The following is a 56,141-nucleotide window of genomic DNA, read 5'->3' as shown; positions in this document are numbered from 1 at the left end:
CCTGCCGCTCTGGGGGCTCACCCTCGTCCACGGTCTCGAGGGAGGCCGTCAAGCCATCGTGGTCCGCGTCCACCACGCGGTGGCCGACGGGCTGGCTGCGCTCAACACCTTCATGGCGGCCACCGCCGAACCCGGCGAGCGGGTTCACCCGGCACCGATCCCCGAGGCCCTCGGCCAGGACACGCAGACCCTCACGAAGGCGGCACGCGCGGAGTCGCGGCGCCTGGTCCGTCGACTCCCGTCCGTGGTCTCGGCGGGGCGGCGCGCGGTGCGGGCGCGACGCACGGCGGCCAACGGTGACCTGATCCCCAAGCCGCTGACGGTGCGTCGCACCAGCTTCAACGCCCGCAGCGGGGCCGACCGCGTGTGTGCGTCGGCCGACATCCCGCTCGCCGACATCCAACGAATCGCCCTGGCCGCCGGCACCACGGTGAACGGTGCACTGCACGGCGTGATCGCGGGTGCGATCCGCAACGAGCTTCTCGCCCGCGGCGAGGAGCCGGGCAACTCGGTGACCATTTTCGGGGTCTGCAAGGACCTCGCGTCGAATCGGGTGCACGGCAACGAGATCGCCACCGCCATGGCGTATCTGCGCTCCGACCTCGCCGATCCCGTCGAGCGGATCGTCGCGACGGGCGAGAGCTGCGGGGCCACTGTCGCCTGTCGTCGAGAAGTCGGTTTCGAACTGACCGAGAAGCTCTCGACCTACACCGGCCGGCTCGGCCCGCTGTTCCGCGGGCTGGCCGCCAATGTGATGCCGCTGGTGATGAACAACATCACCACCGCCAACATGCCCGGCCCGCGGACGACGCGCTGGGTCGGTGACATCGAAGTGGTCGACTGGATTTCGTTCGCCCTGGCCATTGCGCCCGCGGATGTGAACCTGACGACCTACAGTTACGCCGGACGGTTGAGCATGGGACTCATCGCGACACCGGAATCGATGCCGGATCCGGCCGGGTTCCTCCGCCGGGTCGTCGAGGCCGTCGACGAGGCGACCGATGCGCTCGGTATCGGTGCGATGGCACAGGAGGCCAGTTGATCGACTGGGAGACCGAGCGCGCCCGGCTGGGATTGTTCGCGGGCGTACTGCCCCGCGCGATCGGCAGCTCGCTGGCCGCGAGACGAGGAAATCCGGATACGGGTATCCCTCCAGCCGGCTGCGGGCCGCGACAGGTCGGGGAGACCGCGATCGACGAGATGTTCATCGCGATCAACTCGGTGATCCGGGACATCCCGCCGATGGAGTCGGTCGAGGAGATGGTGGCGAGGTGCGCCGACGTCGCCGGTGAGTTCGTACGCCTCGGACCTGCCGGGGTTCATCGGGATCCGGGTCCGCCCCGCATACTCTCGCGCGACCGCAAGGTCTTCGGTACCACGTCGTTCGAGCACATCGACTTCTCCGTCGACGCGACGCTGCCGGCGTCGGTGGCGTCCCTCGACCCGTATGCCGACGGCATCTCGTCGGTCCGGGTGATGACCAAGAACCGGGCCGGTACCCGATGGCTCATCTGGGTGCACGGTGCGGCGCAGGGGCGGCCGGACGATCTGTACGCCTTCCGGGCGGCCCACCTGCACAAGAAGCTCGGCTACGACGTCGCCTTCCCAGTGCTGCCCGCACACGGTGGTCGGCGCGTGACGAAGGTGTCCTACCCGGGTTTCGACCCCCTCGTGAACACGCTCATCACCATCCGCGCCGTCGCCGAGATCCGGTCGTTGATCAGCTGGATCGAGCAGCACGACCCCGCCGAGATCGCCATCGCCGGGACATCTCTGGGTGGGCCGATCGCCGCGCTGGTCGCCTCGATGGACCCGCGGGTCGCCACCGTTCTCGCGGTGGTGCCGATGCTGGACATGCACGCGACGCTGGCCCACCACATGTCCCGCGGCGGACCCAAGGGTGAGCACCTCGCATCGTTGATGCGCGACGAGTCGGTGCGCGAGGTCGCGAGCGTCATCAGCCCGCTGCGGGTCCAACCGATCGCGCCGCCCGATCGCCGGATGGTCGTCGCGGCTCTCAACGACCGCGTGACCTGGGTGTCGGCGGCACAGCAACTCCACCAACACTGGGGCGGCCGCATCCACTGGTACCCCGGAAGCCATGTCGGGCACGCCATCTCGACCGGCATCCGGCACGCGACGGACGGATTCCTCAGCGAACCCGCCCGCCCCGCCGGCCCGGCGGCGGAAGGCCGGCGCGCGGCGTTCTGAGTCGGTTTTCCGTGACGGGGTGCGCGCTACTCGGGCACCGACTCCGGGTTCGCGTCGGCGATCAGTTCGTCACGGTCTTCGACGAGCACGAATCCTGCGGCGATGGCCGCGTCGGCGGCGTCGCGGTAGTGCTTCTCGTATTCGTCGCGGGTGCCGTAGCGTTCGGCGAGGAGATGTTCCGGCACCGGGTGGGTCGACCCGAACAGCAGACAGAGTCGGGAGATCGGTTCGGAGACAACACCGCTCAGCACCTGGGTCGGTGCGTCGACGCAGGGGGTGCGGACGCCGCCGAGAACGTTGCCGATGTCGTCGACCTCGAACTCGGGCTCGGGAGTCGTGACGCCTCGGAGACGCAACGGGTCGGCGGCGGGTGGCGGATTCCCGCCGCCGGCCCACGCACGGAGGTGGCGGAGGCCGGCGCGCAGCACGAAGCGCTGCTGACCGCGGTTCACCGGGTCGGGGCAGCCGAGGAATTCCTCGAAGTCACCGATCTGATGCAGGTCGGCATGCGAGGTGCCGGCGATCTCCCACACCCGCAGACGACCGGTGTCCGGTTGGCGCACGAGGTGGTAGCGGAAGTTGGTCAGCACATCGGTCTCGGTCTGGACGACGAGAACCGGCGCGTCGAGATCGGTGCGGATCGTGGTGGGTTCGCCGCTGAACACGGTGCTCACGTCGATCCCGGTACCGACCTCGCCCGCGGGAAGCCCTGCAGCAGCGCGACTGTGGATGAGGAACCCGTCGAAATCCCCATCTCCGGCAACCGCATTGACGTAGGTGGTCAGTGCCATCGCAGACTGGGATTCGCCGACTGCGAGCACCGAGCCGACGGTGAGCCCGGCGAGCGGGTGGTCCGGGGTCGGGCTCTCTCCGGAGTGGTCACCGCGGACCGCGAGGCCGATCGAACGGAAGATGTCGTAGCAGTACGCATCACCGGGATGATGCAGGCCTGCATAGCGATCGGGGTCCTTGGCGGCGAGGCTCTGGGGTTCACCGGTGGCGACGCCCACTGAACCGGTGCCGCCCTCGACGCCGACGTACTGCGCCGACACTCCCACCCAGGCATAGCCGGCACGCACCAGCTCTGCGGCGAGATACGAGTACTCCGGTGCGGCATCGCTGCCGCTGCTCACGTTCAGCCACTCCACGACGGCGCAGCCGTTGAACGCGGCCGCGTCGGCGGGGCGTCGGACGACGAGCCGCGTCGTGAACTCGGCTGGTGGCGTGTCCGCGTCGCCGACGAGCCGCCGGGCCAGTCCCGACGCCGCGTACTCGGTGTCGGTGTATCCGGCGGCCACGAGGTCGGGGACCGGCGAGGCGCTCAAAAGCGACGAACCCTTGCCGTCGGTCAGGGGGCGAAACGTGATCTGCTGGTTCACTTCTGCTTCCGGTGCTTCTTGATGACCTCACCGAACATGAAGTGCATCTTGGTTCCCTGGGGCCAGCCGATGTAGTAGCAGAGGAAGAGGCTGATCTCCTCGAGCTGCTCGGGCGTGAGTTCGCCGTTGCCGAGTGCGGCACCGGCCTGGATCTCGGCGACGTCGATGTTGTTGCTCGCCGCGAGTGCACCGAGCAGTAAAAGTCGCCGATCCCGGTCGGAGAGGCCCTCGCGCGCCCACACGTTGCCGAACACCTGGTCGGCGGTGTGGGCGAAGTAGTCGCCGGGACCGTCGCTCATCTCCCAGCCGTAGACCTCGGACATCCGCTTGAGGCCGCGTTTGCGCACCTCGTCGGGCGCATCGTCGGAGATGTTGGAGCGGGTCATGCGGTTTCTCCTTCGAGGTGGGGGACACCGAGTCCGGGGGCCAGCTCGCGGAGTGCGATCTGGCCGAGGGGCAGATCGACGCCGAGGTCGTCGGCGAGTGCGAGTGCCAACGACAGGTCCTTCTCGCCCAGTGTACGAACGCCGGTGAAGATGCCGTACCACGGATCGTCGGCGTCGAGTGTCGCCGTGGTCTCGCGCAGCATGATGGCGCCGGCACCGCCGGTGATGGCGTCGGTGTGCCGAACGACCCTGCCCAGCTTGGTGATGTCGAGCCCGGCGGCCTCGGCGAGTCGCGCGGCTTCGGTGGTGGCGGTGAACGAGATGAAGTGCAGGAGGTTGCGGGCGAGCTTCATCTTGGTGCCCGCTCCGACCTCGGCTCCCGCGTGCACGAGCATGTCCGAGGTGAGCCGGAAGGGCTCCTTCAGCTTCTCGTAGGCGTCGCGCGGGCCGCCGACCATGATCGCCAGCCGTCCCGACGCCGCGCCCATCGCACCGCCGGAGATCGGGGCGTCGAGAAGGATGACATCGCGTTCTGCGCACTGCTTCGCGAGATCGATCGCGGTGTCCGGGCCGATGGTCGAGTGGACGGTGATGATGGTGCCCGGGCGGGCCGTCGACAGGAGTCCGTCGGCACCGGTGACCACCGACCGGACCTGCTCGTCGTTCAGGACGCAGATACCGATGATGTCGGCGGCGGAGGCGAGTTCGGCGAGCGAACCGGCCGCCTTCGCACCCTTGTCGACGACCTTGGCGATCGCCTCCTCCGACAGGTCGAACACCGTGAGGCCGCCCGGCCAGGCGGCCAGGCTGCCGGCCATCGGGCCACCGATGTTGCCGAGGCCGACGTACCCCAGCCGGATCGGGGTCTCCTCTGTCATGACCGGATGACCTGCCCGCCGTCCACGTTGAAGATCTGCCCGGTGATCCAGCCGGCCTCCTCGGACAGCAGGAACAGGCACATCCCGACGAGATCTTCCGGCGTGCCGAACCGCTTGAGCGGCAGACGGTTCACGATGTCGGCGACCATCTCCTTGGGCGTGGTGGTGCGGGTGGCCTCGGTGTCGATGGGGCCGGGGGCGATCGCGTTGACGCGGATGTTCTGGCCGCCGAGTTCGGTCGCGAGCTGCTGGGTCAGGCCGTTGACGCCGACCTTCGCCAGACCGTAGAAGCCGCTGTACAGCCATGCGGCGGTGGAGGACTGGTTGACGATCGCCCCGCCGCCGTTGGTCATGTGCGGGTAGACCGCGCGGGTCACGTTGAGCGCACCGTCGAGGTTCACGCTCATGAACTTCTTGTAGTAGTCCCACGGCACGGTGATGAGGAAATCGAGCTTCATCCCGCCGTAGATCGCAGCGTTGTTGACCAGGCCGTCGATCGAACCGTAGGCGTCGACAGTCGCCGCGGCGAGAGCTTTCGCCGACTCCTCGTCGGCGACATCGGTGCTGACGTACAGGCCACCGATGTCGGCGGCGACCTGCTTGCCCTTCTCGTCGGCGAGGTCGGCGACCACGACGTTGGCGCCCTCGGCGGCCAGTGCCCGTGCGTAGGCCTCACCGATACCGCCGGCGGCGCCGGTCACGATGATGGTCTTGTTCTCGAAACGCTTGGAACTCATTGTCCTGCTTCCTGTATTGGTATTGCTCCCTGAGGTGCGAGCTTGCGAGTGTTTCTCGCTCCCTGAGGTGCGAGCTTGCGAGCCACGAAGGGTCAGGCGGGCCGCGCGACGGCCTTGGTCTCCAGGTATTCCTCGAATCCGGCGACGCCCATCTCGCGACCGATGCCGGACTGTTTGTAGCCGCCGAACGGGACGTCGGCGGAATACCAGATGCCGCCGTTGACGCCCATGGTGCCGGTGCGAACACCGTTGACCACCTTGTTGATCCGATTCTCGTCGGTGCCGTAGACCATGCCCGACAGTCCGTAGGGGGAGTCGTTGGCGATGCGGATCGCGTCGTCGTCGCCGTCGTGGGCGATGATCACCAGGACCGGACCGAAGATCTCCTCCTGCGCGACGCGTGCCGAGTTGTCGAGTCCGGAGATCAGCGTCGGTTCGACGAAGAAGCCCCTGGATTTGTCGGCCGGACGGCCGCCGCCGATCTCGATCGTGCCGCCCTCCTGTTTGGCGATCTCGATGTAGGACTCGACACGCCGGCGCTGGCGCTCGGAGATCAGCGGCCCGCAGATGGTGCCCGAACTCGTCGGGTCACCGGCCGGCAGACCGGCCAATGCGTCGCGGGTGGCGGTGATCGCCTCGTCGAGCTTGGTGCGGGGAACCAGCAGTCGGGTGGTGATCGCACAACCCTGACCGGCGTGGGTGACGACGTTGAAAGCGGCCATCGCGCAGGCCGAACCGATGTCGGCATCGTCGAGCACGATGAACGCGGACTTGCCGCCCAGCTCGAGGAAGACCTTCTTCAGCGACTCCGACGCCGCGGCCATCACCTTCTTGCCGGTCGCGGTGGAGCCGGTGAAAGAGACGAGGTCGACGCGGGGATCGGTGGACAGCTGCTCGCCGAGCCGGTGGTCGGTGGAGGTGACGATGTTCAGGACGCCGGGCGGGAAGTCGGTCTCCTCGGCGACGACCTTGCCGACCAGTGCTGCGCACCACGGGGTGTCGGGTGCGGGTTTGAGGACGACGGTGCACCCGGCGGCGAGGGCCGGCCCGATCTTGGCGAAGTTGATCTGGTGCGGGAAGTTCCACGGGGTGATCGCCCCGACGACGCCGATCGCTTCCGACCGCAGCTCACGATGGTTCTTGATGCCCATCGGCTTGGCCGTGCCGAGATCGCGTGTCCACTCGTAACTCTCGGCGAGATCGGCGAAGTAGCCGAGATCGGTGACGGGACCCTCGAATTGCGGGCCGTGGGTGAGGAACGACGGGCAACCGACCTCGGCGATCGTCAGCTCCCGGAACTCGTCGGTGTGGGCGAGCAGGGCGTCGCGGAGCTGGCGAAGGCAGCGGGCACGGAAGGCGTGGTCCCGCGACCAGTCGGTGGTGTCGAAGGCGGTGCGCGCGGCGGCGATCGCGGCGTCCATGTCGGCGGCGGTGGCCTCGGCAGCCTGCCCGATGACCTCCTCGGTCGCCGGGTTGACGACGTCGAAGACACCACCGCTGCCGGGGGTGAGTTTGCCGTCGATCAACAGGTCCGACGCGGATTCGGGGCGAAGGGTCATGAGCTGGAACTCCATCTGGACAGGTGTCTGGACTCGCGTTCAAACCTAGTGTAGCGTGGCTCACATGTCCAGCCCCGTGTCCCAGGAATCCACACGTCGCCGCCTGACACAGCAGCAGGCCGAGACGGTCGCGCGACTCACCGACGCGGCGGTCGACGTGTTGAACGCCGAGGGATTCGACGGGCTCACCGTGCGTTCGGTGGCCAAGCTCGCGGGCGTCGCACCCGCCACGGCGTACACGTACTTCTCGTCGAAGAGCCACCTGGTGGCCGAGGTCTTCTGGCGTCGGCTGTCCGCGGGCGTCTCCGAACCCGACCCGGCCGCCACGCCGGCCGAGCGGGTCGCCCAGGTGCTTCGCGAGGTCGCCCTCGTCGTCGCCGGAGAGGGGCAGCTCGGCGGCGCGGTCACCGTTGCGCTGCTGGGAACCGATCCCGACGTCGAGCATCTGCGCGTTCGCATCGGCGCGTTCATCCGTCGGCGTCTGGCGGCCGCGCTCGAGGAAGACCCGGAGAATCCGGGTCCATTGCTCGACACCCTGGAGATGATCTACTCCGGCGGCCTCGTCTACGCCGGCATGGGGCACATGACCTATGAGCAGACATCCGAACGTCTTGTCGCCGCAGCACATCTACTGATGGAGAAGTGATGACCGAAACGACATCGGTGCCGGGGATGGAGCGGGCGCTCCCCTTCGACCCGTATGCCTACGACTTTCACGAGGATCCGTATCCGACCTATGCGCGGCTCCGCCGGGAGTCGCCGGTCTACTACAACGCCGAGATGAACTTCTGGGCCCTGGCCAACCACGCCGACGTCCGCGCGGGATTCCGTGATGTGCAACGGTTCTCGAACAGCTGGGGCGTGTCGATGGACCCCTCGGCGTACGGGCCCGACGCGCACAAGTCGATGTCCTTCCTCGCGATGGACGACCCCAAGCACATGCGGATCCGCAAGCTCGTGTCGAAGGGCTTCACGCCGCGCCGTGTCAACGACCTGACCGGCCGGATCACCGCGCTGACGCACCAGCACTGGAGCAAGTGCCTCGACATGGGCGAGTTCGACTACGTCCACGACTTCGCCGCGCTCCTGCCGATGGATGTGGTCTCCGAGCTGCTGGGCGTTCCCGAGGCCGACCGTACGGATCTGCGTCACCAGTCCGATCTGCTCCTGCATCGCGAGGACGGCGTCCTCGACATCCCCGAGGCCGCGATCTACGCCTACATCGAACTGCACAAGTACTACTCGGAACTCATCGCCGACCGGCGGAAGAATCCCGGCGAGGATCTGGTCTCGGCCCTGATCGAGGCCGAGATCGACGACGACGAGACCGGGGAGAAGATCAAGCTCACCGAGGACGAGATCGTCGGCTTCATGGTGCTGATGGTGGTCGCGGGCAACGAGACGACCACCAAACTGCTTGCCAACGCCCTGTATTGGGGCTGGCGCAATCCCGACGAGCTCGCCAAGGTGTTCGCCGACCCCGAACTCGCGGTCCCGCAGTGGACCGAGGAGACGCTGCGCTACGACAACTCGACGCAGATCGTCGTGCGTCGCGTGGTCGAGGACGCACCGTACGGGGACTACGTGATCCCGGCCGGCGACCGCGTACTCCTCCTCGTCGGCTCGGCGAACCGCGATGAAGAGGTCTTCGGTCCGGACGCCGACAAGTACGACATCGGTCGCGACAACGGGCAGGCGCTGATGAGCTTCGGCCTCGGCGCGCACTTCTGCCTCGGCGCCCATCTCGCTCGCCTGGAGGCCAACATCGGTCTCGGCGAGGTGATCCGGTCGATCCGCTCGGTCGACATCGACATCGACAGGGCGGTCCGTGTGCACTCGGTCAACGTGCGCGGCTTCGCCGAACTCCCCGTGAAAGTGACGGTGCGCTGATGGCTTTTCGTCCTCATCCCGAACGTCGACCGGTTCTGGTCGCAGGAGCGTCGTCGGGAATCGGAGCGGCAACCGCCGAACACCTCGCCGCCGCAGGCCATCCGGTCGCCCTCGCGGCCCGGCGCGTCGAGAAGCTGCAGGAGTTGGCCGACAAGATCATCGCCGCGGGTGGCGAAGCGGTTGCGGTGCCGCTCGACGTGACCGACGAACAGTCGGTCATCGACTGTGTCGCGAAGGCGGAGGCCGCGCTGGGTGAACTCGAGATCGTGGTCGCCGGTGCCGGTGACCTCGCGGTCGGACTCTCCTATGAGACGAGCCCGGAGCACTTCGCCGATCAGGTCAACATCCACCTCACCGGCGCCTACCGCATCTACCGTGCGGTCATCGGCGGCATGATCGACCGTGCGCGAGGTGATTTCGTATTCATCGGCTCCGATGTCGTGCTCCATCCGCGGCCCTGGTCGTCGGCCTATGTGGCCGCGAAGTCGGGTATCGACGGACTGGTCTCGACCATCCAGCTCGAACTCGAGGGCACCGGCGTGCGTGCGGGTGTGGTCCGGCCGGGACAGACCTTGACCGGCATGGGCATGAATCTCGACCCGAAGACCACCGAGGACATGCTCAACGACTGGATCAAGCACGGTCTGGCGCGGCACGGCAACTTCCTCGAACCGCGCCACATCGCGCTCGCCGTCGCGGCCATGGTCACCATGCCGCGCGGCGCCCACATGCGCGCGGTCGAGGTGGAGGCCGAAGGGGCCGTCTCCCGCGACCGGAGTTCCGGCAAGACACAGCAAGACACACAGTCGACGAAGGACAAGGGGACCGATCGATGACCGCGATCACCGAATCAGGCCTGAAGAAGCCGCCTCGCGTTTCCGGGGGCGAGGGCGAACACGGACATCTCGACGAGCTCGCCACCGACCCGATCTCGCTGTTCTGGCGCGTCCGGGAGGAATGCGGCGACGTCGGCCTGTTCCAACTCGCCGACCGCGAGGTGGTGTTGGTGTCCGGGGCCGCGGCGAACGAGGAGTTCTTCCGCGCCCCCGAGGAGGACCTCGACCAGGCGGCCGCCTACCCGTTCATGACGCCGGTGTTCGGCGAGGGGGTCGTCTTCGACGCGAGTCCCGAGGAACGCTCCAAGGCGATCCACAACTCGGCCCTCAAGGGCGCCCACATGAAGCAGCACGCGGTGACGATCCCCAACGAGGTGGAGCGCATCATCGCCGAGTGGGGCGACGAGGGTGAGATCGACCTGCTCGACTTCTTCTCCGAACTGACGCTGTACACCTCGTCGGCGTGCCTTATCGGACGCAAGTTCCGCGAGCGTCTCAGCGCCCACATCGCCCACCTCTTCCACGACCTGGAGAAGGGCACCGACCCGATCGCCTACGTCGACTACAACGCCGACATCGAGAGCTTCCGCAAGCGCGACGAGGCACGCGCCGAGCTCGTCGAGTTCATCCAGGGCGTGATGGACGAGCGCATCGCGAACCCGACTCAGGACAAAGAAGATCGCGACCTGATGGACGTGCTCGTCCAGGTCGGCTTCGACGCGAACACGGTCACCGGCATGTTCATCTCGATGATGTTCGCCGGCCATCACACCACATCGGGCACCGCGGCCTGGACGCTGATCGAGTTGCTGCGCAACCCGGATTACATGAAGCGCGTCTACGACGAACTCGACGAGATCTACGGCGACACCCCCGACGGCGAACGTCCCGAGTACACCTTTGCCCACACCCGGCAGATGCCGCAGCTCGAGAACGCGCTGAAGGAGGCGCTGCGACTGCACCCGCCGCTGATCATCCTGATGCGCGTGGTGCAGAGAAACTTCCATGTCGAGGACTACGAGATCGCCGCCGGTCAGTCGATCGCGGTGTCGCCCGCGGTCTCCAACCGTCTGCCCGAGGACTTCCCGGATGCCGACGCCTTCGACCCCGACCGGTACGAGAAGCCGCGGCAGGAGGATCTGGTCAACCGCTGGACCTGGATTCCGTTCGGCGCCGGCCGACACCGTTGTGTCGGTGCGCAGTTCGCGATCATGCAGCTGAAGGCGATCTTCTCGGTGCTGTTCCAGAACTACGAGTTCGAGATGTTGCAGCCGTCCGAGAGTTACCAGAACGACCACTCGAAGATGGTGGTTCAGCTGCAGCAGCCCTGCCGCGTTGCCTACCGCAAGCGTCAGGATCGCTGATGCGCGTCGAGGTCGATCTGGATCTGTGCCAGGGGCACGGCATGTGCGAGCTCGAGGCCCCCGAGGTCTTCGCCGCCCATATGGACCATGTGGAGATCCTCGACGCCAACCCCGACGAATCCCGGCGAGCCGAGGTCGAGGCCGCCGTGCAGTACTGCCCGACGCAAGCGTTGCGTCTCATCGAAGATGACGAGTGAAGGTGGAACACATGTCTTTTGACCGTGCGGAACTGGAAGAGATGAAGGAACGGTGGCTGGCCGCCAACATCGAGGCGGAGAAGGCGGGGGACTGGAAGCCGCTCGCCGAGTTCTACACCGAGGACGCCACCTACGGCTGGAACTACGGCCCCAAGAAGGACTTCATGGCCGTGGGCCGCGAAGAGATCCGCGAGCTCGCGCTCGGTCAGGAGATGGAGGGCCTCGAGGGCTGGGAGTATCCGTATCAGGCATGGGTCATCGACGAGAAGACCGGCGACATGATCGGCCTCTGGAAGCAGGTCTACGAGGGCACCCGTGAGGACGGCAGCCATTACGCGCTCGAGGGCATCCAGGGCAGCTGGTTCAAGTACGGCGGCAACTTCCAGTTCTCCTGGCAGCGTGACTTCTTCGACTACGGCAACGTCTCCGCCCTGTTCATCGAGATGATGAAGAACAACGCGATGAGCGACGGAATGCTCAAGCGGGTGGAGAAGGCGGCGCCGGGCAACCTGCCGGGGTGGTACGACTTCGGTAAGGCGCCGGTCGCGTTCTGGTGACCTGACATGACTTCCACAGCCCCGACCTATCAAGGTCTGAGTCAGGCGCAGCTCGCCGTCCTGGTCCCCGAACTCCTGCTGTCCGGTCAGATGATCGACCGCAGCGGTATGGCCCACCTCATCAGCGCTTTCGGTCGAGATGTGATGGGCAGGATCGCCATCGAGGAATGGATGGCCGCGAGCCCGGTGTACACGCATCGCGTTCGGACGGCACTCGGAGTCGACGGTGACGGCGTTGAGGACATGTTCAAATGTCTCCAGCTCGACATCGGTGCACCGCCGCAGTTCATGGACTTCCGGTACCGCGTCGACGACAAGTACCACGGATCATTCATCCTCGATCATTGCGGCGCCCTGCTCGACGTCGAACCGCTCGGCGACGAGTACGTCACGACGATGTGCCACGACATCGAGGACCCGACCTTCGACGCGACGGCCATCGCGACCAACCGCCGGGCGCGTATCCGACCGGTGCATCGGCCACCTCGACGCCCCGTCGACCGGACTCCGCACTGCGAGTGGACGGTCACCATCGAACCGGACCGCGACGAACTGCCGCTTCCCCCGGATGCCGAGGAGATGTTCGGGACGCGCGCCGGCCAGATCGAGCTGTCCGCGATCGACGCGGCGTCGACCGACGGCTGGGTCGACTACCGAGGGCCACTCGTCGAGGATCTGCAGTTCGCGGAGTGGTCGACGTCGGCACTGGCGCGGATCGCGGAAGAGGTTGCGCTGCAACATCAGCTGCTGTCCCTCGGCTTCCTGATCAGCCTGCGGCGGTATGCGGAGAGCGAAGATCAGGTCGTCGAGATCTTCCGTAAGCAGCTGATCGGGATCGCCGGTCTCGCGGCGGACCGGATTCGCGCGGCCCTCGAGCTGTCGACAGACGCCGAAGGCCTGGCGCAGGTGCTGGCGCTGCATCCGTGCTTCGGGCCGGCGCAGTACACCGGTCTGACCGCGACCGCCGACGGCGACACCGTCTCCGTCCGGCTGCCCAGGGAATCCGACGCCATGACCGACGGCGGATGGATGTCGCTTCTCACGCCGGATCATCTGGAACCACTGCAGGCCGCCGCGACGGCGGTGAGTCCGTACCTGCGTGTCGAGGGTGCCGTCGAGACCGAGGATGCGCTCGAGATCCGGATCGTCACCTCGGACACGGCGCAGAAGGAGAGCGGCGAGGTGGCGATCGCACGGTTCAGCGGCGGCGCGAGTTTCGAGTTCGTCGATCGAGGCCGCTCGATCCCGATCACGCCGGTCGGCAGCTCGGCGTGAATCCGGACGGCGGCTGGTCTCCCGGGGCTGCCGGACTGGGCGGCCGGGTCGCCGTGATCGCGGGCGCCACCCGCGGGATCGGCCTCGCGGTGGCGTATGCGCTGGCAGGCCAGGGAGTTTCGGTCGTCGTCAACGGACGTGACGGAGATGCGCTCGAGGAGACCGTCGCGGAGATCCGCGGCGGCGGGGGACAGGCCGTCGGCGTCCGCGGCTCGGCCGGTGACGACGCCGTCGCCCAGCAGATGGTCGACGCCGCGCTCGGCGAGTTCGGCGCACTCGACATCGCCATCAACTGCGCGGGCATCGCCGAACCCGCCGGGTCGACGGTCCTGACCATCACCCCCGACGAGTTCCGGGCCCAGGTGGACGGACACCTCATGTCTGCGTTCCACCTCCTCCAGGCCGCGGGACGGGTCTTCGTCGAGCAGGGTTCGGGGTCGATCGTGCTCACCGGCTCGGCTGCGTCGCTCGGGATGTTCGGCGGCAGCGGCTATCCCGCGGCGAAGGGCGGCGTCAACGCGCTGGCCCTCGCCGCCGCCGCGGACCTGGCCGAACACCACGTCCGGGTCAACGTCGTGATGCCCGGCGCCAAGTCGCGGCTGTCGACCGGCGACGACTATGTCGCCCACATCGAGGGCCTGCATCGTCGGGGGATTCTCGATGACCTGACCCGGGAGGCCGCCCTCGATCCGGCGCCGCCGGAATACGTGGCACCGCTGTACGTCTTCCTGGCCAGCGATGTCGCCGAGCACGTCACCGGCAGCATCTTCAGCGCCGCAGGCGGTTTCATCGGACGGTTCGAGACACAGCAGGCGAGCTTCATCGCCTACCGCGATCACAAGGACACCTCGCCGTACAGCCTCGGCGAGCTGGCGGAACTCCTCGGCTGACCTGAATTTTTCGTCAGGACCGGCGGGCGGCCCGTCGCTCCAGCCAGAACCGTGCGCCCTCGGCGATCGCCTCGGTCACCGGTCTCGGCCGCCAGCCCAGGTCGCGCTCGGCCTTGCCGTGGTCCATCTCGGACATGAAGTGCATCAGCCGCACCGACGGGACGGTCAGCTGGACGGGCTTGCGGGTGAGGGCGGCCCGCGCCGAGCCCGCCGCACCGGCCGCGTACAGCGCAGGGCGGTTGAGCACGAGCCGGGGAGGCTCCCGGCCGGCGGTGCGGGCGGCGATCTCCACGATCTCGCCGGTGTCGATGGACCGCTCGGCGACGATGTACCGCTCGCCCACCTCACCCCGCTCGGCCGCCAGGGCGAGTGCGCGTGCAGCGTCGTCGATGCCCACCGACTCGGCCCGGCAGCCGCGAATGGTGAACGGCAGCTTGCCCAAAGCCGCACCGGCGACGAAAGACCCGTGTGGCGTCGGCTGCCAGTCGCCGGGACCGTAGGTGTTGGCGACGCACATCACGACGCCCGGCACGGCCCCGTCGCGGGAGTAGTCCATCAGTAGGTTCTCGGCGGCGACGCGACTCTTCACGTACCCGGGTGCGTGCTTCGGCCAGTTGAACGCATCGTCCTCGGTGGCCAGACGCCCCTGGACCCGCCCGATGGTGGCGGCGGTACTGGTGAAGACGAACCTGCGCAGCGGCTGTGTGGCGGCGACGTCCAGCACCGCCCGCAGGCCGTCGACATTTGTTCGGTACAGCGGTGCCGGATCCCGCAGCCAGGCACGGGTGTCGACGGCGCAGTGGAACACCACGTCGCAACCGTCCATCGCCGCGCGCACCGAGTCGGCGTCGAAGAGGTCGCCGGTGACGTGCTCGAAGTCCAGGCCGGACAGCGTGCGGAGATCGCTGGTCGGACGCGTGAGGACGCGTACGTCGTCCTCGTTCCCGACGAGATGACGGACCAGTCGGGCACCGAGGAAACCGTTGCCGCCGACGACGAGCTTCATCGTCCGGCCAGACCGCCCGGCACGAGATCCTCGATCGCGGCCGCGCTGCGGGACAGCATCGCGTCGAACATGGCGGTGCCGCGTTCGGTGGGTTGCGCGGCGGCCGAACCGAAGACGATGATCAGCGGCGCCTGGATGAGGTTGGCGACGTAGTCGTCCCAGCACTCGTCGAGCGTGTAGTCGGTGACGCCCTCGGTGACCACCGCACGGTGATACGACGCGACGATGCCGCGTTCGTGCTTTCGACGATCCTCGGTGGTCAGGCTGGTGCTGAGTAGAAAGGCGATGTCGCGCAGCGGGTTACCGGTGGTGATGGTCTGCCAGTCGATGACCGTCACCTCGCCGGTCGGGCTGAACAGCACGTTGTCCACACGTAGGTCTCCGTGGATGAGTGCGGTGTTCCGCAGAGGCGCGACCAGCCAGTCGCCGGCCTCGCGGACCAGCCAGTCGATGGCCGCCGAACTCTGCAGGTCGGGCGAGAAGCGGTCGCGGTAGACGTCGGCCATCGGGGCGAGGATCGTCTCCATCATCTCGCGTTCGGCGGCACCGGGCAGCGGCATCTCCTCGAGCAGTGCGGCGTCGTTCCAGCGGGGTGCGTGCAGACCGGCCGCCGCCACGGCGACCGACTCCGCCTGTGCCGGCGTGCATCCGGTGATCTGGTCGCCCTGCACCGCGTCGCCCATGTCCTCGAGCAGGAGCACGAACTCGGTGGCCGGGTCGGAGATGGTGGCGGCGTAACACCGCGGGATCGGGACGGTGAAGCCCGCGGCCAGATCACGGTAGAACCGGACCTCGTTGCGGAACACCCCGGACCCGAACTCCCGCTGCTCGGGAGCGCCGGTGGCCAGCTTGGCGACCATGGTGGCGGGCAGATCCGTCGGACCGTAGTGTTCGAGTGTCAGCCGATACGACCCGGCCATCTGCCCGGTCCCGACAGCCTCGGCGGTGACCGCGGTGATCGACGCGTCGTGGCCGTTCTCGCCGAGGAAATCCGTGAGCCACGTCGCCGTGAGTTGCTCGACGCTCGTGGGTATCTCGAGGGTTTCCGTCACGAGGGCATCCTTCCGGGGTTGGCCGGTAGTCCGACCGCGCGGTCGGGACGAATGTCGCGGTACGCCGAGACCACCGGTGCCAGTTCGGTCGGCGTCGCGCCATGCAGTATCACCGAGTCGACGCCGAGGTCGAACTGTTCGGCGATGGTCTTCGCGCAGTCCGACGGCGAACCGGTCGCGGAGTCGGCGACCCACGCCTCGGGGATGGTCTCGGCCAGTTCGGCGAGTTCGTTGTCAGTCGCGGTGGCATCGATCGGCCCGCGGGCGCCGGTGAAAGCGGTTGTCGCCCGCACTCGTTCGAGATCGGCGGGGTCCCATTGATTGGCACCCATGAGCTGGTCGGGGTAGCCCTGCAGGTAGGTCGCGAGGCGCCCGTACAACCGGCGCATCCGGTCGGCCGGGTCCAGGTCGTCGGACACCGTCGCCACGACCGACCAGATCCGGATCGACGCCGGGTCGCGGCCGGTGCGTTCGGCTGTCTCGCGCACGTGGGCGACGGCCCGTCGGGTGGCGTCCGCGCTGAAATAGGTGTGCAGGACGACGCCGTCGGCGATCTCACCGGCCAGTTCGAGGGTCTTGCGACTCATGGTCACCAGCATGATCGGCGGTGGGGAATCCAGGGTCACGCCGAGATTTAGCAACGGGTACGAGCCGATGGGTCCGTCGTGACCGACGACCATCTCACCCGCCCACAGCCTGCGGAGCAGCCCGGTGATGTCGCGCAGGGCCGCGCCGGTGACGAGCGGGACGCCGAGGATCTGCCACTGCGGGGTTATCCCGCGTCCGAGTCCGAGAGCGAAGCGACCGCCGGACACCTCGGCCAGGGTGGCGCCCATCGTCGCGGTGATGATGGGGTGCCGGGTGTTGTGGTTTGTTGCCGCCGTGGCGATCCCGAGGTTCTCGGTCGCACCGGCGAGAGCACCGCACAGGGCGGCCGCGTCCTTGACGTTGAACCGCTCCGAGACGAAGGCCGTCCCGAGTCCGATCTCGTCGGCGAACCGCGCCTCGCCGGCGAGCTCGCGGGGGGTGACCGGGTGCCGGGAGAGTGCGTAGTAGCCGAGCTCGGTGAGCTGTTCCATGGGCTCAGGCGCTCGCGCTGACGGCCTCGCGGTATTCCTGCGACCGCGCCTCGCGCACCCAGAGGGTGCCGTCGCCGGCGGTCGCACCTTCTTGCTTCAGGGTGCGCTTGAGGATCTTGTTGGTGGCGGTGGTGGGCAGGTCGTCGGCGATCCGGACGTATCGCGGCCAGGCCTTCGGCGACAGGTCCGCCTGTGCGGCAAGCTGTTCGGCGAAGGACTCCGGGCTCAGTTCGACGCCGTCCTGCAGCACGACGGCGGCCATCACGGCGTCACCGACGTGTTCGTCGGGCACCGCGTACACCGCGACGCGGTTGATCTCGGGCACCCGCAGAAGTATTCGCTCGATCGGCCCGGCGGCGAGGTTCTCGCCGTCGACCCGCATCCAGTCGCCGGTCCGGCCGGCCAGGTAGATCCACCCGTCGGCGTCCTTGTAGGCGAGGTCGCCGGACCAGTACATCCCGTGACGCAGACGCTCGTTGGTGGCAGCGGAGTCGTTGTAGTACCCCATGAACATCCCGCCGCCCTCGACGTTCACCAGCTCACCGATCGCCTCGTCGGGATTGAGAAGTGCTCCGGTGCCGTCGAATTCGGCTGCGGGACACTCGGTGATCGTGGAGGAGTCGTAGACCGCGACGTTGGGGAAGCCGCGGCCGATCGAACCGTGCGGGGTGCCCGGTTCGCGGGTGATGATGATCGCGAGCTCGGTGGAGCCGAAACCGTCCCAGACCGTGCAGCCGAAGCGGCGCGAGAACTCGTCGATGTCACGGTCGGTGGCCTCGTTGCCGAAGGCGACGCGCAGGGGATTGTCGGCGTCGTCGGGCTTCTCCTCGGTGGCGAGGATGTAGGCGAGAGGCTTGCCGACGTAGTTCATGTACGTCGCGTTGTAGCGGCGGATGTCGTCGAGGAAGGTCGACGCGGAGAACTTGGCGGGCGCGATCGCGGCCCCGCCGCACAGTGCGACGCAGTAGCCGCCCATCAGTGCGGCGCTGTGGAAGAGCGGCATCGACAGGTAGCAGACGTCGCCGGGGCCGATGTCGTACTTGTCGGAGAGGACGGGACCGGCGAACGGGATCATCATGTGCGCGAACTGAACCGGCTTGGGGTTGCCGCTGGTGCCCGAGGTGAAGATCAGCATGAACGTGTCCATCGCGCCCGGCACGGAGTGCGGGGTGAGGTCACCCGCCCCGGCGATGAGGTCGGTCCACTGCGGGGTCGAGGTGTCCAGGACCGTCACGCCGGGGAGTTCTAGGCCCTCGAGCAGGGGGCGGTGCTCGGCGTCGGTGATGAGGATCTGGCAGTCGGCGCGCAGGATGTCGGCGGTCAGGCCGTCGCCGCGTCGGGTGTTGTTGATGCCGGCGGTGACGTAGCCGCCGAGGGCTCCGGCCGCGAGGGCGATGAGCATGTCCGGGGTGTTCCCCAGCAGGGTGCCGATGTGCATCGGTCGAGAGGCGTCGGCCACGGACAGTATTGCGGCAGCGGTCTTCTCCGCATCGCGGACGTACTCGCGCCACGTCCAGCGGCGTCCCTCGTAGGTGATCGCCAGGTTGTCGTCGTCGGCTCGTGCCTGGAGGAGCTGGGTCACTGTCTCGGCCATGCGGCCAAATCTAGAACGTGTTCACCAGGTGCGTGTACAGATCTGAAATATTGTCTACTGCGCCGCGTCGGAGACGCCTGGGTGTGGCCGTCGGAGACGCCTGGGCATGACAGTCCGAGACGCCTGGGCATGACAGGCGGAGACGTTGCACCACGGCCGGGGTTCCCGGAAACAACTCGGTCGGGGACGCCGAAGCGTCCCCGACCGAACGGGTGTTGCTGTCTGCCGCTAGCGCTTGAACGAGCCGCTACCGGGCACGACGGTGAACGTGCGGTCGTTCTTGCCGATGATCGTCGTGGTGAACTCGATCGAGCCGGCACCGGTCGCGAGGGCCACGCCGTCCGACGGGCGTGCGTCGCTGCAGGCATCGAAGACGTCGCTGCCGGACTGGCCGGTGGACTTGTTGGTCCAGCTGATGCCGACGCGTGCGTCCTTGAGGTTGGTTGCGCAGGCCTCGGTCGGCGTCGTGTTCAGTGCGACCTGGGTAACACCCGGTTCGGTCGCGGATGCGAGGATCGAGGCGAGGAAGCCTCCGCTGACGCCGTTCGAGCCGACGGTGATGCCCGTGTTCGGGACCTGTTCAACGCTCAGCGCCTGCTCACCCGGGGCGGCCTGCGCGGTCGCAGCGCCCAGCGTCATCGCACCGAATGCCGCAACGGCTCCGAGTCCAGCAATGGTCTTGCGTCCCATGTGTATCTCCCGTCACTTTGGACACTTCGAATCTACAGCGTACGGGAGTGATGTTGGACTCCTCAAGGTGAGGTCGGCGGCATTCTGCTGATACAGAAGACGTATGAGCGATCCGCATCACGCCGAGTCATCGAACCCGGGGCCACACGACCCGCTGTCCGCCTTCCATCTCGGCGACCTCGCCGTCGAGGGCAAGGGCGTGCGCGCCGCTCAGTTGCTCTGCTCGCAGTTCGCCGACCATCGCGGCCTGATCGAGCTGCCCGCGCTCGCCGTTCTGTTCGATCACTGCGGAGGCATCCCGTTCCATCGCACCCACGACGACCCGGCGGCCGCCACGCTGCAGGCGCGGTTGTCGTTGTCGACGCACGGTCGCGCGAACATCGGTGACCTGCTCGCGGCGCGTGCCGAGGTGGTGATGCACGACGACGGCTGGGGCTCGACATACGTCGAGATCCGCTCCGGGGCAGGGCAACTGTGTTGTGTGGGCACCGCCCGCAATGTTCGCGTCGGGCGCGCCCTGACGGGTCAGACTCCGTCCGCCGAGATCGGGATGGCGATGCCCAGCTGCGACGACGACCACGGCGTGACGCTCCCGGCCGCCATCCCCGCGGATCTGACCGGGCGGGCGGTGGTCGAGGAGATCGCCACCAAGCAGCGGGACCCCGGACCGCTGGTCGAGATGCTCAACGGCACGGTCGAGGTGCTCGACGGGGCCATCGAGTGCGACGCCGGTATTCGGTTCCGCAGCGCCACCGACCCCTGGATGGGCAACATGTTCGGCACCATGCACGGCGGCGTCATCGCGACGATCGTCGGCCAGGCGGGGTCCTTCGCCGGGCACCTGCACGCCGGGGCAGGGCAGGAGTACTCGATCGGTGACATGGCGATCGGCTTCTACCGATCGCCGGCGGTCGACGGCAGCGAGGTCACCGTCGCGGTGACGCCGATCAAGACCGGGCGTCGGATCTCCTCCTTCGAGGCGACCATGACCTCATACGACGATGTCCTGCTGAGCCGCGCCACGCTGGACGTTCACTACCACTGACGGCGGTTGCTCCGCTCCGATAACCAACCCTGATGACCGCCCCTGGGATCTGCCCCCGGTAGCGGAGTCGCCGACATATCGTCGGCGGACTCGCTTTTGAGGGTTGATCGCAGGGGCGGTTCACTGTGCGTCGCCAAAGAAACAATCAAGCGCGCTTGATTCTTCTACGGTCCTGTGTGACGCTATGGCGCATGACCGATCGAGCAGCGGCCGTGTACGGCGTCGTGGCAGACCTCGAAGCCGAGTCCGACCAGCTCGATGCGCTGGTCGCCGACCTCGACGACGCGGGATGGGCCACGCCGACGCCGGCCCCGGGGTGGACCATCGCCCACCAGATCGCGCACCTTGCGTGGACCGACGAGGTCGCCGCCATCGCGGCGACCGATCCCGAGCGCTTCACCGAGCTGGTGACCGAGGCTCTGCAGAACAGCCCCGAGACCTACGTCGACGATGCCGCCGAGGCCGGGGCGGGTGCCCCGGTCGAGGAGATCCTCGCGGGCTGGCGACTCGCGCGAGCAAAGCTGGCGGACGCGCTCCGGGAAGTGCCCCAGGGTGTGAAGATCCCGTGGTTCGGCCCGCCGATGTCGGCGGCGTCCATGGCGACCGCGCGGCTGATGGAGACGTGGGCGCACGGTCTCGACGTCGCCGACGCCCTCGGGGTGACGGTGCTGCCCAGCGACCGCATCCGCCACGTCGCACACATCGGTGTGCGCACACGCGATTTCGCCTACATCGTCAACAACAAGGTCCCGCCGGCCGAACCGTTCCACTACGCCCTGACCTCGCCGTCGGGTGAGCTGTGGACCTGGGGTCCCGAGGACGCGTCGAACATCGTGCGCGGCTCGGCACTGGACTTCTGCCAGCTCGTCACGCAGCGACGTGCCGTCGCCGACCTCGACCTGGAGTTCGTCGGCGAGGATGCGCTCGAATGGTCCGGTATCGCACAGTGTTTCGCCGGGCCTCCGGGCGCCGGCCGCGAGCCGCGCGGCGCCTGAACGCCGCGTCGAACCCTCCACTCGTTCCACACCACGGTCACATCACCTAAGGAGCCTCGGGTGCCCATCACCAGCCCCAACGTCTGGGACACGCCGGAACGTCTCGAACTGCGTTCGATGGTCCGCAAGTTCGTCGAGAAGCACATCGTGCCCTTCCAGGACGACTGGGAGCGCGACGGCGAGATCCCGCGTTCGCTTCACCTCGAGGCCGCCAGGCTCGGCCTGTTCGGCCTCGGGGTGCCCGAGGAGGTCGGCGGCTCCGGCGGCGACGTCATCGACACGACGATCCTCGCCGAGGAACTGCACTACGCCGGTGCGGCCGGCGGTATCTTCGCGGGCCTGTTCACCCACGGCATCGCCCTGCCGCACCTGATCGCCGCCGGCGATCCGGAGCAGATCGACCGCTGGGTCCGCTCGACTCTCGCCGGTGAGAAGATCGGCTCGCTCGCGATCACCGAACCCGGCGGTGGCAGCGATGTCGGCCACCTGACCACCAAGGCCGAGCGCGACGGCGACTTCTTTGTCGTCAACGGCTCGAAGACCTACATCACCTCGGCCGTCCGGGCCGACTTCGTCGTGGCGGCCGTCCGCACCGGCGGACCGGGCGCCGGCGGCGTGTCCCTCCTCGTCATCGACAAGGACACCCCCGGATTCACCGTCACCCGCAAACTCGACAAGATGGGCTGGCGCTGCTCGGACACCGCGGAGCTGTCCTTCGTCGACGCACGCGTCCCGGTGAAGAACCTCGTCGGACCGGAGAACTCCGGATTCGCCCAGATCGCCATGGCTTTCGTCACCGAGCGGTCGGGTCTGGCCGTCCAGGCCTACGCCAGCGCCCAGCGGTGTCTCGACCTCACCGTGCAGTGGGCCCGTGATCGCGAGACCTTCGGCAAGCCGATCATCGCGCGTCAGTCGGTCCAGGACACCCTGACCGAGATGGCGCGTCGTATCGACATCGCCCGCGTCTACACCCGCGCCGTGGTGGAGCGGAAGGTGACCTCGCACGACGACCTCATCGCCGAGGTGTGCTTCGCCAAGAACACCGCGGTCGAGGCCGGAGAATGGGTGGCCAACAAGGCCGTTCAGCTGCACGGTGGACTCGGTTACATGACCGGCACCGAGGTCGAACGCCAGTACCGCGACATGCGCATCATCGGCATCGGCGGCGGCACCACCGAGATTCTCAACGGTCTGGCAGCCAAGCGACTCGGCTTCCACGCCTGAGTCGACGCCCCCATCCGAACCCGAACCCACACAGAGGAAAAGACGCGATGACAGCCTTGGAGAACCCCTTCGTCGAGACCCCGGAGCGCGCCGCGCTGCGTTCCGCGGTCGCCGGTCTGGCCGCGAAGTACGGCCAGGAGTACTTCCGGGATTGCGCCCGCGAGGGACGCAAGACCGATGAGCTCTGGCAGGAGGCGGGCAAGCTCGGCTTCATCGGCGTCAACCTCCCGGAGGAGTACGGCGGCGGCGGTGCGGGCATGTACGAGCTCGCGATCGTCATGGAGGAGATCGCCGCCTCCGGCACCGGTCTGCTGATGCTGGTGGTCTCGCCGGCCATCTGCGGCAACGTGATCGCACGTTTCGGCACCGACGAGCAGAAGCAGCGGTGGCTGCCAGGCCTCGCGGACGGCTCGATCACGATGGCGTTCGGCATCACCGAACCCGACGCCGGGTCGAACTCGCACAACATCACCACCACGGCCCGCCGTGACGGTTCGGACTGGCTGCTGTCCGGTCAGAAGGTCTACATCTCCGGTGTCGACCAGGCTCAGGCAGTTCTGATCGTGGCGCGCACCGAAGACGCGAAGACCGGCAAGCTGAAGCCGGCGCTGTTCATCGTGCCGACCGACGCGGAGAACTTCTCGTACACCATGATCGACATGGAACTGCAGAACCCGGAGAAGCAGTTCCAGCTGTTCCTCGACGACGTCCGGCTGCCGGCCGACGCACTCGTCGGCGACGAGGACGCGGCACTCAGTCAGCTGTTCGCCGGGTTGAACCCGGAACGGATCATGGCCGCGGCGTCGGCGGTCGGCATGGGGCGGTTCGCGCTCGACAAGGCCGTGTCGTATGTCAAGGAGCGCACGGTGTGGAAGACGCCGATCGGCGCACACCAGGCCATCGCCCATCCGTTGGCGCAGGGCAAGATCGAGCTCGAGATGGCCAAACTCATGATGCAGAAGGCCGCGACGATGTACGACGCGGGCGACGACTGGGGTGCCGCCGAGCCGGCGAACATGGCGAAGTACGCCGCCGCCGAGGCCGCGGTGAAGCTCGTCGATCAGGCCGTGCACTCGATGGGCGGCAACGGGCTGACGACCGAATACGGCATCGCGCCGATGCTGAGCCTCGTCCGCATCGCCCGCGTCGCACCGGTCAGCCGGGAGATGATCCTCAACTTCGTCGCGCAGGCCAGCCTCGGCCTCCCGAAGTCGTACTGAGGCACTACCGATGGTGTCCACGCGTGTGTCGTCGAATCGTCGTGAACCGCAGCAGGAACGCTCACGCCTGACGCGTGAGCGCCTGCTGCGGGCGACGATCGACGCACTCGCGGCGGATGGTTGGGCGGCGGCCACCGTCGCCGCGGTCGCCGAACGCGCCGGCGTTTCGCGAGGCGCTGCGCAGCACCACTTCCCGACGCGGGAGTCGCTCATCACCGCTGCACTCGAGCAGGTCTTCGACGACCTGACGACGGCGGCGGACAGCAGGTTCGGGACGTCGGCCGCGCCGGGCGAGCCGATCACCCCTGCACGAGTGCTGGCAGCCGTTCAACGCGTGGTCGACGTCTACACCGGAACGGAATTCAAGGCGGCCCTGCAGGTGTGGGCGGCCGCGGCCTCCGATCCCGCTCTGCGCACCTTGATCCTGCCGCTGGAGGCGAAGTTCGCCCGCGCAGCCCATCAGCGCACGATGGCGGCGATGGGGGTCTCGCCGGCCGACGAGAAGGGGCATCGTCTCGTGCAGGCGACGCTCGACTTCGCGCGGGGGCTCGGCCTGGCCGACACCCTGACCGACGACTCGGCGCGACGAGCGCAGGTCGTCGACACCTGGTGCGAGCAGCTCGCGGTGTCGTTCGGGGTCGACGAGACCGACTGACGAGCAGACGGGTTCAGGCCGACGCCCGCCGCGCGTGCACCCCGCCGTCGGTGGCACGAACATGCGTCGCCGCCATCCTGCGGTCCGACGCGACGATGAGAAGATTCCTCCCATGGCACCGCCCTTCGCACTGACCGCACTGCTGACGACGCACGACCCTGGTGCGGCGAGGTTGCGCAAAGCCGCGCGCGGCGCGTCGGCGATGGCCATCGGTGCCCTGGTGGTTCTCGCGATCCGATCGGTGGTGAGCATCCCGGTCGCGGCCGAGCTCTCGGCCGGCTTCCTCTCGCTGTGGGCGACGGTCGGTGCGGTCAAGGACACGACCGCGCGGGCTCGGATCCTCACGACCGTAGCGCTACTCGTCCCCGGCTTCGCGGCGGCACTCCTCGCCTGCCTCCTACATCCGTGGCCGGTCGCGCGGGCGGTCGCCTTCGTGGCGATCGCCGGTCTCGCCGCCTGGACGACGCGGTACGGGCCGCGGGGGAGTGCGCTCGGGTTCTTCGGGTTCTTCGCGTTCTTCTTCGCGGTGGTGATGGGGGCCGACCTGCACACGTTGCCGGTGCTGTGCGGCCTCGTCGTCATCGCCGTGGCGAGCGCACTCTTCGTGCGACTGGTGCTGGTCCCGGACCGGCCGGGTGGGGAACTGGTGCGCCTCCTGCGGAGCGTGGAGGTCTGCGCCGACGATCTGCTCCGGGTCGCGAGCGAACCGGCGGCGGGGCCGCAGCGGGTGGCGGCGGCGGTGACCCGGCTGTCGGCGGCGACGAGTGCGGTTGCCGGATGGCAGGAGAACTACGATGCGGCACACTACTCGGATGTGGATGACACGACCCTGTCACGACGGGTCTCCATGCTCCATCTGTCCTGTGAACAGGCAGCCTTCCGGGTGGTCGAGCACCGAGCGGATCCCGCCGTCGCCCAGTCGGTGTCGCAGGTCCGTGGTGCGCTGAGGTCGTCGGGCGACGCCGCCCCGGCGCTCGTCGGAACGGGTCAGATCATCGAGACGTTGCGCATCGTCGTGGGGGCGACAGCCGATCTGCGCGCGATCGCCGTCGGGCGCCAGAAGCCGACCACGCCGGCGACATCCACGGAGGCGACATCCACCGGCAAGACGTCGACGCCGGCAAAGACGACACCGAGGCCCGACACCACCCGATTCGCGCTCCAGGTCGTGGTCGCCTGCTCGGTGGCCCTCGCCGTCGGCGAGCTCATCTCGGCGAGCCGCTGGTACTGGGCGGTGCTCAGCGCCTTCATGGTCTTCAACGGGATGGCCACGCGCGGAGCCATTCTCACCAAGGCCGTCAAACGGGTGCAGGGCACGGTGGTCGGGCTGGTGATCGGTGTCGCCGCCGTGCTGATCATCGGCGAACACCCCGCGGTGCAGTACGTGATCGTGGTCTGCGCGGTCTTTTTCGCCTTCTACCTCGGCGCGATCTCCTACACCTGGACGATCCTGTTCATCACGATCGTCCTCACCAACAGCTACGACCTGCTCGGTGTCCTGGACCGCCACGTCCTCGAGTGGCGCATCGAGGAGACCCTGTGCGGTGCCCTCGTCGGCGCGGCCGCGGCCTTTCTCATTCTGAGTACGCCGACCTCACCCGTCCTCGACACCAAGCTGCGGGCGTATTTCGACGCCCTGGTCAACATGGCCTCGGTTGCCCTTCGCAGAGGCGAGAACAGGCCGGGGGAGCCCGACTCCGACGCGGCCCTTGCCGCCGTCCGAGTGCTCGACGGGGCCGAAGCCGCGATGCTCGACGCCGCGACCTCGGCAGTGTTCTCGCTCAGCCGATTCCATCGATCGACGTTGCGCCGTCTGCGGCCGCATCTTTACGAGACGACACGTGAGGCAAGAGGACTCGCGTGGTCGGCGACCGGCCTGACGCGGTCGGAGGACACCGGGAACGGCGACCGGGTCGATCCGGGGATCGAGCAGGACCTCGTCGAGGAGCTCCGGGGAGCCGCCGACGCGACGGTGTCGGCGATCGAACACGGCGGTGTGCCGTCGAGGATCGCGAAGTCGACCAGGGACGTGGAGGTCGAGTACACCTTTCAGGCAACCGAGCCCGCCGACGACTCGCCGGCCCGGCAGGCCCGACGACTCATCGCATCGGTGCAGCGCATGCGCGCGGCGATCGCCGGGCCCGTCCGAACTCCTCGTGCAGACGAACAGCTCGCCGGCGAATGACCTGCCGGCGAGCTGTTCGAGTGTTCCGGTTGTCGGCTCATTCGCCGTGGATGATGACCCCGCGCAGGTTCTTTCCGTCACGGAGGTCCTGGTAACCCTCGTTGACCTGGTCGAGGGTGTAGGTCGTGGTGACCAGCTCGTCGAGCTTGAGCTGACCCTGATCGTAGAGACGCAACAGTTTGACGATGTCGTACTGCGGGTTGGCCGAGCCGAACAGGCTGCCCTTGATCGTCTTCTGGTTCAGCGTCAGGTCGGTGCCCGACACGTGCACGGTGAGCTTGGCCGGATCGGCCAGCCCGGTGATGACCACGGTGCCGCCCTTGCCGACGACGGCCGTCGCGTTGGACACGACCTCCTCGTCGACCGTGCCCACCAGGATGAGGGCCTGATCGGCCCCCTGCCCCCACGTCAGCTCGTTGACCTTGGCAGCGGCCTCCTGCGGATCGGAGTAGGCATGCGTCGCACCGAATTTCAGTGCGGCGTCACGCTTCATGTCGACCGGGTCGACGACGACGATGAACTTGGCGCCGGCCGACACCGCGCCCTGGACGGCGTTGATGCCGAGACCGCCGATGCCGTAGATCACCACGGTGTCACCGGCCCGCACACCACCGGCGTACACCGACGTGCCCCAACCGGACGGCACACCGCAGCCGACGAGCACAGCCTTGTCCAACGGCAGCCAGTCGTCGACCTTCACCACCGAGTGCTGGGAGATGGTGGCCCGTTCGGAGAAGGTGCCCAGCATGCACATCGCACCGAAATCGTCCTTGCCCGAATGGAATCGGAAAGTGCCGTCGGGCATCGAGCCCTCGAGGATGGTCGCGCCCATGTCGCACAGGTTCTGTCGTCCCGTCGAGCAGTAACGACAGGTGCCGCAGTTGGGGATGAAGCTGCACACGACGTGGTCGCCCGGCTTCACCTTGGTCACGCCGGGGCCGACGGCCTCGATGATCCCGGAACCCTCGTGACCACCCACGATCGGGTAGCGGGGCGGCAGATCGCCGTCGGTGAGGTGGAGGTCGGAATGACACAGTCCGGCGGCGGTGTACTTGATCAGGACCTCACCCTCGCGGGGCTCGTCGAGATCGAGTTCCACGATCTCGAAAGGCTTTCCGGGGGCGGTGAGAACGGCGGCCTTGGTGGTGAGTGTCATGACGTGCTCCTTTGCACTTGGGGAAACTCTGAAGGAAAGCGGGACGCCGGTCACAGCGCGATGTTCACGGCCTTCGTCTGGGTGTAGAGGTCGATGGCCGAGGACCCGAGTTCGCGGCCCCAGCCCGACTGCTTGTAGCCGCCGAAAGGCATCGCGGTGTCGAAGCCGTTGTACTGGTTGACCCAGACCGAACCGGCCTTGATCTGACGGGCCGTCCGATGGGCCTTCGACAGGTCGGTGGTCCAGATCCCGGCGGCGAGACCGTAGATGGAGTCGTTCGCGGCGGCCGCGACCCCGGTGTCGGCGTCGAACGGCAGCGCGGCGACCACCGGCCCGAAGATCTCCTCCCGCACGATGGAGAAGTCCGGTTCGACGTCGACGAACACCGTCGGCTCGATGAAGAATCCCTCGTCGCCCCAACGCTTTCCGCCGGTCAGCGCACGAGCTCCGTCCGCGATACCGGCCGCGAGATAACCGGACACGCGGTCGAACTGTTCCTGACTCACCAGCGGACCGAGTTCGGTGGCGGGATCGAGACCCGGGCCGATCTTCGCCTGGGACGCCGCCTCGGCGACCGCCGCGGTGAAGTCGTCGAAGATCGGCCGCTCGACGAAGAGCCGGGTGCCGGCGACGCAGCACTGGCCGTGATTGAACATCCATGCGGCCACCGAACCGGCGACCGCCTTCTCGAAATCGGCATCGGCGAAGACGATGTTGGGGCTCTTGCCGCCCAATTCGAGCGAGACCTTCTTGAGGTTGCCCTTGGCCGCCTCGACGATCTTCTTGCCGACCTCGGTGGAACCGGTGAAGGCGATCTTGTCGACGTCGTCGTGCGCTGCGAGCGCGGCACCCGCCTCGCCGAATCCGGTGACGATGTTGACCACACCCGGCGGGAACCCGGCCTCGTCGAAGATCTCGCCGAGCAGGAGCGCGGTGAGCGGTGTCTGCTCGGCGGGCTTGAGGATGACGGTGTTGCCCGCGGCCAGCGCCGGTGCCAGCTTGAAGGCGGCCATCAGCAACGGGAAGTTCCACGGGACGATCAGTCCGCACACCCCGACCGGCTCGCGGAGCGTGTAGGCGTGGAACTCGCCTCCCGGCACGAACGGCATCGACACGTCGACCGTCGAACCGGTGATCTTGGTGGCCAGGCCCGCGTTGTAGCGGAAGATGTCGGCGGCCCAGGCGGTGTCGACGGCGGCGGCGATGGTCGCGGCCTTGCCGTTGTCGAGTGCTTCGAGCTGACCGAACTCGGCCGCCCGTTCGGTGAGGAGATCGCCGACGCGCCACAGCAGCCGTTCGCGTTCGTTCGGCTTCATCCGCGTCCACGGGCCGGAGTCGAAGGCCTCGCGGGCGGCGCGGACCGCGCGGTCGATGTCGGTGGCGTCGCCGTGGGCGACCGAGGTGAGCGGACGGGCGGTGGCGGGGTCGATGGTCTCGAAGGTGCGGCCCGACGCCGACCACACCCAGTCACCGCCGATCAGCATCGGGCGGTCGGAGCCGATGAAATCACGGACCTTCGGGAGCAGCTCGGTGGCGACTGCGGTCATGGGTACCTCCTGGTGAAGCGCTCGACGCGGGGGAGAGGCGAGCGGGCAGAGATGAGACGGTCAGGGGTGATCTGGGTCATAGCTGTGACCTGACTCATTTCTGCCACCTATCGGGGTGGTCGCCGTGTCCAGAAACTGAACAGTCCGCTTTGTCGTGAACGAATGACGTGAACAGGAGGTCGCGAAAGGCGAGTTGCGCGGCGTCGCTAGCGTGTCCGGGGGCAGCGATCGCTGCCTGTTCACGCAGAGAGGGAACCGATGGCAGCGCGCATGGCCGATCGTTTCAGCGGTGCGCTGCAGTCGTGGGGGCCGTCGGGGGCGTCCGTGCCGACGCGCGAGTCGGTGCGTGCCGGGGTCGGCTCGGCCCTGGGTCTCGGGCTCGTCGGACTCGTCCTCGCCACGTCCGGCGTCGACCTGAACGCGGGCCTGTTCCTGATCGCGCCGTTCGGGGCGTCGGCGGTCCTGCTGTTTGCCGCACCCAACAGTCCGCTCGCCCAGCCGTGGTCGGCGGTCGTCGGCAACACCGTGTCGGCGTTCGCCGCCGTGGCGGTGACACTGCTGGTCTCGCCGAGTCAGCTGCGCGTCCCGCTCGCGGTCGGTGCGGCGGTCGTGGCCATGGTGATCTGCCGGGCGGTGCATCCGCCGGGTGGTGCGGTCGCGATGACCGCCGGGCTCAGTCCGGACCTGGTCCACGCTCTCGGATTCCGGTTCGCCCTGGCTCCCGTCGCGGTCGGGACGATCGCGCTGGTCGCGCTCGCGGCGGTGTACGCACGCCTGACCGGACGCCGGTATCCGTACCGCCGGTTCGACGACGAGTCGTCGGCCACCGCACGGATCGGGCTGGACGAGGACGAGTTGACCGACATCCTCAACCGCTACAGCCAGTCCCTCAACCTCGGGGTCGCCGACCTCGCGCGACTCATCGGGGCCGCCGAACTCCAGGTCGCCGGCCATCGCGCCGACCCTCTCGTCACCGGTGACGTCATGTCCCGGGACCTCGTGACGGTGGGACCGGACTCGACCCTCACCGAACTGGCGCAGATGTTCGACACCCACCGGTTCACCTCGCTGCCCGTGGTGACGCGCGGAGGCCGGTTCCTGGGTGTCGTCTTCCAGATCCATCTCGTCTCCCGGCTACGCGGAGGTGCGACACGACGTGGGTCGGACCGCATGTTCGGCCGACTGCTGCGCCGCGACGGCAGCGTGCTTACCGCTGCCGACGTGATGGACACGACCTTGCCGATCGCGTCCCCCGACGCTCCGGTGACCGCGGTGCTCCCGATGCTCGCCGGCAGTGGCTGTGGCGCCGTGCCCGTGCTCGACGGGGATCTTCTGGTCGGCATCATCACGCAAACGGATCTCATCGCCGCCCTCGCGCGGCACACGCTGGCCGATCCGCTCGTCGACTGACGTCCGGCGCGGCAACATCGCGGTGTCTCCTAGATCCCGAGGGCTCGCATCCGCGCGTACAGCGTGGTGCGGCTGATCCCGAGGTCCCGCGCGGCGTGGACCTTGTTGCCGCCGGCACGGTCGAGTGCGTCGACGATCGCCGCGCGCTCGGCCTGCTCCCGTCCGGAGAGATGGGCCGCCCGGCTCGTCGTCCGATAGCCAGACGGCAGGTCGGTCGCCTCGATCACGCGTGCCATCCGATCCCGGCACGCTGCCGCGGCCTCCCGCAGGACCGCGATCAGCTCGGCGAAGTTGCCCGGCCAGTCCTGGCTGAGCAGGGCATCGGTCGCCGGGCCGGAGAGAGTGAGTTCCGGATCGATCTGACCGAGGACGCCGCTCGCGATGGCCGCCAGCTCGGAGCTGCGGTGACGTAGAGGCGCGGGATCGACGCGCCGCGCACACCGCCCGAGCAGGGCGGCGACCGCGGGAGACGCCTGCGCACGAGGACCGCTGACGAGGAGCAACGGAGAGGCCGCCGGCGTCGACGCCGTGGCGTGCGTGAGCAGCGCGATCGACCGGTCGTCGAGCAGATCCACGCCGTCGATCACGAGCGGGACGCCGGACGATCGAGCTCGGGTGAGGTCGGCGGCGACGTCCACCCGCCGGCCGTTGATCAGCGCGTCCGCGACGTCGACGACCACGGCCGCGGCCTCGGTGTCGAGCGCGTCGGTCCCCAGCGCTTCGGCGGCCAGTTCGAGGGCCAGCGTCGTGCGCCCGGTGCCCGGCTCACCGGATACGGCGACGGTCGTCGACGACGGCCGGACCGGGGTCGAGCGGGTCGGTGTCGGCGTGAGGAAGGGGCGGAAGCGGAACAGCGCGGCTCCGCGGGTACCGGCCACCGGTTCGACGGCGATCTCGACCTCGGCGCCCGAGACGAGTGTCAACGGCAGCGTCGTCGAACGCAGCGCCGGGTCGGTGGCGATCGCCCGCAGCGCGCCGATGTCGGTGGGGGAGAGCAGTTCGGCGGCCAGGGCATTGGTGAGCTGCAGGTCGTCGCCGATCGCGGCCACCGCGACGTCCCGGCGCGGGGCGGCGCGCTGGAAGGCGTCGAGCACGCGGCGCTGGTGCGCACGGGACCGGTCGAGCAACCGGTCGGCGATGTCGGCCACGATGCCGTTGACGACCGGGACCGCGAGCGGGTTGATGCGATCGGCGATCTCGGACATGCAGATGATCCCGGCCAGGCGCCGCGTCGCGGGATGGATGATCGGCTGCCCGAAGCAGCTGATCGTCCGGAACTGTTCGAGGTAGTGCTCGGTGCTGTTCACGATCACCCCGCCGCGCGTCTCCGCGGGTGTGCCGAGCGCGGTGGTCCCGACCATGTCCTCCCCGAACGGGACGCCGGGCGCCGCGCCGATCGCGTCGAGCCGACGTTCGACGGTCGTTCCGAACGCCACCCGCGTCACCATGCGGCACTCGTGATCGACGAGCAGCAGGGACACGTCGGTGTCGGCGAGACGAGCCGCCGCGTCGTCGAGGACGGGGCGCGCTGCGTCGAGCAGGGGGTCGGCGGAACCGATGTCGTGCGTACGTGCGGGAGTGTTGTCCTCCGGCCGCACTCCCGACATCGCCGACCGACGCCACGAGTGCTCGATGACGGGGCGCTGCGGCGTTCGATCGGGACGGGAAGGGAGAGTGTCGATGAGACCAACGTGACACACATCACCGACGAAGGAAAGCCCGGACGCCGCCTCGGATCGGCGTCGGTGTGTCGTACTACCGTGGGCCCATGCGCGTCGCGACCTGGAACGTGAACTCGGTGAAACAGCGGATTCCGCGCCTCCTCCCATGGCTCGACGAACGTCGCCCCGACGTCGTCTGCCTGCAGGAGACCAAGCTCTCCGACGACGCCTTCCACGAGGTCCTCGGCGCCGATCTCGCCGAACGTGGCTACGAGATCGCGCACGCGGGGCAGGGCCAGTGGAACGGTGTCGCGCTGCTCTCGCGGGTCGGGCTCGAGGACGTGCGCGTCGGCTTCGCCGGCATGCCGGGTTATCCGACGCCGGAGACGCTCGAGGCCCGCGCGATTTCTGCGGTGTGCGGCGGTCTGCGCATCCACTCCCTTTACGTGCCGAACGGCCGCAGCCCCGACTCGGATCACTACACGTACAAACTCGAATGGCTCGCCGCTCTCGCGAAGGCGGTCGCCGACCCGTCGACGACGCTCCTCTGCGGCGACATGAACATCGCGCCCGCCGACGCGGATCTGTTCGATCCCGACGCCTTCGCCGGGCACACGCACGTCACCCCTCCGGAACGTGCCGCGCTCGCCGAGTTCGCGGCGCTGGGTCTGCGCGACGTGGTCCGTGACCGCTGGCCGGATGACCGGGTCTTCAGCTACTGGGACTACCGTGCCGGAATGTTCCACAAGGACCTGGGCATGCGGATCGATCTCATCCTGGCGGGTGAGTCGGCCGCCGGCCGGGTCGAGGCGGCCTGGATCGACCGCAAGGCGCGCAAGGGCAGCAAGCCCAGTGATCACGCGCCGGTCATCGTCGACCTCGACGAGGCGCCCGACGGCGACATCGGTCCGGTGGTCCCGCCGCCGTCGAATCCGGCGAAACCCGGTGGCGCGAAGGTGAAACTGCCCCAGACCCCGGAGTGATCCCGCTCACGATTCTCAATCTTTCTGCGCGGCAATGTGATTCGTCGACCCGTTGGGCAGGATTGGCCTGTTGAGACGATTGCGGGGAGGTGTCTCTTCTCCGATATGATCATCGCGGCCCGAGCACGGGCCGAAAGATCCTCGTGAGAGAGAGAATCCACACATGAAGCACCTCAGGGCAGGGATCATGGCGCTGGCCATGATGGGTGCAGTACTCATCGCCGTTCCCGTTGCGACGGCACATGCGGTACCGGCGACGGTGGCGCTCCCGACGGCGTCCGCGGCGATCGCCGGGGACCACAAGAGCGTGATCGTCGACGTGCGCGGGGGCAGCGTCGTGGTCAGCCCGGCGGGGGCGCTGCAGATCCTCGATTCCCGCGGTCGCACCGTGTCGTCGATGCCGCTGTCGGGGCAGATGGACGGGTTCACCGTTCCGCTGCGCGCCGCGGTCAGCGTGGACCGGTCGCGGGTCACTCTGACCCCCACGGTCAGCCCGGACCTCCGTGCGCTGCTCGACTCGGCAGCCACCGACGCAGCCAAGCAGAAGCGTCTGACCAAGGCTCAGCGCTACGACATCATGTGGGCGGAACTGAACAAGGGCTGGCGGGGGAACACGCCCCTCTACACGCTGATCGGTGGCCTCATCGGGTTCATCGTCTTCGGTTGGATCGGTGCCGGCGTGGGTGCGTTCATCGGTGCGTACATCGGGTACGGCGAGTCGAACCCGAAGGCATGGCCGTCGGTCGTCGCCTGGTTCAACACTCCGTAGGCGCACGGCTTTCCACGACCCGCCCCCTGCCCGGATCCCCGGACAGGGGGCGGCGTCGTACCCGGGTCATATCGTGGGCGCATGCGCGCCGACCCCGTTGATCGACCGGCCGACCTCGACGCTGTCCGTGAGTCCTACGACCGTGTGGCCGACGACTACGTCCGACTGGTGGTGGACACCGGAATCGGCGACCCTCGCTGCCGTCCGTGGCTGAAGGCCGCACTCGATGCGTTCATCGATTCGGTGGCGGGCATCGGTCCCGTGCTCGACGTCGGCTGCGGACCCGGGACCGTGACCGCCTATCTCGCCGACCGCGGACTCGACGTGACCGGCGTGGACCTCTCGCCGCGCATGATCGAGAACGCGCGTCGCCTGCACCCGTCCTGCCGATTCGAGGTCGGCTCGGCGACCGAGCTGGATCTCGCCGATTCATCGCTGGGTGGTGTCCTGGGGTGGTGGTCGTTGTTCAATCTCCCGCGGGACGTTCTCCCGCAGGTGCTGGCCTCATTTGCCCGCGCATTGATGCCGGGCGGCTGCTTCATCACCGGTACCCACTCGGGCGACGAGGACGTGCGACGCACCGAGGCCTACGGCGGTCCTGTCGAGTGGACGACCCATCAGTGGTCGCCGGAGAAGTACGTCGGATTGATCGAGCAGGCCGGTCTGCGCCCCGTCGCCGAGCTCCGGCTGCCCGCCGACGAGCACGTCGGCCCCGGCCTGGTCGTCATGGCCGTGCGGGACTGAGACACTGATGCGCCGACGACTCCTCATCCACGTGGCTCGCGGTTACGGCCGGTTCCTCGGTGTCGTGCTGTCGCTCGCTCATCGAGTCGGAGGTGTACGTCTACCGGCGGGACCGGCGTCGACCGACGGAGTCCTCGTCGCCGCGCACGTCGCGATCGCCACGGTCTGGTTCGGGCCTCTGGGTCTCGTGATCGCCGGGATGGCCGGCGCCGCCGCAGGGATCGTCGCCCGCCTCAGTTTTCGGCACCGCCCCCTGTGCGATGAGGAACGGCGAACCGCCGAGCTCGTCTTCGGGCCCGCCGGATGGCTCGACGACGTCATCCTCACCGATCTCGCCGGACGAAGGGGACGCGCGTTCACCGTGCCCGGGGTCGATGGGCGCATCCTCTGCAATCTCGGCGCGATGTTCGACGCGCCCCTCGGGGCCGGTCCCGGGGCCTATCCAGTGCCCGGCCAACTGCTGGTCCATGAACTCGTGCACGCCCGGCAGATCGTTGGCGCCCGGTCCGCGGCGTCGTTCCTGGCCGATGCGCTCGCGGTTCAGGCGCGGCACGAACTCGGCGAGAACGTCTACGGCATCCGGGGGACGGGTGATGCTCACCACGCGTGGGCCGACCACAACCTCGAACGCCAGGCGACGATCGTCGACCGGTGGTTCGGCGGCCAGAGTTCGCCGATTGGGCGGCCGATGGATCCGGACAGTCCGTTCGCGGCATCGATCGCGAAGGTCCGGGCCCAGGTCGGAGCGCCGGCGGGTACCGGTCGGGCGGCGGTTCGCCGAAGGCTCGACGCGTCGGGTTCGGGGGTGTAAGAGTGGACAAGGTAATGCCATGTCTCAGCGTCGCCGGACCCCAGCGCACACGACCTGTTCACCTGCAGGTCGCGCGGAGGATCCGTTTTTTGACCTGTGCAAACCCGATCGGTAGAGTGGATCGTCGGTGCCCGGCCCATGCTGGGCCAGTCCGCATGCCCGGCCAACGGCTCTCGAGCCGGCCCTGAGATCGACCGACTCGGGGCACGGGCGGTCCGTGGGCTGACAAGCGAATCCGCTGTCGAGTGTATGACACGCCCGACCTCGGGGTAGCGAAAATGTACTGACCAGTGTGAATGCACTGGTGGGGCGAGTTGTGGAAGCACGCCGGAGGCGGCGTAGAGCCGAGATCCGTGAGCTTGCCCGGAGCACCAACCACAACTGACAACAAAGAGGAATGAACACCTAGTGCCAACAATCAACCAGCTGGTCCGCAAGGGCCGTCATGACAAGGCTGCAAAGACCAAGACCGCGGCCCTCAAGGGAAGCCCGCAGCGTCGTGGCGTGTGCACCCGCGTCTACACCACCACCCCCAAGAAGCCGAACTCGGCTCTTCGTAAGGTCGCCCGTGTGCGTCTGACCAGCTCTGTCGAGGTCACCGCGTACATCCCCGGTGAAGGCCACAACCTGCAGGAGCACTCGATGGTGCTCGTCCGCGGCGGTCGTGTGAAGGACCTCCCGGGTGTGCGCTACAAGATCATCCGCGGCTCGCTCGACACCCAGGGTGTCAAGGACCGCAAGCAGGCCCGTAGCCGCTACGGCGCGAAGAAGGGGAACTGATAAGTCATGCCACGTAAAGGACCCGCACCCAAGCGCCCCCTGATCAACGACCCGGTCTACGGTTCGCCGCTGGTCACCCAGCTGGTCAACAAGATCCTGCTGGACGGCAAGAAGTCGACCGCCGAGCGCATCGTCTACGGCGCCCTCGAGCAGGCCCGCGAGAAGACGGGCACCGACCCCGTCGTCACCCTCAAGCGCGCGCTCGACAACGTCAAGCCCACCCTCGAGGTGAAGAGCCGCCGCGTCGGTGGCGCCACCTACCAGGTGCCGATCGAGGTCAAGCCGAACCGCGCCAACACCCTGGCGCTCCGCTGGCTGGTGACCTTCAGCCGTCAGCGTCGCGAGAAGACGATGGTCGAGCGCCTGGCCAACGAGCTGCTCGACGCCTCCAACGGCCTCGGTGCTTCGGTGAAGCGCCGCGAGGACACCCACAAGATGGCCGAGGCCAACCGGGCGTTCGCGCACTACCGCTGGTGATCACTGCCGGCCGCGGCGGCCTTCGGGTCGCCGCGGCCGGACCCACCTCAGACCCAACAGCTCTAGCGAAATTGCGAGGCGAATAAGTGGCACAGGAAGTGCTCAGCGACCTGAACAAGGTTCGCAACATCGGCATCATGGCCCACATCGATGCCGGCAAGACCACCACGACCGAGCGAATCCTCTTCTACACCGGTGTGAACTACAAGATCGGTGAAACCCACGACGGTGCCTCGACCACCGACTGGATGGAGCAGGAGAAGGAGCGTGGTATCACCATCACCTCCGCGGCCGTGACCTGTTTCTGGAACAAGAACCAGATCAACATCATCGACACCCCCGGACACGTCGACTTCACCGTCGAGGTGGAGCGCAGCCTCCGCGTCCTCGACGGCGCGGTTGCGGTCTTCGACGGCAAGGAAGGCGTCGAGCCGCAGTCCGAGCAGGTGTGGCGTCAGGCCGAGAAGTACGAAGTCCCCCGTATCTGCTTCGTCAACAAGATGGACAAGCTGGGCGCGGACTTCTACTTCACCGTCCAGACCATCAAGGACCGTCTCGGCGCCAAGCCGCTGGTCCTGCAGCTCCCGATCGGTGCCGAGGACAACTTCGACGGCGTCGTCGACCTCATCGAGCAGAAGGCCATCACCTGGCGCGGCGTCGTGCCGACCGGTGCCGAGCCGACGATCGAGGAGATCCCGGCCGACCTGGTCGAGAAGGCTGCCGAGTACCGCGAGGCGCTGCTCGAGACGGTTGCCGAGTCCGACGAAGCCCTCATGGAGAAGTACTTCGGCGGCGAAGAGCTCACCGTCGAGGAGATCAAGGGAGCTATCCGCAAGCTGACCGTGAGCCGTGAGCTCTACCCGGTCATCTGTGGTTCGGCGTTCAAGAACAAGGGCGTCCAGCCCATGCTCGACGCGGTCATCGACTACCTGCCGTCCCCGCTGGACGTGCCGTCGGTCGAGGGTCACGCCGTGGGCGACGAGGAAGAGATCCTCTCGCGCAAGCCGTCCGCCGACGAGCCGTTCTCGGCTCTCGCGTTCAAGATCGCGGCTCACCCGTTCTTCGGCAAGCTGACCTTCGTGCGTGTCTACTCGGGCCACATCACCGCGGGCACCCAGGTGCTCAACGCGACCAAGGGCAAGAAAGAGCGCATCGGCAAGCTCTTCCAGATGCACGCCAACAAGGAGATGCCGGTCGAGGACGCCACCGCGGGTCACATCTACGCGATGATCGGTCTCAAGGACACCACCACCGGTGACACCCTCTGCGACTCGGCGAACCCGATCGTGCTCGAGTCCATGAGCTTCCCGGACCCGGTCATCAACGTCTCGATCGAGCCGAAGACCAAGTCCGACCAGGAGAAGCTGGGCACCGCGATCCAGAAGCTGGCCGAAGAGGACCCGACCTTCTCGGTCAAGCTCGACGAGGAGACCGGCCAGACCGTCATCGGCGGTATGGGCGAGCTCCACCTCGACATCCTGGTCGACCGCATGAAGCGCGAGTTCAAGGTCGAGGCCAACGTCGGCAAGCCGCAGGTGGCGTACCGCGAGACCATCCGCAAGACGGTCGAGAAGCACGAGTACACCCACAAGAAGCAGACCGGTGGTTCGGGTCAGTTCGCGAAGGTCATCATCAAGCTCGAGCCCCTCGTGGACGCCGAGGACGGTGCGACCTACGAATTCGACAACGCCGTCACCGGTGGTCGAGTCCCGCGCGAGTACATCCCGTCGGTGGATGCCGGCGCCCAGGACGCCATGCAGTACGGTGTCCTCGCCGGCTACCCGCTGGTCAATCTGAAGGTCACCCTGCTCGACGGTCAGTACCACGACGTCGACTCCTCGGAAATGGCCTTCAAGATCGCCGGCTCGCAAGCCCTCAAGGAAGCTGCGAAGATGGCCGGCCCGGTCATCCTGGAGCCGATCATGGCCGTCGAGGTCACGACTCCCGAGGATTACATGGGTGACGTCATCGGCGATCTGAACTCCCGCCGTGGCCAGATCCAGGCCATGGAGGAGCGCAGCGGTGCTCGTGTCGTCAAGGCACAGGTTCCGCTGTCGGAGATGTTCGGCTACATCGGAGACCTCCGGTCGAAGACCCAGGGCCGGGCAAACTACTCCATGGTGTTCGACTCGTACGCGGAAGTTCCCGCGAACGTGTCGAAGGAGATCATCGCGAAGGCAACCGGCGAGTAATCGCCTCGAGCTCGAGCAATCCGCGCTGGCCGACAAAGCGGGCGCACATCGTAAATCAGTAAATCTCCTGCTGGGATCCGCCCAGCAGCAACAGTCCAGGAGGACACAAAGTGGCGAAGGCGAAGTTCGAGCGGACCAAGCCGCACGTGAACATCGGCACCATCGGTCACGTCGACCACGGCAAGACCACCCTGACCGCGGCCATCACCAAGGTGCTTCACGACAAGTACCCGGATCTCAACAAGAGCTTTGCGTTCGATCAGATCGACAAGGCTCCTGAGGAGAAGGCCCGCGGCATCACGATCAACATCTCGCACGTCGAGTACGAGACCGAGAAGCGTCACTACGCCCACGTCGACGCCCCCGGTCACGCCGACTACATCAAGAACATGATCACCGGTGCTGCCCAGATGGACGGCGCGATCCTCGTGGTCGCCGCCACCGACGGCCCGATGCCGCAGACCCGCGAGCACGTGCTGCTGGCCCGCCAGGTCGGTGTGCCCTACATCCTGGTCGCCCTGAACAAGGCCGACATGGTCGACGACGACGAGATCATCGAGCTCGTCGAGATGGAGGTCCGCGAACTGCTGGCCGCCCAGGACTTCGACGAGGAAGCTCCCGTCGTCAAGGTCTCGGCTCTCAAGGCTCTCGAGGGTGACCCCGAGTGGGCCAGTTCGGTCGAGGAGCTCATGGCTGCCGTCGACGAGTCGATCCCGGATCCGGTTCGCGAGACCGAGAAGCCGTTCCTCATGCCCGTCGAGGACGTATTCACCATCACCGGCCGCGGCACCGTGGTCACCGGTCGTGTGGAGCGTGGCGAGGTCAACGTGAACGAGGAAGTCGAGATCGTCGGCATCCGCGAGAAGAGCACCAAGACCACCGTCACCGGTATCGAGATGTTCCACAAGCTCCTCGATTCCGCACAGGCAGGCGACAACGCCGGTCTGCTGCTCCGCGGCCTCAAGCGCGAGGACGTCGAGCGCGGTCAGGTCATCGTGAAGCCGGGCACCACGACCCCGCACACCGAGTTCGAGGGCCAGGCATACATCCTGTCCAAGGACGAGGGCGGCCGTCACACCCCGTTCTTCAACAACTACCGTCCGCAGTTCTACTTCCGTACCACGGACGTGACCGGCGTCGTGACCCTCCCCGAGGGCACCGAGATGGTCATGCCGGGCGACAACACCGAGATGAGCGTCAAGCTCATCCAGCCGGTGGCCATGGACGAGGGCCTGCGTTTCGCCATCCGCGAGGGTGGCCGCACCGTTGGTGCGGGTCGAGTCACCAAGATCACCAAGTGATCTTGTCCTGACGCACTGACTCACTGAGTCAAGGAGGCGCCCGGTCACGAAAGTGGCCGGGCGCCTTTGTCATCCCGGCACCGCCGAACCTCGATTCGACGACGCGACCTCGATCGACGTCGCATCGTCGAACTGGGGTCTGCCGGTCGTGATACGTGGGTACTGCACGAATCCCGAGTGTGACGAGGCGCGCAGGGCCGCCTTTCGTAGGCTCGAGGGCATGCGTGTGCTCAGTCGACGTGCCGAACCCGACCTGGCGGTCCGGGTGGCCGGTGAACCCGACCGTGGCGTGCCGGTGGTCCTCGTCCACGGGATGGCGTCGGATCATTCGACCTGGCGGCCGCTTGCCGCGTCGTTGCGACGGCAGGGTCGTGGTGTGGTCAGCGTCGATCTGCGCGGGCACGGCCGCAGCGGACGCCCCGACGGCCCGTACCGTCTCGACGATTTTCGTGACGACCTGGTGTACGTGCTCGACAATCTGGGGATTCACGTGGCCGACGTGGTCGGGCATTCGCTCGGAGCCCACACCGCGTTGCGGCTGGCGATGTACGAACCGTCCCGTGTGCGTCGGATGGTCCTCGAGGAGGTCCCGCCGATGCCGCGGGACGAGGCCGATCTCTCCGAGGGAATCACCATGAAAGCGACGCTCGGCGAGCAGATCCGTGGGCTCGTCGCGCTGGCGCGCAACCCCTTCCCGGTCTTCCGGTTCGACGGACGGATGGGCGACGAGATCGTCGCCGAGTTCGATGTCTGCGCACCGCAGTGGTGGTCGGAACTGCCTCGCGTCAGCGCCTCCACGATGGTCATCTCGGGCGGGGAGCGCAGCTTCCTGCCGCCCCGCCACCTGCGGACGGTCAGCGAGGCGCTGCCGGACTCACGGTTCGTCATCCTCGACGCCGGGCACAGCGTGCACCGCGACCGCCGTGCGGAGTTCATCCGGCACGTCGAGGGATTCCTGGGGCGTTAGGCCGCGGGCTTGTTGTGCAACGGGCGGGGGTCGATGCCGACCTTTTCCCACGCCTCGTACGCCCACGGGACGTAGAGGTACTTGAGTGGGAGCCTGTTGACCAGCGGGTTGATCGCACGCATGAAAGCGGCGAAGCGCTGGAAATTCTTCTCCTTCTTGTCGTTCCACTCCAGGTCGCAGACATCGCGCATCTGCTGGGGGAGTGTCCCCACGATGACCGTGCGGATGAACGCATTGAGCGGAGCCGACAGGACGTTCCACACCGGGGCCGGGATCTTCTTGGGTCGGGGCAGTCCCTGGCGGATGTAACCGGTCGCGTAGACGATCGTCTTGTGGGGGACGAAACGGTTGAGCATGTCCTCCCAGTAGGCGACGAACTCCTCGTACGTCTGGGGCTGGCCGCGGTCGCTGACACCGTAGAGCTGGTACCAGACCTTGCTTTCTTCGAAGATCTGGACCTTCTCGGCATAGGTGAGGCGACGGATGAACGTGTCGGTGATGTAGAGAACCTGGTCGACGAAGGTTGCGTGGGCCCAGTAGAACAGCTCCGGGTTCAGCGCGTGGTAGCGCGAACCGTCGCTGATGGTGCCCTTGATGTCGCGATGGAAGTCGCGCACCGTGCGGCCCCATTTCTCGGGTTCGGTGCTGTACACGGTCTTCATCACCGGCGGTCCGGTGCGCTTGGCGCGGCCGAGGAAGTCGCTGAAGATCACCGAGTGGTCGAGGACGGCCTGCCCGAGCTGCTCGATGCAGTTCTCGGTGCCGGCCAGGCGCTGAAAGCCGAGGATGCCCCGCGAGTCGCCGTAGAACTTCCACACGAGTGAGTCGGCTCCGAGCCGAGGCCGCACGATCTCGCCGGCGGTGTCCGGGGTGTCGTCGACGATCATCGGTTCCGCCTCGCGGATACCGGCATCGAATCCCTGGTTGACTGACATGAGAGCGAGGGTAGCGGACTTGGAACAAAGTGAAAAGGTTGTTCCATCGAATTCACACAACCCTCGTTCAAGGTTGACGCCAGCGACTCAGGAGGAAGCGATGCCCGGCGGCATGAGGGGCGAGTGGGAGCTCCCGGACGTGGAGGACCTGCTCGCGACGGCCGTGGTGGTCCGCCTCCCCATGCGGACCAGGTTCCGTGGGCTGACCTTCCGCGAGACGATGGTCTTCGCCGGGCCGGCGGGGTGGGGCGAGTTCGGCCCCTTCGTCGAGTACGAGGACGCCGAGGCCTCCGCGTGGCTGCGCGCCGGTATCGAGGCCGCCTATCTCGGTCCGCCACCCGCGGTCCGGGACACCGTGCCGGTCAACGCGACCGTGCCCGCCATCCCGGCCGACGAGGTGCCCGACCTGCTGAAGCGATATCCGGGCGCGGGGACCGCGAAGGTGAAGGTCGCAGAACCGGGTCAGACGCTCGACGACGACGTCGCGCGGGTCGCGGCGACACGTGAGCTGATCGGGAGGGTGCGGGTCGACGCCAACGGCGGCTGGTCGGTGGACGAGGCGATCACCGCCCTACGTGCGATCGGCGACGTCGAGTACGCCGAACAGCCCTGCCGCACGGTCGAGGAGCTCGCGCAGGTGCGGCGTGCGGTCGAGGTCCCGATCGCCGCCGACGAATCCATCCGCAAGGCCGACGACCCATTGCGCGTGGTCGCCGCGGATGCCGCCGATGTCGCCGTGGTGAAGGTGGCGCCCCTCGGGGGGATGCGTGCCACGCTCGAACTGGCCGACACCCTGGGTCTCGACGTGGTGGTGTCGAGTGCGCTCGACAGCGCAGTCGGCATGGCGGCCGGGGTCGCCGCGGCGGCGGCGCTGCCTCGGCTCGACCTCGCCTGCGGACTCGGCACGGGCTCGCTGTTCACCGCCGACGTCGCACCGTCGTTCCTGATGCGTGACGGTGTCGTCGAACCGCGCTGGTTCGGTCCCGATGCCGACGTCGACGCCGTTGCGCATGCCGCCCCGGAGGGCCGCAGACAGTGGTGGCGGGATCGGCTGCGGCGGTGTCATCGCCTGCTCGTCGAGGAGTGAGTTAGGAACGCTTTTACCGAATCGTCTCAACATGGTCTAGTATGCGATGTGGATCACATTCCGTAGGGCTCTCTGTTCGGAAGGAGACGGTCGATGGCATCGGTACTGGCGACCCCGCCGGCGGGTAGCGACCTGCAGGCCATCCCGTGCTCCGGCCGCAACAGCTCCCTCGAGATCATGTCGATGCGGCGTGACCCGTTCGGCTTCGCCGACCGTCGCCGGGCGCAGTTCGGCAACGTGTCCGGGCTGAACGCCTTCGGTGTGCAGATGGTCATGACCGGAAACCCGCGGGCCGCCCAGGAACTCCTGATGAACAAGGACCGGGCCTTCGCCAACGGTCCGGCGTGGAGCTATTTCATCGGTCCCTTCTTCAACCGCGGCGTCATGCTCCTCGACTTCGACGAGCACCGTCATCACCGGCAGATACTGCAGCAGGCGTTCGGCACCACCGCGCTCGAGGGTTACATGCAGGAGATGCAGCCGATGATCGCCGAGCGCGTCGCGGAGTTCCCGGTTGGTTCGGTGAAGCTGTTCGAGCAGTTCAAGGCGCTCACCCTCGACCTCGCGCTCGAGGTCTTCCTCGGGTTGAACCTGCCCCGGGACGAGGCCGACCGGATCAACAAGGCATTCATCGACACCGTCCGCGCAGGCGTTGCCTACGTGCGCAAACCCCTGCCCGGTGGACGCTGGTGGAAGGGCCTGCGTTCACGCAAGGTCCTCGAGGAGTTCTTCTACGCCAACATCGCGGCCAAGCGCGCGCGGGAGACGCCGGATCTCTTCTCGGTCCTGTGCCACGCGGAAAGCGATGAGGGGCACAGCTTCTCCGATGAGGACGTGGTCAACCACATGATCTTCGTGCTCATGGCCGCGCACGACACCTCGACCATCACGATGACCCAGATGGCCTACAACATGGCCAAGCATCCCGAGTGGCAGGACCGCGCCCGCGCCGAGTCCCTCGAACTCGGACCGGAACTCGGCTACGACGCTCTCGCCGGCATGACGGCCCTCGATCTGGTGATGAAGGAGTCGCTCCGACTGTGCCCGCCGGTCCCGGCGCAGCCCCGTATGGCGGTCAAGGACACCTCGATCGAGGGCTTCTACGTCCCCGAGGGCACCATCGTCACCACGTCATCCCTGTCCAGTCATCGGGATCCCGAGTTCTTCACCAACCCTGACATGTTCGACCCGGAGAGGTTCGGTCCCGAACGCGCCGAGGACAAGTCCCACCGCTTCGCCTGGATGCCATTTGGTGGTGGCGTTCACAAATGTATCGGCCTGTATTTTGGCCAGATGGAGATCAAGACGATCATGCACCACCTGCTCCGCGGGTACGAGTGGTCGGTTCCGGCCGACTACGTCCTGCCCATGGACTACAGCGCGCTGCCCGTGCCCAAGGACAAGCTCCCCGTGCCCCTCCGGCGTCGGTGAGTCGCGTGTCGGACAATCCCGTGAAGGACACCGTGAACAGCGCTGCAAGGGGAAAGGGCGCTCGCTCGTCCAACCGCAAGGTGCGCAACACCGCCAGCCCGGCCGACCAGGAGGCGGCGATCCTGGCCGCTGCAGGTTCGGAGTTCGCCGAGGTCGGGGTGCGACGTGCCAACATCGACGAGGTCGCGGCCCGTGCGGGCGTCAGCCGCAGCACGCTCTACCGCCGCTTCCCCAACAAGGAGGCCCTCCTTTACGCCGTCGCCAACGACGCCTACGAGCGGGGCATGAAGAAACTCGAGGAATCGGTCAAGGGGATGGGCCCCAAGGACGCCCTGGTCGAGGCCTTCGCGGTGGGCGCCGAGCTGGTCAAGTCCGATCCGTTGCTGAGCCGGATCGTCCTCACCGACTCCGAGATCAAGAGCGTCACCGCGAAGATGACGTCGCTGTTCATCGACATGGTCACCGATCGGGTCGCCGCCACCCTGCGCGACGAGGGTGCGCAGATGCCGGTGGAGGACCTGCTCGAGGCCGTCGAGATCCATGTGCGACTGGTGATCTCGCTCCTGGAGACCCCGCCGTCGGACCCGGCCCGTACCGATCCGCAACAGGCCCGTGCGTTCGCCACGAAATTCCTCGCCCCGATGATCTGGTGATCAGCACGTGACTTTCGACGGCCCGTGGCGCCGTCACTCGCTTTCGATTCAACGACAACCACCCGAGGGGAACCAATGAGCCTGCGCGACAAGCTGTCCCGGAAGCCCGGTCACGACGCCATCCGAACGGCGCTGAAGGACAAGGTCGTCGTGGTGACCGGTGGTGCACGCGGAATCGGATTCGAGACCGCGACGCAGCTGTTCCAGGCGGGTGCGAAGGTCGCCATCGGTGATGTCGACGGCGAGGCGGTGGGCAAGGCCGCCGCCGACCTCGGCATCGAGGGCGTCGAGGTCGACGTCACCAAGCGGGAGTCCTTCGACGCCTTCCTCTCCGAGGTCGAATCCCGGCTCGGACCGATCGACGTCCTCGTCAACAACGCCGGCATCATGCCGGTCGGTCCGTTCCTGTCCTACGACGACACGATCATCCGACGCACCTACGACATCGACGTCCTCGGTGTCATCATCGGCTGCCAGGAAGCCGCCCGCCGGATGGCCCCGCGTCGTACCGGCCACATCGTCAACATCGCGTCGACGGCCGGCCGTATCCCGACCCCGGGTCTGACCATCTACAACGGTGCCAAGGCCGCGGTGATCGAGTTCTCCGAGGCCCTCGGCGCGGAGCTGGAGCCGGAGGGCGTCACCGTCAGCGCCGTTCTCCCGACCTTCACCCGTACCGCCCTGATCTCCGGCCTGCAGACCAACAGGTTCATCCAGACCGTCGCGCCCGAGGAGGTCGCGGCGATCGTGGTCGAGACCATCGCCCGCCCGGTGACCCGGGTGTACGCCCCGCGGTCCATGCGTTGGGCCGACTCCAGTCCGCTGTTCCCGCCGGCGATGAAGCGGTTCACCCGCAAGCTCACCAAGCTGGATTCGATCTTCCTGCGTCCCGACCAGGAGGCGCGCGCCGCCTATGCGAGTCGCATCCGCGGGGAGAAGATCGAGGACAAGCCGAACACGCGCCTGTCGTCGTAGAGGAGAGCGTGTCGTTGAGGGGACAGGCGCGGCCGGGCGCCGCGGAGATCGCCGCGGAGCGCAGCGCCCGGCGTGATCTGCGCGAGGCACTCGAGGAGTTGCACGCGCGCGAGGTCGACGCCGGCCTACGCCGGCGGGTGCCGCGGCGCCGGTGGATTCTGGCGACGCTGGTGGCGGTCGTAGCCGTGGTCCTGGCCGGTATCGCGGTCATGGCGTGGTCCGACACGCGGAATGCCCCCACCGACGACGACTTCGAGCGCGCGGCCGCCGACCGCGTGGCCGTGCTGATCGCACCGGACCACCGCGATCCGAGTCGCGCGCGCAAGATCCTCGCCGGTGCCACCGGTACCTTCTACGACGAGTTCGCCCAATCCGCCGACAGTTACAGCGCTTTCGTGCAGGCCAACGGGTCCGTGTCGAGGTCCTCGGTGGACGGTACCGGGGTCTCCGCCCGGGACGGTGACAGCGCCACGGTTCTCGTCGCGGCGACCGTCGTGTTCGACGCCGCCGGAGACACCGGGGAAGAGCAGGTCCGCCGGTTCCGGCTTCGTGTGCTCGTGACCCCGGACGACGGTGCACTGAAACTCGGGGCGGTGCAATACCTTCCATGACCACATCCGGATACATTTCGGTACGCGTCGGGGCCCTCCGGCTGCTGGTGGCGGCGCTGGTGCTGGCCGCAGCGCTCGTCGCCGTGGGATTCGCGTGGCGTGTACACGCGGCAGGAGATGCGCTCGAGCAGAGCCGCGAACAACTGCGTGAACGCGCCGGAACGATCGTCGCCGACGTCTTCTCAGTGGATTCCTCGCGGTGGCAACAGGATCGGACACGGGCCCGGGCGCTCGTCGCCCGAGACTTCCTCGACAGCTATGGTGCACAGCTCACCCGGCCGCCGGAGCAGGGGACGGCGTCCGTGGTGTGGCGGCCCGAGGTCGTCAGCGTGGTTGACGCCGATGCCACCGAGGGGCAGGCACTCCTCCGGGTGGTGGTGACCGTCCGGTCCGACGCCCCCGCCCGGACCGGCGCCGCTACGACGACGGCCCGCCGGTCGGTGCTGGCCCGCTTCATCCGTGCCGACGACGAGTGGCTCCTCGCCGCGGCCGATGTGGTCGGGTGATGGCGATGACCGATGCTGCGAGAACCGATTCCGCCACAGCCGACTCTGTGACCACCACACGAGTGCAGCTCGCCCGGGATCGGGTCGATGAGGCTCGAAGGGACGCTCGCGCGACCCGGATCGCCGCCGCACCCGCTCTCCGGGCGCGTGCCGTGCGACGCACTCGACTTCTACGCACAGTCCTCATCGGCACGGCGGTCGCCGTCGCGATCCTCGTGGTCGTGGGTGCGGTCCTGGGATGGCAGATCCGGGGACAGCGGGCCGAGGTGGATCGCCAGACCGAGGTGCTCGATTCCGCGCGGGCGGGGGTCGCGGCCATGCTGACCGCCGACCCGGCCGACCCGGTCGGTTTCGTGGACGGCGTACTCGCGGTGAGCACCGGCGCGCAGCGCGACCGCATCGAGAGTGCGCGTGACGCACTGATCACCGAGGTGCGTACGCAGGCCGGACGCAGTGTCGGGCAGGTGGTCTCGGCCGGGCTGGTGACCGATCCGGCGTCGAACGATGCGGGCACCACCGTGGATGTACTCGTCGTCGCGGACGCCACCAATCCGCTGCTGCTCGGTTCCGAAGGAACGGCCGAGGAGGCCGCGGCCGTCGACACGACTGCCGAACGGATCACCGCGCTGATCACCATGGAAAGCACCGGTGACGGTTGGAAGATCGCGGGGGCGCGTCAGCCGTGAGTGACCTCCTGGAACCGAGCCCCACTCGCCGGCAGCGTCGCCGTCTCGCCGTCCTGGCCGCCGTCACGGTCACGGCGCTCGTCGTCGCGCTGGTCGCGTGGATCGGGGTACTGCGATCGGACCCGGAGCCTGGGGAGGACGAGCGCGCCGCGATCTTGTCCGCGGCGGGCGGGGCGGTCGCCGCCCTCATGACGTTCGGGCCGGACGACCCACCCGACCAGCGTCGACGAACGGACGCATTGCTCGCCGATCCGTTGCGACTCGAGTACCGCAATCGCGGCGTCGACGTGGTGGTCCCGGGGGCGCGGGCCGCCTCGGTGTCGATGGTCGGACGAGTCGTCGGTGCCGGTCTGAACGACAGTTCCGCCGAACGTGCGAGGGTCCTCGTGTTCGTGGACCAGACGGTGTCTGTCGGGGACGGTGAAAAATCCACGGGCTCTGGGGAAGCGGCCGACGCGGAGGGTGAGGCGACCCCTACCGCGAGGTGGGCACTTATGCGTAAGGTCGACGGGAATTGGCTGTTGTCCGACCTGCAACCGGTCGGAGACGTGACCCGCTGAGGCGCCGACGCCGGGATGTCATCAGGCATCCCGAGGCGAACGGTGAGCGCGGGGTGAGAGGGGACGGAAGATGAGTGGATCAGGCGCGGGCGTCGTGATCGTCGGGGCGGGCCTGGGCGGGATCAGGGTTGCGGAAAACCTGCGCAACAACGGGTTCGCCGATCCGATCACCCTGGTGGGCGCCGAGGACCATCCGCCCTATGATCGTCCGCCACTGTCGAAGTCGGTGCTCCTGGGCAAGGACGATCGCGTCGACCTCAAACCGGCGGAGTTCTACGCCGAATCCGACATCACCCTGCGTCTGGGCTCCGCGGTGACCTCCGTGTCGCCGGCGGACAGGACCGTCACCCTGGCGTCCGGCGACACGGCCGTCTACGACACCCTGGTGCTGGCCACCGGACTCGATCCGCGGCCGTTCCCGGGCCTCGCCGACACCGTCGCGGGGGTGCACATGATCCGCACCTACGACGACGCGATCGCGCTGCGCGAGGATATCGATTCCGCCTCGACCGCCGTGGTCATCGGCGCCGGTTTCATCGGCTGCGAGGTGGCCGCGAGCCTCACCTCGCGCGGGTTGAGCGTCAGCCTCGTCGAACCCGCCCCACCCCGCTGGCGGTTGCGCTCGGCGAGGAGATCGGGAAGCTGGTCTCGCGGCTCCACACCGACAACGGCGTGGATCTGCGCACCGGGGTCGGTGTGGCCGAGATCGTCGTCACCGACGGTGCGAGAGGGCCGAAGGTCAACGCGGTGAAGCTCGCCGACGGCACCGAACTCCCCGCCGACCTCGTGGTCGTCGGCATCGGTTCCACGCCCGTCACCGGCTACCTGGAAGGCTCCGGGATCGAATTGGCGCCGCGCGAGGCGGGCGGCGGGATCGCCTGCGATGCAACCGGACACACCAGCGCCGAGAACGTCTACGCCCTCGGCGACGTCGCCAACTGGCGCGACGACGACGGCACCCCGCAGCGCGTCGAACACTGGAATCACACGGTCGATCAGGCCTCCGTCGTCGCGCACCAGATCACCGGCGGCGACGCCGTGACCGCGGCGGTCTCGTACTTCTGGAGCGACCAGTTCGACGTCAAGATCCAGGTGCTCGGTGCACCTCGCGCCGACGACACCGTGCACATCGTCTCCGACGACGGCAAGAAGTTCGTGGCCTACTACAGCCGGGACGGCATCCTCACCGGCGTCGTCGGCGCGGGCAAGGTCGGTGCGGTGATGAGGACACGGCCGAAACTGCAGACGCCGACCCCCATCGCCGACCTGCTCTAGCGCCGGTGGGTGCCGAGCTGACGGCTGCGGCGTTGCGCGCGGCCGCTGCCGAGGTCGCCGACCCGCAGCGTGCCGACGACCTCGCCAGGTTCTTCCAGGTCCGCCCAGGCGGTTACGGCGAGGGCGACGAGTTCATCGGCCTACGTGTGCCGCAGCAACGGGCGATCGCCAAACGCTTCCGCGGCATCGCCCCCGATGAAGTTGGCGCGCTGTTGGATTCGCCGGTCCACGAACATCGGCTCATCGCCCTGTTTCTGCTCCGGGGTGAGTTCGAGCGCACCCTGAAGCCGAGGTCGGAGCCGGATTGGGACGAGGCCGGGCGGTGGGTCGAGCTGTACCTCGACGCGGTGCGCCGAGGGCGGGTGAACAACTGGGATCTCGTGGACTCGTCGGCCGACTCGGTCCTGGGCGAGTTCTGCAGACTCCGCGGTGGGATGGAGGTGATCCTCTCCCACGCGGCCGACGAGGATCTCTGGCGCCGTCGGGTAGGAGTCATCGCGACCTTCGCCCACATCAAGAACGGCGATGCATCAGCACTTCTCGCCGTGGCTCCACTCGTCCGCGACGATCGTCGAGACCTCATCCAGAAGGCTTTCGGGTGGATGCTCAGGGAGACGGGCAAGCGCGTCGACGAGCAGGTACTCCTGACGTACCTCGAGGAGAACGCCGCCCGGATGGGCCGCACCGCACTGAGTTACGCGCTCGAGCACCGGACTTTGGAGGAGCGCGCGTACTACCGCGCGCTGAGGTGAGTCAACCCTCGCGGGCCACGCGAATGGCCGCCCAGATCATCGGGAACTGCAACGGCAGACGTGCCAGGGCGACTATCCGGTAGGGCAGCGGCCTGCCCCACCAGAGCCGCACCATGTTGACGTTGGCGGGATAGACGGCGAGGAACAACAGAGCCGACAACGCTCCGGAGAGCCGGCGGGTCCGCGGGACGAGAAGTCCGGCGCCCAGGCCGATCTCGGCGGCCCCGGACAGGTAGGTCAGCGTCCGCGGATCGCCGGGGATCTCCTCCGGAATGATCTCGTCGAACGGTTTGGGTACGACGAAGTGGAGCACGCCGATGCCGAGGAGCATCACCGCCAGACCGCGTGCGAGCTGGAGCGGGTTCAGCCGAGACTTCATGGTGGTCACGTCGTCGTGCTCCTTCGGGTTGTTCGCCGACGGTCTGTCAGAAACCGATCTGTCAGAACTCGATCTTGAGCGAGTCCGAGGTCGGGTGGGCCTGGCAACCCAGGATGTACCCGTCCTCGATGTCCTCGGGGTCGAGCGCGCCGGCGTTGTCCATGTCGACGGTGCCCTCGGTGAGAGTGCAGGCGCACGAACCGCATTCACCCTCCTGACACGAGTACGGGGCGTCGAGCCCGGCGGCCAGCATCACGTCGATGAGTGTCCGCTTACGCGGCCAGGTCAGCGTGTGGGTCTCTCCGTCGAGTTCGACCTCGACCGTGGCGGCGGATGCTTGGTCCTCTTCGCTGACCTCCTCGAGTTCGACGTCGGCGAACGGGTCGCCGGACAGCGAGTTGTACACCTCGGTGTGGACGTTGTGGTGCGGAAAATTCGCTTGGGACAACGCTTTGTGGACGGCGTCCATGAACGGGCCGGGTCCGCACATGTAGGCGGTGTGGGTGGTCGAGTACGGCACGAACACCGAGGCCAGAGCCGCCGCGGTGGGCAGCCCCTGCAGGCTCTCCAGCCAGTGGACGACGGTGAGCCGGTCGGCGTGGGCGTGGAGCAGGTCGCGCAGCTCGGCGGCGAAGATCACGTCGCTCTCGGTGCGATTCGCGTAGAAGAAGACGATCGGCGCGCTGCTCTTCTTCAGCGCCGCCTTGAGGATCGACATCACCGGCGTCACGCCACTGCCCGCGGCGATGAGGAGCAACGGGTCGTCGAAGGACTTGGGGGTGAAGACGCCCGACGGCGGCAGCACCTCGACCTGCGAGCCGGGGGCGAGGTTATCGCAGACCCAGTTGGACCCGTATCCGTCGACGGTGCGCTTCACGGTCACCTTGGGTCGAGCGTCGGTGTACGGCGACGAGGCCAGCGAGTAGCAGCGGGCGACCGAGCCGGTCTGCTCGCTCGGGATGCGCAAAGTGAGGAACTGTCCCGGCTTGTAGTCGGTGAATGCGGCCGACGACGTCTCGGGGACCTCGAATGCGATGGACTTGGCATCGGACGTCTCATCGATCACCTCGGCCACCGTGAGGATCACGCTTCGTGAGCCGTGAGGGGTCAGGTCAGGCATGTAGCAGCTCTCCGACGTCGAGGACCGGGCGAACCGGGCCGAATTAGAACACGTTCTACTTCAGGATAGACCAACCGATGGGTGTCCCACGAGGCCCTCTCGGGGCCGCGTGGTCGGCTCCGCCGATCATGGCACGCGGGTCAGTGATGCGACACCGGTGGCGACGGTCCGCGCGCCGTCGCTGATCAGTCTCTCGAGGTCGGCGTCGGGGTTGGCCAGCCACTGCTCGTAGGCGGCGAGTGCCGCGCCCAAGCACAACCACCCGATGGTCTGGGGCAGGTGATCGTTCTCGTCCAGACCGAGCCGGGCCGCGCAGAACTCGGCGATGACGTGGCGCCAGTCGGCGTACATGATCATCGAATGTGCCTGGAGTGCCGGAACTCCGAGCAGCAGGGACATGCGCCGGCGGTGGTTCTCGAGCTCTTCCGGTGGCACCCGGTTGAACACGACCAGGGCATCCACGAGGGCGTCGGCCATGGGGATGTCGGTGGGGATCTGGGCGAGGAGTCCGCGTAGCTCGCCCAGATGGTCGTCGAACTCTCCCCACGGGATCTCGTTCTTCGACGAGTAGTACCGGAACAGCGTGCGACGCGCGATGCCCGCGGCCTCGGCGATGTCGTCCACGCTGGTCTCCTCGAAACCCCGGGTGGTGAACAGGCCGATTGCGAGCGCGCTGATCCGGGCGCGTGAGGAGATCGGGCGTCGCCCGGGTGCGGCCCGCCCGGGGCCCGCATCCTGCTGTGTCGTCGCAGTCATCGAGACCTCACCATATGGGATCCGTTCGCGCGCAGCGGGTCGAAGGGGCCCGAACCGCCTGTCCGAACGGGCAGTTTTGCTCTAGCGGTAGAAATCTGCACTGAGTGCCACTATAGTCCATCGTGATCCGAGTCACTTAGAAGATCAGGAGGTATGGATCATGGCCGACCAGTCCGCGGTTACCGCTGCAAACTCGAACGAGACCGAACTCATCGCCGAGTCGCTCGTCGAAGAGGTGTCGATCGATGGGATGTGCGGGGTCTACTGATGTCAGCCCCGACATCGAATCCGACCTCCGGCGACCGTTCTGCGGTCGCCGGGGTCCGGTTCGACACCCCAGCCCCCGATGCCCCCGCCGGCTTCGACACGTTCGCCGCGTGGGAACTCAACCCGAAGGTGGCACTGCGCCCCGAGCCGTTCGGCGCCCTGCTGTACCACTTCGGTACCCGCAAGCTCTCGTTCCTCAAGAACCTGACCGTGGTCGGGATCGTGCAGTCCCTCGCCGATCACGACTCCGCCGAAGCGGCCCTCCTCGCAGCGGGCGTCACGCCTGCACAGCGGCCCCTGTACGAGCAGGCGCTCACGGCGCTGGCCGACAGCGCGATGATCACGCCCCGCGCGGCCTGACCGACCACCTCCGCCGATCGACAGCCCCGATCGGTGCTCCGCTTCCGCCTCGACCCTAGGACCGACACGATGACGACAATCGAGATGCCGCCCACCGCAGCCGAACTCGTGACCTCCCCGCGGGCGAGCGCGCCCGCCGACCAGGTACCCAAGGTCGGCCGCCTCGTCGACCAGTTCGAGCGCGGTCTCGACGCGCCGATCTGCCTGACGTGGGAACTCACCTACGCCTGCAACCTGGCATGCGTGCACTGCCTGTCCTCGTCGGGCAAGCGTGATCCGCGCGAGCTGTCGACCGAACAGTGCAAGGCGATCATCGACGAACTGCAGCGCATGCAGGTCTTCTACGTGAACATCGGCGGCGGCGAGCCGACGGTGCGCCCCGATTTCTGGGAGCTCGTCGACTACGCCACCAGCCACCAGGTGGGAGTCAAGTTCTCCACCAACGGTTTGCGCATCGACAAGAAGGTCGCCGCACGCCTGGCCGCGTCGGACTACGTCGACGTCCAGATCTCCCTCGACGGCGCGACCGCGGAGGTCAACGACGCCGTGCGCGGCCCGGGTTCCTTCGACATGGCGGTCCGGGCACTCGAGAACCTGGCCGAGGCCGGCTTCAAGGACGCCAAGATCAGCGTCGTGATGACGCGGCAGAACGTCGCGCAGCTCGACGAGTTCAAGGCGTTGGCCGATCGGTACGACGCCACCCTGCGCATCACCCGCCTGCGTCCGTCGGGCCGTGGCGCCGATGTGTGGGACGACCTGCACCCGCTGCCCGAGCAGCAGCGTGAACTCTACGATTGGCTTGTCGCACACGGTGATCGCGTGCTGACCGGAGACTCGTTCTTCCACCTGTCGGCGTTCGGTGGGGACTCCGGTGGCGGTCTGCCCGGCCTCAACCTCTGCGGTGCAGGGCGCGTCGTGTGCCTCATCGACCCGGTCGGCGACGTGTACGCCTGCCCGTTCGCGATCCACGAGAACTTCCTCGCCGGGAACATCCTCTCGGACGGCGGGTTCCAGGAGATCTGGCAGCGTTCGGATCTGTTCACCGAACTGCGTGAACCGCAGAACGCCGGTGCCTGCACCAAGTGTGCGCATTTCGACGCCTGCCGCGGTGGCTGCATGGCCGCCAAGTTCTTCACCGGTCTGCCGCTGGCCGGACCGGATCCCGAGTGCGTGCAGGGTTACGGCGAAGAGCTGCTCGCCGGCGAACGCACCAAACCGACGGCGAACAAGGATCATTCGCGCGGAACCCCGCTGACGCTGATGACCCGTCGACCCGACGGGGACCTCACCCCGATCGGTCGGCCCACCAAGTCCTGTGATGAGAACCCGCTCGCCGGGTTCACCCCTGCTGCGCGGTAATCCGCCCGCGGCCCAACAGTGTCGAGTCCTCCCCGGGGTACACGGGTACCCCGGGCGATGGCACGCATCCGAGAAGTGAGTGAGTAGGAGAAATGGCTCTCAACCCCTGGGCGAAAAACCCCTGGTTCGAAACGGTCACCGAGGCGCAGCGCCGGGCGAAGAAGCGACTGCCGAAGTCGGTCTACTCGTCGCTGGTCGCCGGCACGCAGGCCGGGGTGACCCTCGACGACAACGTGCAGGCCTTCAACGAACTGGGTTGGGCGCCACACGTTGTCGGCGCGCAGCCGGAGCGTGAGATGACCACCTCGGTGATGGGGCAGGAGCTGTCCTTCCCGGTGATGATCTCGCCGACCGGTGTGCAGGCCGTCGATCCCGACGGCGAGGTCGCCGTCGCACGTGCCGCGGCTGCTCGGGGCACCGCGATGGGCCTGTCGAGCTTCGCCTCGCACGCCGTCGAAGAGGTCACCGCCGTCAATGACAAGGTGTTCTTCCAGATCTACTGGCTCGGCAGCCGCGAGGACATCCTCCGTCGTGCCGAGCGCGCACGGGCCGCCGGCGCAAAGGGTCTCATCGTCACGACCGACTGGGTGTTCAACGTCGGCCGCGACTGGGGCAGCCCGGAGATCCCCGAGAAGGTGAACCTCAAGGCGCTGGTGCGTCTCGGCCCGGAGATCGCGGTCAAGCCGCGGTACGCGCTGGACTGGGTCAGGGGCGGCAAGGTCATCAT

Annotated in this window: 56 protein-coding genes and 1 pseudogene (2 of these 57 only partly in view); 40 read left to right on the top strand and 17 right to left on the bottom strand. The window is 67.7% G+C overall.

The annotated features are described in order from the left end of the window. Positions 1 to 1,042 carry the 3' portion of a wax ester/triacylglycerol synthase domain-containing protein gene (locus GOALK_RS18305; RefSeq protein ID WP_006360320.1) on the top strand. It extends 407 nt beyond the left edge of the window, so 1,042 of the gene's 1,449 nt are visible here — the last part of the coding sequence; its start codon lies off the left edge, out of view; its stop codon occupies positions 1,040 to 1,042. Next, positions 1,039 to 2,211: an alpha/beta hydrolase family protein gene (locus GOALK_RS18300; RefSeq protein WP_006360319.1), complete on the top strand. Its 1,173-nt coding sequence runs from the start codon at positions 1,039 to 1,041 to the stop codon at positions 2,209 to 2,211. The genes GOALK_RS18305 and GOALK_RS18300 overlap by 4 nt, the downstream gene beginning before the upstream one ends. A gap of 26 nt (positions 2,212 to 2,237) precedes the next feature. Here GOALK_RS18300 and GOALK_RS18295 read toward each other — a convergent pair whose 3' ends face one another. From GOALK_RS18295 to GOALK_RS18275, 5 genes are all read right to left on the bottom strand, one after another. Beyond that, positions 2,238 to 3,590, bottom strand: coding sequence for an alpha/beta hydrolase domain-containing protein (locus GOALK_RS18295; protein WP_006360318.1), 1,353 nt, complete (start codon positions 3,588 to 3,590; stop codon positions 2,238 to 2,240). Continuing rightward, positions 3,587 to 3,976 (bottom strand): carboxymuconolactone decarboxylase family protein, encoded by a 390-nt coding sequence (locus GOALK_RS18290; protein WP_006360317.1) that lies wholly within the window; start codon positions 3,974 to 3,976, stop codon positions 3,587 to 3,589. The genes GOALK_RS18295 and GOALK_RS18290 overlap by 4 nt, the downstream gene beginning before the upstream one ends. Continuing rightward, positions 3,973 to 4,854, bottom strand: coding sequence for an NAD(P)-dependent oxidoreductase (locus GOALK_RS18285; RefSeq protein ID WP_006360316.1), 882 nt, complete (start codon positions 4,852 to 4,854; stop codon positions 3,973 to 3,975). The genes GOALK_RS18290 and GOALK_RS18285 overlap by 4 nt, the downstream gene beginning before the upstream one ends. Beyond that, complete coding sequence (locus GOALK_RS18280) at positions 4,851 to 5,591, bottom strand: SDR family oxidoreductase (protein ID WP_006360315.1); 741 nt, start codon at positions 5,589 to 5,591, stop codon at positions 4,851 to 4,853. The genes GOALK_RS18285 and GOALK_RS18280 overlap by 4 nt, the downstream gene beginning before the upstream one ends. A 92-nt stretch (positions 5,592 to 5,683) precedes the next feature. Next, positions 5,684 to 7,150: an aldehyde dehydrogenase gene (locus GOALK_RS18275; RefSeq protein ID WP_006360314.1), complete on the bottom strand. Its 1,467-nt coding sequence runs from the start codon at positions 7,148 to 7,150 to the stop codon at positions 5,684 to 5,686. Between the two features lie 64 nt (positions 7,151 to 7,214). Here GOALK_RS18275 and GOALK_RS18270 point away from each other — a divergent pair, with 64 nt between their 5' ends. From GOALK_RS18270 to GOALK_RS18235, 8 genes are read left to right on the top strand one after another with little or no spacing between them, the layout of a single operon-like run. Beyond that, positions 7,215 to 7,796: a TetR/AcrR family transcriptional regulator gene (locus GOALK_RS18270; RefSeq protein ID WP_006360313.1), complete on the top strand. Its 582-nt coding sequence runs from the start codon at positions 7,215 to 7,217 to the stop codon at positions 7,794 to 7,796. Beyond that, a complete protein-coding gene (locus GOALK_RS18265; RefSeq protein ID WP_006360312.1) occupies positions 7,796 to 9,040 on the top strand; it encodes a cytochrome P450 in 1,245 nt (414 codons plus the stop codon). The genes GOALK_RS18270 and GOALK_RS18265 overlap by 1 nt, the downstream gene beginning before the upstream one ends. Then, a complete protein-coding gene (locus GOALK_RS18260; protein ID WP_006360311.1) occupies positions 9,040 to 9,876 on the top strand; it encodes an SDR family oxidoreductase in 837 nt (278 codons plus the stop codon). The genes GOALK_RS18265 and GOALK_RS18260 overlap by 1 nt, the downstream gene beginning before the upstream one ends. After that, entirely contained in the window at positions 9,873 to 11,240 is a 1,368-nt protein-coding gene (locus GOALK_RS18255; RefSeq protein WP_006360310.1) for a cytochrome P450, read from the top strand. The genes GOALK_RS18260 and GOALK_RS18255 overlap by 4 nt, the downstream gene beginning before the upstream one ends. After that, positions 11,240 to 11,437: a ferredoxin gene (locus GOALK_RS18250; protein ID WP_006360309.1), complete on the top strand. Its 198-nt coding sequence runs from the start codon at positions 11,240 to 11,242 to the stop codon at positions 11,435 to 11,437. The genes GOALK_RS18255 and GOALK_RS18250 overlap by 1 nt, the downstream gene beginning before the upstream one ends. A gap of 11 nt (positions 11,438 to 11,448) precedes the next feature. Continuing rightward, positions 11,449 to 11,994, top strand: coding sequence for a Cif family virulence factor (locus GOALK_RS18245; RefSeq protein ID WP_035753617.1), 546 nt, complete (start codon positions 11,449 to 11,451; stop codon positions 11,992 to 11,994). Positions 11,995 to 12,000: 6 nt separating this feature from the next. Beyond that, a complete protein-coding gene (locus tag GOALK_RS18240; protein WP_006360307.1) occupies positions 12,001 to 13,269 on the top strand; it encodes a hypothetical protein in 1,269 nt (422 codons plus the stop codon). After that, positions 13,266 to 14,159: an SDR family NAD(P)-dependent oxidoreductase gene (locus GOALK_RS18235; RefSeq protein ID WP_035753491.1), complete on the top strand. Its 894-nt coding sequence runs from the start codon at positions 13,266 to 13,268 to the stop codon at positions 14,157 to 14,159. Before GOALK_RS18240 ends, GOALK_RS18235 begins: the two co-directional genes overlap by 4 nt. A 13-nt stretch (positions 14,160 to 14,172) precedes the next feature. Here the strand turns inward: GOALK_RS18235 and GOALK_RS18230 are convergent, their stop codons facing one another. From GOALK_RS18230 to GOALK_RS18210, 5 genes are all read right to left on the bottom strand, one after another. After that, positions 14,173 to 15,165, bottom strand: a complete 993-nt coding sequence (locus GOALK_RS18230) for an NAD-dependent epimerase/dehydratase family protein (protein WP_006360305.1) — start codon at positions 15,163 to 15,165, stop codon at positions 14,173 to 14,175. After that, positions 15,162 to 16,217 carry a phosphotransferase family protein gene (locus tag GOALK_RS18225; RefSeq protein ID WP_006360304.1) on the bottom strand — a complete coding sequence of 352 codons (1,056 nt, stop codon included), beginning with the start codon at positions 16,215 to 16,217 and terminating at the stop codon, positions 15,162 to 15,164. The genes GOALK_RS18230 and GOALK_RS18225 overlap by 4 nt, the downstream gene beginning before the upstream one ends. Continuing rightward, a complete protein-coding gene (locus GOALK_RS18220) occupies positions 16,214 to 17,296 on the bottom strand; it encodes a TIGR03857 family LLM class F420-dependent oxidoreductase (RefSeq protein WP_006360303.1) in 1,083 nt (360 codons plus the stop codon). The genes GOALK_RS18225 and GOALK_RS18220 overlap by 4 nt, the downstream gene beginning before the upstream one ends. 4 nt (positions 17,297 to 17,300) lie before the next feature. Then, positions 17,301 to 18,890 (bottom strand): fatty-acid--CoA ligase FadD1, encoded by a 1,590-nt coding sequence (gene fadD1, locus GOALK_RS18215; protein WP_006360302.1) that lies wholly within the window; start codon positions 18,888 to 18,890, stop codon positions 17,301 to 17,303. A 228-nt stretch (positions 18,891 to 19,118) separates the two neighbouring features. Next, entirely contained in the window at positions 19,119 to 19,580 is a 462-nt protein-coding gene (locus GOALK_RS18210; RefSeq protein WP_006360301.1) for a hypothetical protein, read from the bottom strand. Between the two features lie 103 nt (positions 19,581 to 19,683). Here GOALK_RS18210 and GOALK_RS18205 point away from each other — a divergent pair, with 103 nt between their 5' ends. The 6 genes from GOALK_RS18205 (at position 19,684) to GOALK_RS18180 (ending at position 26,904) form a co-directional block, all read left to right on the top strand. Then, positions 19,684 to 20,625 carry a PaaI family thioesterase gene (locus tag GOALK_RS18205; RefSeq protein ID WP_006360300.1) on the top strand — a complete coding sequence of 314 codons (942 nt, stop codon included), beginning with the start codon at positions 19,684 to 19,686 and terminating at the stop codon, positions 20,623 to 20,625. Positions 20,626 to 20,816: 191 nt separating this feature from the next. Then, entirely contained in the window at positions 20,817 to 21,620 is an 804-nt protein-coding gene (locus GOALK_RS18200) for a TIGR03084 family metal-binding protein (protein WP_006360299.1), read from the top strand. A gap of 60 nt (positions 21,621 to 21,680) precedes the next feature. Continuing rightward, positions 21,681 to 22,844, top strand: coding sequence for an acyl-CoA dehydrogenase family protein (locus tag GOALK_RS18195; protein WP_006360298.1), 1,164 nt, complete (start codon positions 21,681 to 21,683; stop codon positions 22,842 to 22,844). Positions 22,845 to 22,891: 47 nt separating this feature from the next. Next, complete coding sequence (locus GOALK_RS18190; protein WP_006360297.1) at positions 22,892 to 24,064, top strand: acyl-CoA dehydrogenase family protein; 1,173 nt, start codon at positions 22,892 to 22,894, stop codon at positions 24,062 to 24,064. Positions 24,065 to 24,074: 10 nt separating this feature from the next. Further along, positions 24,075 to 24,719, top strand: coding sequence for a TetR/AcrR family transcriptional regulator (locus GOALK_RS18185; RefSeq protein WP_006360296.1), 645 nt, complete (start codon positions 24,075 to 24,077; stop codon positions 24,717 to 24,719). Between the two features lie 112 nt (positions 24,720 to 24,831). Continuing rightward, the gene (locus GOALK_RS18180; protein WP_006360295.1) at positions 24,832 to 26,904 is read left to right on the top strand and encodes an FUSC family protein; all 2,073 of its coding nucleotides are present in this window, start codon (positions 24,832 to 24,834) and stop codon (positions 26,902 to 26,904) included. A 37-nt stretch (positions 26,905 to 26,941) separates the two neighbouring features. Here the strand turns inward: GOALK_RS18180 and GOALK_RS18175 are convergent, their stop codons facing one another. Beyond that, entirely contained in the window at positions 26,942 to 28,060 is a 1,119-nt protein-coding gene (locus tag GOALK_RS18175; protein WP_006360294.1) for an NDMA-dependent alcohol dehydrogenase, read from the bottom strand. A gap of 50 nt (positions 28,061 to 28,110) precedes the next feature. After that, positions 28,111 to 29,607: an aldehyde dehydrogenase family protein gene (locus GOALK_RS18170; RefSeq protein ID WP_006360293.1), complete on the bottom strand. Its 1,497-nt coding sequence runs from the start codon at positions 29,605 to 29,607 to the stop codon at positions 28,111 to 28,113. Between the two features lie 258 nt (positions 29,608 to 29,865). Here GOALK_RS18170 and GOALK_RS18165 point away from each other — a divergent pair, with 258 nt between their 5' ends. Next, positions 29,866 to 31,017 carry an HPP family protein gene (locus GOALK_RS18165; RefSeq protein WP_006360292.1) on the top strand — a complete coding sequence of 384 codons (1,152 nt, stop codon included), beginning with the start codon at positions 29,866 to 29,868 and terminating at the stop codon, positions 31,015 to 31,017. A gap of 29 nt (positions 31,018 to 31,046) precedes the next feature. On the opposite strand, the gene GOALK_RS18160 is transcribed toward GOALK_RS18165, so the two are convergent. Continuing rightward, complete coding sequence (locus GOALK_RS18160; protein ID WP_035753501.1) at positions 31,047 to 32,717, bottom strand: sigma-54-dependent Fis family transcriptional regulator; 1,671 nt, start codon at positions 32,715 to 32,717, stop codon at positions 31,047 to 31,049. Positions 32,718 to 32,785: 68 nt separating this feature from the next. Here GOALK_RS18160 and GOALK_RS18155 point away from each other — a divergent pair, with 68 nt between their 5' ends. From GOALK_RS18155 to GOALK_RS18115, 9 genes are all read left to right on the top strand, one after another. Then, positions 32,786 to 33,661, top strand: coding sequence for an exodeoxyribonuclease III (locus GOALK_RS18155; RefSeq protein WP_035753502.1), 876 nt, complete (start codon positions 32,786 to 32,788; stop codon positions 33,659 to 33,661). Between the two features lie 163 nt (positions 33,662 to 33,824). Then, complete coding sequence (locus GOALK_RS18150; RefSeq protein ID WP_035753503.1) at positions 33,825 to 34,430, top strand: DUF8020 domain-containing protein; 606 nt, start codon at positions 33,825 to 33,827, stop codon at positions 34,428 to 34,430. A gap of 81 nt (positions 34,431 to 34,511) precedes the next feature. Further along, positions 34,512 to 35,174, top strand: a complete 663-nt coding sequence (locus GOALK_RS18145) for a class I SAM-dependent methyltransferase (protein WP_006360288.1) — start codon at positions 34,512 to 34,514, stop codon at positions 35,172 to 35,174. A gap of 7 nt (positions 35,175 to 35,181) precedes the next feature. Further along, positions 35,182 to 35,985 (top strand): hypothetical protein, encoded by an 804-nt coding sequence (locus GOALK_RS18140; protein WP_006360287.1) that lies wholly within the window; start codon positions 35,182 to 35,184, stop codon positions 35,983 to 35,985. 408 nt (positions 35,986 to 36,393) lie between these two features. Continuing rightward, a complete protein-coding gene (rpsL, locus tag GOALK_RS18135) occupies positions 36,394 to 36,765 on the top strand; it encodes a 30S ribosomal protein S12 (RefSeq protein ID WP_004020596.1) in 372 nt (123 codons plus the stop codon). 6 nt (positions 36,766 to 36,771) lie between these two features. Then, complete coding sequence (gene rpsG, locus GOALK_RS18130; RefSeq protein WP_005199940.1) at positions 36,772 to 37,242, top strand: 30S ribosomal protein S7; 471 nt, start codon at positions 36,772 to 36,774, stop codon at positions 37,240 to 37,242. A gap of 86 nt (positions 37,243 to 37,328) precedes the next feature. Then, the gene (gene fusA / locus GOALK_RS18125; protein WP_006360286.1) at positions 37,329 to 39,434 is read left to right on the top strand and encodes an elongation factor G; all 2,106 of its coding nucleotides are present in this window, start codon (positions 37,329 to 37,331) and stop codon (positions 39,432 to 39,434) included. Between the two features lie 110 nt (positions 39,435 to 39,544). After that, complete coding sequence (gene tuf, locus GOALK_RS18120) at positions 39,545 to 40,735, top strand: elongation factor Tu (protein WP_006360285.1); 1,191 nt, start codon at positions 39,545 to 39,547, stop codon at positions 40,733 to 40,735. A 220-nt stretch (positions 40,736 to 40,955) separates the two neighbouring features. Further along, entirely contained in the window at positions 40,956 to 41,702 is a 747-nt protein-coding gene (locus GOALK_RS18115; protein WP_035753618.1) for an alpha/beta fold hydrolase, read from the top strand. Here the strand turns inward: GOALK_RS18115 and GOALK_RS18110 are convergent. Continuing rightward, on the bottom strand, positions 41,699 to 42,637 hold the full coding sequence (locus GOALK_RS18110) for an oxygenase MpaB family protein (protein WP_006360283.1): 939 nt from the start codon (positions 42,635 to 42,637) through the stop codon (positions 41,699 to 41,701). The two genes, GOALK_RS18115 and GOALK_RS18110, sit on opposite strands and share 4 nt — an antisense overlap. Before the next feature lie 100 nt (positions 42,638 to 42,737). On the opposite strand from GOALK_RS18110, the gene GOALK_RS18105 reads away from it, so the two are divergent. The 10 genes and pseudogenes from GOALK_RS18105 (at position 42,738) to GOALK_RS18060 (ending at position 51,173) form a co-directional block, all read left to right on the top strand. Next, the gene (locus tag GOALK_RS18105; RefSeq protein ID WP_006360282.1) at positions 42,738 to 43,724 is read left to right on the top strand and encodes an o-succinylbenzoate synthase; all 987 of its coding nucleotides are present in this window, start codon (positions 42,738 to 42,740) and stop codon (positions 43,722 to 43,724) included. Between the two features lie 93 nt (positions 43,725 to 43,817). Next, the gene (locus GOALK_RS18100) at positions 43,818 to 45,155 is read left to right on the top strand and encodes a cytochrome P450 (protein ID WP_006360281.1); all 1,338 of its coding nucleotides are present in this window, start codon (positions 43,818 to 43,820) and stop codon (positions 45,153 to 45,155) included. 5 nt (positions 45,156 to 45,160) lie between these two features. Continuing rightward, positions 45,161 to 45,808: a TetR/AcrR family transcriptional regulator gene (locus tag GOALK_RS18095; protein WP_006360280.1), complete on the top strand. Its 648-nt coding sequence runs from the start codon at positions 45,161 to 45,163 to the stop codon at positions 45,806 to 45,808. 75 nt (positions 45,809 to 45,883) lie between these two features. Next, positions 45,884 to 46,783, top strand: coding sequence for an SDR family oxidoreductase (locus GOALK_RS18090; RefSeq protein ID WP_006360279.1), 900 nt, complete (start codon positions 45,884 to 45,886; stop codon positions 46,781 to 46,783). Positions 46,784 to 46,791: 8 nt separating this feature from the next. Further along, positions 46,792 to 47,394 (top strand): Rv1363c family protein, encoded by a 603-nt coding sequence (locus tag GOALK_RS18085; protein WP_006866101.1) that lies wholly within the window; start codon positions 46,792 to 46,794, stop codon positions 47,392 to 47,394. Next, complete coding sequence (locus GOALK_RS18080) at positions 47,391 to 47,900, top strand: hypothetical protein (RefSeq protein WP_006360277.1); 510 nt, start codon at positions 47,391 to 47,393, stop codon at positions 47,898 to 47,900. Before GOALK_RS18085 ends, GOALK_RS18080 begins: the two co-directional genes overlap by 4 nt. Further along, complete coding sequence (locus GOALK_RS18075) at positions 47,900 to 48,586, top strand: hypothetical protein (RefSeq protein WP_006360276.1); 687 nt, start codon at positions 47,900 to 47,902, stop codon at positions 48,584 to 48,586. Before GOALK_RS18080 ends, GOALK_RS18075 begins: the two co-directional genes overlap by 1 nt. Then, positions 48,583 to 49,146 (top strand): hypothetical protein, encoded by a 564-nt coding sequence (locus tag GOALK_RS18070; protein WP_006360275.1) that lies wholly within the window; start codon positions 48,583 to 48,585, stop codon positions 49,144 to 49,146. Before GOALK_RS18075 ends, GOALK_RS18070 begins: the two co-directional genes overlap by 4 nt. A gap of 70 nt (positions 49,147 to 49,216) precedes the next feature. After that, a pseudogene (locus GOALK_RS18065) lies at positions 49,217 to 50,421 on the top strand (NAD(P)/FAD-dependent oxidoreductase). Positions 50,422 to 50,426: 5 nt separating this feature from the next. Continuing rightward, on the top strand, positions 50,427 to 51,173 hold the full coding sequence (locus GOALK_RS18060; RefSeq protein ID WP_006360272.1) for a DNA alkylation repair protein: 747 nt from the start codon (positions 50,427 to 50,429) through the stop codon (positions 51,171 to 51,173). A gap of 1 nt (position 51,174) precedes the next feature. Here GOALK_RS18060 and GOALK_RS18055 read toward each other — a convergent pair whose 3' ends face one another. The 3 genes from GOALK_RS18055 to mftR form a co-directional block, all read right to left on the bottom strand. Further along, positions 51,175 to 51,552 (bottom strand): DoxX family protein, encoded by a 378-nt coding sequence (locus GOALK_RS18055; RefSeq protein WP_040004341.1) that lies wholly within the window; start codon positions 51,550 to 51,552, stop codon positions 51,175 to 51,177. A 61-nt stretch (positions 51,553 to 51,613) separates the two neighbouring features. Continuing rightward, a complete protein-coding gene (locus GOALK_RS18050) occupies positions 51,614 to 52,672 on the bottom strand; it encodes a ferredoxin--NADP reductase (RefSeq protein WP_006360270.1) in 1,059 nt (352 codons plus the stop codon). Positions 52,673 to 52,798: 126 nt separating this feature from the next. Continuing rightward, positions 52,799 to 53,428 carry a mycofactocin system transcriptional regulator MftR gene (gene mftR / locus GOALK_RS18045; protein WP_006360269.1) on the bottom strand — a complete coding sequence of 210 codons (630 nt, stop codon included), beginning with the start codon at positions 53,426 to 53,428 and terminating at the stop codon, positions 52,799 to 52,801. Positions 53,429 to 53,588: 160 nt separating this feature from the next. On the opposite strand from mftR, the gene mftA reads away from it, so the two are divergent. The 4 genes from mftA to mftD all read left to right on the top strand — a co-directional run. Beyond that, the gene (gene mftA, locus GOALK_RS18040) at positions 53,589 to 53,696 is read left to right on the top strand and encodes a mycofactocin precursor MftA (RefSeq protein WP_035753529.1); all 108 of its coding nucleotides are present in this window, start codon (positions 53,589 to 53,591) and stop codon (positions 53,694 to 53,696) included. Beyond that, a complete protein-coding gene (gene mftB, locus GOALK_RS18035; protein ID WP_006360268.1) occupies positions 53,696 to 54,055 on the top strand; it encodes a mycofactocin biosynthesis chaperone MftB in 360 nt (119 codons plus the stop codon). The genes mftA and mftB overlap by 1 nt, the downstream gene beginning before the upstream one ends. A gap of 69 nt (positions 54,056 to 54,124) precedes the next feature. Continuing rightward, positions 54,125 to 55,414, top strand: coding sequence for a mycofactocin radical SAM maturase (gene mftC / locus GOALK_RS18030; protein WP_006360267.1), 1,290 nt, complete (start codon positions 54,125 to 54,127; stop codon positions 55,412 to 55,414). Positions 55,415 to 55,506: 92 nt separating this feature from the next. Next, on the top strand, positions 55,507 to 56,141 hold the 5' portion of the coding sequence (gene mftD, locus GOALK_RS18025) for a pre-mycofactocin synthase MftD (RefSeq protein ID WP_006360266.1). It continues 565 nt past the right edge of the window; the window shows 635 of its 1,200 coding nt (coding positions 1-635); its start codon is at positions 55,507 to 55,509; the stop codon falls past the right edge of the window.

The sequence above is a fragment of the Gordonia alkanivorans NBRC 16433 genome, from assembly GCF_000225505.1.
In the GTDB taxonomy this organism is placed as follows: Bacteria; Actinomycetota; Actinomycetes; order Mycobacteriales; family Mycobacteriaceae; genus Gordonia; species Gordonia alkanivorans.
This window is presented reverse-complemented; position numbering and strand designations above follow the sequence as displayed.

Bases quoted from the DNA above. Each gene is read 5' to 3' on its own strand.
- GOALK_RS18290 (WP_006360317.1), bottom strand. From the start codon at position 3,976: ATGACCCGCTCCAACATCTCCGACGATGCGCCCGACGAGGTGCGCAAA.
- GOALK_RS18285 (WP_006360316.1), bottom strand. From the start codon at position 4,854: ATGACAGAGGAGACCCCGATCCGGCTGGGGTACGTCGGCCTCGGCAAC.
- GOALK_RS18280 (WP_006360315.1), bottom strand. From the start codon at position 5,591: ATGAGTTCCAAGCGTTTCGAGAACAAGACCATCATCGTGACCGGCGCC.
- GOALK_RS18275 (WP_006360314.1), bottom strand. From the start codon at position 7,150: ATGACCCTTCGCCCCGAATCCGCGTCGGACCTGTTGATCGACGGCAAA.
- GOALK_RS18270 (WP_006360313.1), top strand. From the start codon at position 7,215: ATGTCCAGCCCCGTGTCCCAGGAATCCACACGTCGCCGCCTGACACAG.
- GOALK_RS18265 (WP_006360312.1), top strand. From the start codon at position 7,796: ATGACCGAAACGACATCGGTGCCGGGGATGGAGCGGGCGCTCCCCTTC.
- GOALK_RS18260 (WP_006360311.1), top strand. From the start codon at position 9,040: ATGGCTTTTCGTCCTCATCCCGAACGTCGACCGGTTCTGGTCGCAGGA.
- GOALK_RS18255 (WP_006360310.1), top strand. From the start codon at position 9,873: ATGACCGCGATCACCGAATCAGGCCTGAAGAAGCCGCCTCGCGTTTCC.
- GOALK_RS18250 (WP_006360309.1), top strand. From the start codon at position 11,240: ATGCGCGTCGAGGTCGATCTGGATCTGTGCCAGGGGCACGGCATGTGC.
- GOALK_RS18245 (WP_035753617.1), top strand. From the start codon at position 11,449: ATGTCTTTTGACCGTGCGGAACTGGAAGAGATGAAGGAACGGTGGCTG.
- GOALK_RS18240 (WP_006360307.1), top strand. From the start codon at position 12,001: ATGACTTCCACAGCCCCGACCTATCAAGGTCTGAGTCAGGCGCAGCTC.
- GOALK_RS18230 (WP_006360305.1), bottom strand. From the start codon at position 15,165: ATGAAGCTCGTCGTCGGCGGCAACGGTTTCCTCGGTGCCCGACTGGTC.
- GOALK_RS18220 (WP_006360303.1), bottom strand. From the start codon at position 17,296: ATGGAACAGCTCACCGAGCTCGGCTACTACGCACTCTCCCGGCACCCG.
- fadD1 (WP_006360302.1), bottom strand. From the start codon at position 18,890: ATGGCCGAGACAGTGACCCAGCTCCTCCAGGCACGAGCCGACGACGAC.
- GOALK_RS18210 (WP_006360301.1), bottom strand. From the start codon at position 19,580: ATGGGACGCAAGACCATTGCTGGACTCGGAGCCGTTGCGGCATTCGGT.
- GOALK_RS18205 (WP_006360300.1), top strand. From the start codon at position 19,684: ATGAGCGATCCGCATCACGCCGAGTCATCGAACCCGGGGCCACACGAC.
- GOALK_RS18200 (WP_006360299.1), top strand. From the start codon at position 20,817: ATGACCGATCGAGCAGCGGCCGTGTACGGCGTCGTGGCAGACCTCGAA.
- GOALK_RS18190 (WP_006360297.1), top strand. From the start codon at position 22,892: ATGACAGCCTTGGAGAACCCCTTCGTCGAGACCCCGGAGCGCGCCGCG.
- GOALK_RS18185 (WP_006360296.1), top strand. From the start codon at position 24,075: ATGGTGTCCACGCGTGTGTCGTCGAATCGTCGTGAACCGCAGCAGGAA.
- GOALK_RS18180 (WP_006360295.1), top strand. From the start codon at position 24,832: ATGGCACCGCCCTTCGCACTGACCGCACTGCTGACGACGCACGACCCT.
- GOALK_RS18175 (WP_006360294.1), bottom strand. From the start codon at position 28,060: ATGACACTCACCACCAAGGCCGCCGTTCTCACCGCCCCCGGAAAGCCT.
- GOALK_RS18170 (WP_006360293.1), bottom strand. From the start codon at position 29,607: ATGACCGCAGTCGCCACCGAGCTGCTCCCGAAGGTCCGTGATTTCATC.
- GOALK_RS18165 (WP_006360292.1), top strand. From the start codon at position 29,866: ATGGCAGCGCGCATGGCCGATCGTTTCAGCGGTGCGCTGCAGTCGTGG.
- GOALK_RS18155 (WP_035753502.1), top strand. From the start codon at position 32,786: ATGCGCGTCGCGACCTGGAACGTGAACTCGGTGAAACAGCGGATTCCG.
- GOALK_RS18150 (WP_035753503.1), top strand. From the start codon at position 33,825: ATGAAGCACCTCAGGGCAGGGATCATGGCGCTGGCCATGATGGGTGCA.
- GOALK_RS18145 (WP_006360288.1), top strand. From the start codon at position 34,512: ATGCGCGCCGACCCCGTTGATCGACCGGCCGACCTCGACGCTGTCCGT.
- GOALK_RS18140 (WP_006360287.1), top strand. From the start codon at position 35,182: ATGCGCCGACGACTCCTCATCCACGTGGCTCGCGGTTACGGCCGGTTC.
- rpsG (WP_005199940.1), top strand. From the start codon at position 36,772: ATGCCACGTAAAGGACCCGCACCCAAGCGCCCCCTGATCAACGACCCG.
- GOALK_RS18115 (WP_035753618.1), top strand. From the start codon at position 40,956: ATGCGTGTGCTCAGTCGACGTGCCGAACCCGACCTGGCGGTCCGGGTG.
- GOALK_RS18110 (WP_006360283.1), bottom strand. From the start codon at position 42,637: ATGTCAGTCAACCAGGGATTCGATGCCGGTATCCGCGAGGCGGAACCG.
- GOALK_RS18105 (WP_006360282.1), top strand. From the start codon at position 42,738: ATGCCCGGCGGCATGAGGGGCGAGTGGGAGCTCCCGGACGTGGAGGAC.
- GOALK_RS18100 (WP_006360281.1), top strand. From the start codon at position 43,818: ATGGCATCGGTACTGGCGACCCCGCCGGCGGGTAGCGACCTGCAGGCC.
- GOALK_RS18090 (WP_006360279.1), top strand. From the start codon at position 45,884: ATGAGCCTGCGCGACAAGCTGTCCCGGAAGCCCGGTCACGACGCCATC.
- GOALK_RS18080 (WP_006360277.1), top strand. From the start codon at position 47,391: ATGACCACATCCGGATACATTTCGGTACGCGTCGGGGCCCTCCGGCTG.
- GOALK_RS18075 (WP_006360276.1), top strand. From the start codon at position 47,900: ATGGCGATGACCGATGCTGCGAGAACCGATTCCGCCACAGCCGACTCT.
- GOALK_RS18055 (WP_040004341.1), bottom strand. From the start codon at position 51,552: ATGAAGTCTCGGCTGAACCCGCTCCAGCTCGCACGCGGTCTGGCGGTG.
- GOALK_RS18050 (WP_006360270.1), bottom strand. From the start codon at position 52,672: ATGCCTGACCTGACCCCTCACGGCTCACGAAGCGTGATCCTCACGGTG.
- mftR (WP_006360269.1), bottom strand. From the start codon at position 53,428: ATGACTGCGACGACACAGCAGGATGCGGGCCCCGGGCGGGCCGCACCC.
- mftA (WP_035753529.1), top strand. From the start codon at position 53,589: ATGGCCGACCAGTCCGCGGTTACCGCTGCAAACTCGAACGAGACCGAA.
- mftB (WP_006360268.1), top strand. From the start codon at position 53,696: ATGTCAGCCCCGACATCGAATCCGACCTCCGGCGACCGTTCTGCGGTC.
- mftC (WP_006360267.1), top strand. From the start codon at position 54,125: ATGACGACAATCGAGATGCCGCCCACCGCAGCCGAACTCGTGACCTCC.